This window comes from Snodgrassella communis, assembly GCF_914768045.1.
Taxonomy (GTDB): Bacteria; Pseudomonadota; Gammaproteobacteria; order Burkholderiales; family Neisseriaceae; genus Snodgrassella; species Snodgrassella communis.
On record NZ_CAJZCD010000010.1, the window covers coordinates 1 to 51,283 of the forward strand.

General features: G+C 42.1%; 47 protein-coding genes and 2 tRNA genes. 21 read left to right on the forward strand and 28 right to left on the reverse strand.

Annotation, left to right across the window (positions count from 1 at the left end; all coding sequences use genetic code 11):
* Positions 1-224: 224 nt before the first annotated feature.
* The 11 genes from MJ761_RS09135 to recO all read right to left on the reverse strand — a co-directional run bounded on the left by MJ761_RS09135 (position 225) and on the right by recO (position 12,942).
* Positions 225-974 carry a DUF3304 domain-containing protein gene (locus MJ761_RS09135; protein ID WP_239392911.1) on the reverse strand — a complete coding sequence of 250 codons (750 nt, stop codon included), beginning with the start codon at positions 972-974 and terminating at the stop codon, positions 225-227.
* Between the two features lie 215 nt (positions 975-1,189).
* A complete protein-coding gene (locus MJ761_RS09140) occupies positions 1,190-1,939 on the reverse strand; it encodes a DUF3304 domain-containing protein (RefSeq protein WP_239392910.1) in 750 nt (249 codons plus the stop codon).
* A 367-nt stretch (positions 1,940-2,306) separates the two neighbouring features.
* Positions 2,307-5,006 carry a type VI secretion system ATPase TssH gene (gene tssH, locus MJ761_RS09145; RefSeq protein WP_093093517.1) on the reverse strand — a complete coding sequence of 900 codons (2,700 nt, stop codon included), beginning with the start codon at positions 5,004-5,006 and terminating at the stop codon, positions 2,307-2,309.
* A 60-nt stretch (positions 5,007-5,066) separates the two neighbouring features.
* Positions 5,067-5,552 (reverse strand): Hcp family type VI secretion system effector, encoded by a 486-nt coding sequence (locus tag MJ761_RS09150; RefSeq protein WP_093093515.1) that lies wholly within the window; start codon positions 5,550-5,552, stop codon positions 5,067-5,069.
* 34 nt (positions 5,553-5,586) lie between these two features.
* A complete protein-coding gene (locus MJ761_RS09155; RefSeq protein ID WP_093093513.1) occupies positions 5,587-7,197 on the reverse strand; it encodes an OmpA family protein in 1,611 nt (536 codons plus the stop codon).
* A gap of 8 nt (positions 7,198-7,205) precedes the next feature.
* Positions 7,206-7,847, reverse strand: coding sequence for a DotU family type IV/VI secretion system protein (locus MJ761_RS09160; RefSeq protein WP_176715105.1), 642 nt, complete (start codon positions 7,845-7,847; stop codon positions 7,206-7,208).
* Complete coding sequence (tssK, locus tag MJ761_RS09165) at positions 7,837-9,180, reverse strand: type VI secretion system baseplate subunit TssK (RefSeq protein WP_176715104.1); 1,344 nt, start codon at positions 9,178-9,180, stop codon at positions 7,837-7,839. The genes MJ761_RS09160 and tssK overlap by 11 nt, the downstream gene beginning before the upstream one ends.
* Positions 9,181-9,206: 26 nt before the next feature.
* Positions 9,207-9,470, reverse strand: a complete 264-nt coding sequence (locus MJ761_RS09170) for a PAAR domain-containing protein (protein ID WP_093093507.1) — start codon at positions 9,468-9,470, stop codon at positions 9,207-9,209.
* A gap of 68 nt (positions 9,471-9,538) precedes the next feature.
* Positions 9,539-11,071, reverse strand: a complete 1,533-nt coding sequence (gene tssC / locus MJ761_RS09175) for a type VI secretion system contractile sheath large subunit (protein WP_093093505.1) — start codon at positions 11,069-11,071, stop codon at positions 9,539-9,541.
* Positions 11,072-11,092: 21 nt separating this feature from the next.
* Positions 11,093-11,596 carry a type VI secretion system contractile sheath small subunit gene (tssB, locus tag MJ761_RS09180; protein WP_093093503.1) on the reverse strand — a complete coding sequence of 168 codons (504 nt, stop codon included), beginning with the start codon at positions 11,594-11,596 and terminating at the stop codon, positions 11,093-11,095.
* Positions 11,597-12,210: 614 nt separating this feature from the next.
* The gene (recO, locus tag MJ761_RS09185; RefSeq protein WP_093093501.1) at positions 12,211-12,942 is read right to left on the reverse strand and encodes a DNA repair protein RecO; all 732 of its coding nucleotides are present in this window, start codon (positions 12,940-12,942) and stop codon (positions 12,211-12,213) included.
* Between the two features lie 181 nt (positions 12,943-13,123).
* Here recO and trhP point away from each other — a divergent pair, with 181 nt between their 5' ends.
* Entirely contained in the window at positions 13,124-14,491 is a 1,368-nt protein-coding gene (trhP, locus tag MJ761_RS09190; RefSeq protein WP_093093499.1) for a prephenate-dependent tRNA uridine(34) hydroxylase TrhP, read from the forward strand.
* A 73-nt stretch (positions 14,492-14,564) separates the two neighbouring features.
* Here the strand turns inward: trhP and hemH are convergent, their stop codons facing one another.
* Both hemH and thiE read right to left on the reverse strand, forming a co-directional pair.
* Positions 14,565-15,572, reverse strand: coding sequence for a ferrochelatase (gene hemH / locus MJ761_RS09195; protein WP_093093497.1), 1,008 nt, complete (start codon positions 15,570-15,572; stop codon positions 14,565-14,567).
* Between the two features lie 191 nt (positions 15,573-15,763).
* The gene (thiE, locus tag MJ761_RS09200; protein WP_093093495.1) at positions 15,764-16,390 is read right to left on the reverse strand and encodes a thiamine phosphate synthase; all 627 of its coding nucleotides are present in this window, start codon (positions 16,388-16,390) and stop codon (positions 15,764-15,766) included.
* 154 nt (positions 16,391-16,544) lie between these two features.
* On the opposite strand from thiE, the gene MJ761_RS09205 reads away from it, so the two are divergent.
* The gene (locus tag MJ761_RS09205) at positions 16,545-18,101 is read left to right on the forward strand and encodes an inorganic phosphate transporter (RefSeq protein ID WP_239392909.1); all 1,557 of its coding nucleotides are present in this window, start codon (positions 16,545-16,547) and stop codon (positions 18,099-18,101) included.
* A 316-nt stretch (positions 18,102-18,417) separates the two neighbouring features.
* Positions 18,418-19,398, forward strand: coding sequence for a bile acid:sodium symporter family protein (locus tag MJ761_RS09210; protein ID WP_093093491.1), 981 nt, complete (start codon positions 18,418-18,420; stop codon positions 19,396-19,398).
* A gap of 183 nt (positions 19,399-19,581) precedes the next feature.
* Here the strand turns inward: MJ761_RS09210 and MJ761_RS09215 are convergent.
* A tRNA-Thr gene (locus MJ761_RS09215) sits at positions 19,582-19,657 on the reverse strand.
* 356 nt (positions 19,658-20,013) lie between these two features.
* Positions 20,014-20,976, reverse strand: coding sequence for a hypothetical protein (locus tag MJ761_RS09220; protein WP_141683452.1), 963 nt, complete (start codon positions 20,974-20,976; stop codon positions 20,014-20,016).
* Positions 20,977-21,103: 127 nt separating this feature from the next.
* Here MJ761_RS09220 and MJ761_RS09225 point away from each other — a divergent pair, with 127 nt between their 5' ends.
* Entirely contained in the window at positions 21,104-21,355 is a 252-nt protein-coding gene (locus MJ761_RS09225; protein ID WP_093093486.1) for an NGO1151 family protein, read from the forward strand.
* 75 nt (positions 21,356-21,430) lie between these two features.
* Here MJ761_RS09225 and MJ761_RS09230 read toward each other — a convergent pair whose 3' ends face one another.
* A complete protein-coding gene (locus MJ761_RS09230; protein ID WP_093093484.1) occupies positions 21,431-23,086 on the reverse strand; it encodes an electron transfer flavoprotein-ubiquinone oxidoreductase in 1,656 nt (551 codons plus the stop codon).
* A 928-nt stretch (positions 23,087-24,014) separates the two neighbouring features.
* Between MJ761_RS09230 and MJ761_RS09235 the strand changes: the two genes are divergently transcribed.
* Entirely contained in the window at positions 24,015-24,254 is a 240-nt protein-coding gene (locus MJ761_RS09235; RefSeq protein WP_093093482.1) for a hypothetical protein, read from the forward strand.
* Between the two features lie 70 nt (positions 24,255-24,324).
* Here the strand turns inward: MJ761_RS09235 and MJ761_RS09240 are convergent, their stop codons facing one another.
* The 9 genes from MJ761_RS09240 to gshA form a co-directional block, all read right to left on the reverse strand.
* Positions 24,325-24,879, reverse strand: a complete 555-nt coding sequence (locus tag MJ761_RS09240; protein ID WP_093093480.1) for a hypothetical protein — start codon at positions 24,877-24,879, stop codon at positions 24,325-24,327.
* Positions 24,879-25,532 (reverse strand): DUF484 family protein, encoded by a 654-nt coding sequence (locus tag MJ761_RS09245; protein WP_093093478.1) that lies wholly within the window; start codon positions 25,530-25,532, stop codon positions 24,879-24,881. Before MJ761_RS09245 ends, MJ761_RS09240 begins: the two co-directional genes overlap by 1 nt.
* Positions 25,529-26,386 carry a diaminopimelate epimerase gene (gene dapF, locus MJ761_RS09250; RefSeq protein ID WP_093093476.1) on the reverse strand — a complete coding sequence of 286 codons (858 nt, stop codon included), beginning with the start codon at positions 26,384-26,386 and terminating at the stop codon, positions 25,529-25,531. Before dapF ends, MJ761_RS09245 begins: the two co-directional genes overlap by 4 nt.
* 884 nt (positions 26,387-27,270) lie before the next feature.
* Positions 27,271-27,669, reverse strand: coding sequence for an EamA family transporter (locus MJ761_RS09255; protein ID WP_141683451.1), 399 nt, complete (start codon positions 27,667-27,669; stop codon positions 27,271-27,273).
* Positions 27,670-27,720: 51 nt separating this feature from the next.
* Complete coding sequence (locus MJ761_RS09260) at positions 27,721-28,656, reverse strand: AEC family transporter (RefSeq protein WP_093093468.1); 936 nt, start codon at positions 28,654-28,656, stop codon at positions 27,721-27,723.
* 117 nt (positions 28,657-28,773) lie between these two features.
* A complete protein-coding gene (locus MJ761_RS09265) occupies positions 28,774-29,181 on the reverse strand; it encodes a diacylglycerol kinase (protein WP_093093466.1) in 408 nt (135 codons plus the stop codon).
* A 51-nt stretch (positions 29,182-29,232) separates the two neighbouring features.
* The gene (gene gshB / locus MJ761_RS09270) at positions 29,233-30,204 is read right to left on the reverse strand and encodes a glutathione synthase (protein ID WP_093093464.1); all 972 of its coding nucleotides are present in this window, start codon (positions 30,202-30,204) and stop codon (positions 29,233-29,235) included.
* Positions 30,205-30,271: 67 nt separating this feature from the next.
* Entirely contained in the window at positions 30,272-31,282 is a 1,011-nt protein-coding gene (gene trpS / locus MJ761_RS09275) for a tryptophan--tRNA ligase (protein WP_093093462.1), read from the reverse strand.
* A gap of 100 nt (positions 31,283-31,382) precedes the next feature.
* Positions 31,383-32,744, reverse strand: coding sequence for a glutamate--cysteine ligase (gene gshA / locus MJ761_RS09280; protein WP_093093459.1), 1,362 nt, complete (start codon positions 32,742-32,744; stop codon positions 31,383-31,385).
* 278 nt (positions 32,745-33,022) lie between these two features.
* Between gshA and leuC the strand changes: the two genes are divergently transcribed.
* The 13 genes from leuC to MJ761_RS09345 all read left to right on the forward strand — a co-directional run bounded on the left by leuC (position 33,023) and on the right by MJ761_RS09345 (position 44,736).
* Positions 33,023-34,438 carry a 3-isopropylmalate dehydratase large subunit gene (gene leuC / locus MJ761_RS09285; RefSeq protein WP_093093457.1) on the forward strand — a complete coding sequence of 472 codons (1,416 nt, stop codon included), beginning with the start codon at positions 33,023-33,025 and terminating at the stop codon, positions 34,436-34,438.
* 85 nt (positions 34,439-34,523) lie between these two features.
* Complete coding sequence (locus MJ761_RS09290) at positions 34,524-34,649, forward strand: entericidin A/B family lipoprotein (protein ID WP_080701765.1); 126 nt, start codon at positions 34,524-34,526, stop codon at positions 34,647-34,649.
* A gap of 18 nt (positions 34,650-34,667) precedes the next feature.
* On the forward strand, positions 34,668-34,808 hold the full coding sequence (locus MJ761_RS09295; RefSeq protein ID WP_093093455.1) for an entericidin A/B family lipoprotein: 141 nt from the start codon (positions 34,668-34,670) through the stop codon (positions 34,806-34,808).
* A gap of 65 nt (positions 34,809-34,873) precedes the next feature.
* Positions 34,874-35,515, forward strand: coding sequence for a 3-isopropylmalate dehydratase small subunit (gene leuD, locus MJ761_RS09300; RefSeq protein ID WP_093093453.1), 642 nt, complete (start codon positions 34,874-34,876; stop codon positions 35,513-35,515).
* 95 nt (positions 35,516-35,610) lie between these two features.
* Complete coding sequence (leuB, locus tag MJ761_RS09305) at positions 35,611-36,681, forward strand: 3-isopropylmalate dehydrogenase (RefSeq protein ID WP_093093451.1); 1,071 nt, start codon at positions 35,611-35,613, stop codon at positions 36,679-36,681.
* 109 nt (positions 36,682-36,790) lie between these two features.
* Entirely contained in the window at positions 36,791-38,104 is a 1,314-nt protein-coding gene (locus tag MJ761_RS09310; RefSeq protein WP_093093449.1) for a paraquat-inducible protein A, read from the forward strand.
* Positions 38,101-39,738, forward strand: coding sequence for an intermembrane transport protein PqiB (gene pqiB / locus MJ761_RS09315; RefSeq protein ID WP_093093447.1), 1,638 nt, complete (start codon positions 38,101-38,103; stop codon positions 39,736-39,738). The genes MJ761_RS09310 and pqiB overlap by 4 nt, the downstream gene beginning before the upstream one ends.
* Positions 39,738-40,274 carry a PqiC family protein gene (locus MJ761_RS09320; RefSeq protein ID WP_093093445.1) on the forward strand — a complete coding sequence of 179 codons (537 nt, stop codon included), beginning with the start codon at positions 39,738-39,740 and terminating at the stop codon, positions 40,272-40,274. The genes pqiB and MJ761_RS09320 overlap by 1 nt, the downstream gene beginning before the upstream one ends.
* A 577-nt stretch (positions 40,275-40,851) precedes the next feature.
* The gene (locus MJ761_RS09325; RefSeq protein ID WP_093093444.1) at positions 40,852-41,256 is read left to right on the forward strand and encodes a GNAT family N-acetyltransferase; all 405 of its coding nucleotides are present in this window, start codon (positions 40,852-40,854) and stop codon (positions 41,254-41,256) included.
* Positions 41,257-41,748: 492 nt separating this feature from the next.
* Complete coding sequence (locus MJ761_RS09330) at positions 41,749-41,976, forward strand: hypothetical protein (protein ID WP_141683450.1); 228 nt, start codon at positions 41,749-41,751, stop codon at positions 41,974-41,976.
* A 306-nt stretch (positions 41,977-42,282) separates the two neighbouring features.
* Positions 42,283-43,398: a chorismate synthase gene (gene aroC / locus MJ761_RS09335; protein ID WP_093093440.1), complete on the forward strand. Its 1,116-nt coding sequence runs from the start codon at positions 42,283-42,285 to the stop codon at positions 43,396-43,398.
* Between the two features lie 105 nt (positions 43,399-43,503).
* On the forward strand, positions 43,504-43,926 hold the full coding sequence (locus MJ761_RS09340; protein WP_093093438.1) for a ProQ/FINO family protein: 423 nt from the start codon (positions 43,504-43,506) through the stop codon (positions 43,924-43,926).
* Positions 43,927-43,959: 33 nt separating this feature from the next.
* On the forward strand, positions 43,960-44,736 hold the full coding sequence (locus MJ761_RS09345; protein ID WP_141683449.1) for a TatD family hydrolase: 777 nt from the start codon (positions 43,960-43,962) through the stop codon (positions 44,734-44,736).
* Positions 44,737-44,999: 263 nt separating this feature from the next.
* On the opposite strand, the gene MJ761_RS09350 is transcribed toward MJ761_RS09345, so the two are convergent.
* On the reverse strand, positions 45,000-46,979 hold the full coding sequence (locus tag MJ761_RS09350; RefSeq protein ID WP_093093434.1) for a ligand-gated channel protein: 1,980 nt from the start codon (positions 46,977-46,979) through the stop codon (positions 45,000-45,002).
* Between the two features lie 307 nt (positions 46,980-47,286).
* A tRNA-Ser gene (locus MJ761_RS09355) sits at positions 47,287-47,379 on the reverse strand.
* A 385-nt stretch (positions 47,380-47,764) separates the two neighbouring features.
* Here MJ761_RS09355 and eno point away from each other — a divergent pair.
* From eno to MJ761_RS09370, 3 genes are all read left to right on the forward strand, one after another.
* Positions 47,765-49,048, forward strand: coding sequence for a phosphopyruvate hydratase (eno, locus tag MJ761_RS09360; protein ID WP_093093432.1), 1,284 nt, complete (start codon positions 47,765-47,767; stop codon positions 49,046-49,048).
* Between the two features lie 33 nt (positions 49,049-49,081).
* The gene (gene ftsB, locus MJ761_RS09365) at positions 49,082-49,402 is read left to right on the forward strand and encodes a cell division protein FtsB (RefSeq protein ID WP_093093429.1); all 321 of its coding nucleotides are present in this window, start codon (positions 49,082-49,084) and stop codon (positions 49,400-49,402) included.
* 287 nt (positions 49,403-49,689) lie between these two features.
* Positions 49,690-50,070 (forward strand): SpoIIAA family protein, encoded by a 381-nt coding sequence (locus MJ761_RS09370; RefSeq protein WP_093093427.1) that lies wholly within the window; start codon positions 49,690-49,692, stop codon positions 50,068-50,070.
* Between the two features lie 93 nt (positions 50,071-50,163).
* Here the strand turns inward: MJ761_RS09370 and MJ761_RS09375 are convergent, their stop codons facing one another.
* Positions 50,164-50,862: an alpha/beta fold hydrolase gene (locus tag MJ761_RS09375; RefSeq protein WP_093093425.1), complete on the reverse strand. Its 699-nt coding sequence runs from the start codon at positions 50,860-50,862 to the stop codon at positions 50,164-50,166.
* Between the last annotated feature and the right edge of the window lie 421 nt (positions 50,863-51,283).

The following is a 51,283-nucleotide window of genomic DNA, read 5'->3' on the forward strand; positions in this document are numbered from 1 at the left end:
TTTGCTCATCTGTTCTGCCTTTCTTCTGTTTTTCAGGATATTTGTAATGCTTTTTCAGCAACTATTTTACTCAATATATCAAACAATTTACATTGTGATGAGTCAAATATTTAGGTGATTGTTAATAATGGACATTGAATCGGCTGTTTAGTGCTTATTGGTGCCGTTAAAGAAAAACTGATTGTGGGGATTTTCTGGATTTTGAGGATTTTTTAATTAACGACTTATTTCTGGCTGCTCACTGGCAGCTTACCTTCTGCTTCCAAGCGCTGGATATAACGCGGCAAAATAACCTGCGGAATCTTGGCGCGCTCAGCCTTGATCGCATCCAGCTTGGCCTTGTTCTTGCGGTAATCCGCCATGGATTTAATGCTCGGCCGTGGTGTGCACAGTTTCTGGCTTTCGGCAAACAGTTTCCAGTGCACCGGATTACGCCCTTCTTCTATGGTGCCATAGGTGATAAATATCTGGTTGCATGGTAAGAAATGCACGGTGATATTGGCCACTTCGCCAAAATCATCACCGGCCGATGGCGGCGGTGGCGGTAAGGGGATATCGGCGGAGTAGTATTCATCATATTGTTTAATAATATTAACTTCATTTCTATCAAAACTTAATCCCGGTACACTTAATACTCTTGGTCGCCAGCCCGGATAGGGTAAAATTTTCCAGGAAATATGCATGGTCATACCCGGTGTCCATTTCGCCCGTAACGCCGCAGCACCACAAGTAGCCCCCCCCCCATAGCGTTTTTTACCGACTTCATAGTCATCAATGCCCGGTGTTTTCGGAATACAGCCGCCGCCAATACTGCCACCACTCAGGTTTTCATAGTTGTATTCAATTGCCTCTACCGGCGCAGCATACATGCGGTTTTTACCCGAGGTGATGCCAACAAAGGGCTCAAAACGGCTGGCACAGCTACTTAGTTGCCATGCTGCCAGCAGCGCCAGCCCAATCCATTTTTTGCTCATCTGTTCTGCCTTTCTTCTGTTTTTCAGGATATTTGTAATGCTTTTTCAGTAACTATTTTACTCAATATATCAAACAATTTACATTGTGATGAGTCAAATATTCAGGTGATTGTTAATGATGGACATTGAATCGGCTGTTTAGTGCTTAATGATGCCGTTAAAGAAAAACTGATTGTGGGGATTTTCTGGATTTTGAGGATTTTTTAATTAACGACTTATTTCTGGCTGCTCACTGGCAGCTTACCTTCTGCTTCCAAGCGCTGGATATAACGCGGCAAAATAACCTGCGGAATCTTGGCGCGCTCCGCCTTGATCGCATCCAGCTTGGCCTTGTTTTTGCGGTAATCCGCCATGGATTTAATGCTCGGCCGTGGTGTGCACAGTTTCTGGCTTTCGGCAAACTGCTTCCAGTACTCGCGCTGTTGTCCTTCTTCTATGGTGCCATAGGTGATAAATATCTGGTTGCATGGTAAGAAATGCACGGTGATATTGGCCACCTTGCCAAAATCATCACCGGCCGATGGCGGCGGTGGCGGTAAGGGGATATCGGCGGAGTAGTATTCATCATATTGTTTAATAATATTAACTTCATTATGATCTAGGTTCATCCCCGGTAAATTTAATCCTCTGGCTTGCCAGCCCGGATAGGGTAAAATTTTCCAGGAAATATGCATGGTCATACCCGGTGTCCATTTCGCCCGCAACGCCGCAGCACCACAAGTAGACCCCCCCCCATAGCTTTTTTTACCGACTTCATAGTCATCAATGCCCGGTGTTCTCGGAATACAGCCACCGCCAATACTGCCACCACTCAGGTTTTCATAGTTGTATTCATATGCCTTTACCGGCGCAGCATACATGCGGTTTTTACCCGAGGTGATGCCAACAAAGGGCTCAAAACGGCTGGCACAGCTACTCAGTTGCCATGCTGCCAGCAGTGCCAGCCCAATCCATTTTTTGCTCATCTGTTCTGCCTTTCTTGTGTTTTTCAGGATATTTGTAATGCTTTTTCAGTAACTATTTTACTCAATATATCAAACAATTTACATTGTGATGAGTCAAATATTCAGGTGATTGTTAATGATGGACATTGAATCGGCTATTTAGTGCTTATTGGTGCCGTTAAAGAAAAATTGATTTTGAGGATTTTCTGGATTTTTGGAATTTTTTAATTAAGGCCGCCGGGCTCAGTGGGAATAATTCAAACTTTTGGGCTAATCATGCCGATTTTCGGATACATTTGTATTATGCTTTTGGAATTTCTAATTATATAATTATGGGCAGACAACTAATTATTGTTATCTGCCCAAAGCTATTGCCGAGAATTCCTGTTTATTCCGGTTGATTCTCGCTATCTTCTTCTGATATTGCTTCTGTTACTGCGACCATTGGTTCATCACTCAAGGTGATGGCTATGCCCTGCTCGCTTAAATCAAGATGTATATAGGCGCTATTCTGTCCTTGTTGTTTTTCCATTAGCAATTGCTTGGCCAGTTCGGGCACAATTTGCTGTTGCAACATCTGTTCAAAATAGCGTACACCTAAATCATGGCCTGCTGTTGTTTGTGCCAGTGCGGCAACCAGTGCATGACTATAATGGAAAGTTACAGCAAACTGTACAGCAATTTTGGCAGCAATGTGGTCAAGCTGCTGGCGAATAATAATTTGCATGTCAGCAGCCGATAATGGACGGAAAGCCAATACGTTCATGCGTCCGAGTAAAGCTGGGGCAAGAACTTCACGAATGGGCTGATCAACCAGCTCTAACCGTGCTGGTAAATCTGCATCGGGTGCATTTTGCAAGGCTTCGCTACCTAAATTGGAAGTCATGAGCAAAATGGTGTTTTTAAAGTTGATGATGCGCCCTTCTCCATCACGCATGATGCCTTGGTCAAAAACTTGATAAAAGATGTTGAGTACATCTGGATGCGCTTTTTCAATTTCATCCAATAAAACTACTGAATAAGGGCGTTTTCGTACGGCTTCGGTAAGAACGCCACCTTTACCATAGCCTACATAACCCGGTGGCGCACCTTTAAGCTGAGCTACAGTATGTGCCTCCTGATATTCAGACATATTGATGGTAATCATGGTATTTTCGCTGCCAAATAGTGATTTGGCCAAGGCTTTGGCTGTTCTGGTTTTACCTACGCCGGAAGTACCGGTGAGCAGAAATACGCCAAGAGGCTTGTTGGCTTCTCCCAGTCCGGCTTTCTGGGTACGGATATGGTTAACAATGCTGTTAACACTGTCTTCCTGACCAATAATTTCGTTATTCAGCTGTTCAGCTAAGGTCATGAGGCGTGCAATTTCATCATCCAGCATACGACCGGCAGGAATACCAGTCCATTCACTGATAACGCTGGCAATTACTTGCTGATCTACGTCTAGGCTGATGTTTTGCTGCACTTGCTGAAAAGACTGGTTATGTGCATGTAAACTGCTATTGTCTGCACTTTGAGTACGTGCATCCAGTACAGCCTGTGCGGCTTTCTGCTCCTGAGCAAATTTTTGTTTTTCTTCTTCTATTTGCAGATCCAATTGTTGTAGCTGTTGCTGGCATTGCTGCATGCGTTCGCTATCTATGCTGTGTCCAAGCTGGCTATCTTGTTGCAAACGTTCGATTTCTTCTTTAAGTGCGCTGTGCAGGGAGATTTGTTTAATCAGGTTTAATGGCAGGGTTTGCAGGCCAAGTCTGACTTTGGCAGCAGCTGTATCAAGTAAATCAATGGCTTTGTCTGGGAGCTGGCGATCTGGCAAGTAGCGGCGAGATAATGTAACGGCAGCTTTGATGGCGTCATCTTTAATGTGTACCTGATGATGTTCGGCATATAATTTGGCAATGCCGCGCAACATCTGGCAAGCTTTTTCATCGTCTGGTTCGTCAACTTTAACGGGCTGAAAACGGCGCTCAAGTGCGGCATCGGTTTCAAAGTACTGTTTATATTCTGACCAGGTGGTTGCAGCTATAGTGCGTAACTGACCACGGGCAAGTGCCGGTTTAAGCAGGTTGGCCGCATCAGATCCACCAGCCTGATTACCGGCACCGATAATGGTGTGTGCTTCGTCAATGAACAAGATGGTAGGTTCTGGTGCATGCTGAATGGCTTCGATTACGGTTTTCAGGCGCTGTTCAAATTCGCCTTTCAAGCCGGAACCAGCCTGTAACAACCCCATGTCTAAAGCTACTATATGGGTATTTTTCAGATGGCTGCCAACTTCATCATGCGCAATTTTAAGTGCCAGTCCTTCAACCAGTGCGGTTTTGCCTACTCCGGGCTCGCCTACCAGTATTGGATTATTTTTACGCCGGCGGCTAAGGATATCTTCTATCTGGCTGATTTCTTCATCGCGGCCAAAAATCGCATCTATATGCCCTTCTCTGGCTCTTTGAGTTAAATCAATAGTAAAGCGCGACAGTGCTTCCAGCTCGGCTGGGGATTGTTTGTCCTGTAATTTGCTGCTATTGAGAGACGTCTGCGTAATATCAGACTCAACGGATTCTGCTGTTTTGCTGGTAACATCGGTATCCGATGCAAAGATGCTATCATTTTGGGTATTTGCTTCAACTGAGTATTTATCAAGCCAGCGTCCTGCTTCGGCCAGCTGTCCGGCTCTAAAAATGAGTAATTGCCATAGATCGGTAAGGGTAAAGATGCTGGGTATTTTCTGAATAGCTTCAAGCAGATGTAATGAACGAACTTCTTCCTGCCCATGTTCTATTGAGGCTAACATCCATGCCTGTTCAATCCATTTTAGTAATGCTCGCGATAATTCAGGTTTCTGTGGTATACGCTGCCATGGTAATTTGTCCAATCCGATGAGCAAATCATCCCACAGGCGGTTAATGTTGATTTCATTCTGACGCAATAAGAGATTCAGGTCGTTATTATCGGTTTCAAGCAGTTTGACAAGAAAATGTTCAGGTAATATTTCCTGATGTCCGCGGCTCAGGCAGAAGTTGGCGGCTTCGTTTAGTGCTCTGGCACAATTTTCATTGAGTTTTCTTAATAATTGCATTGAATCTTTCATTGCGGCTCCAGCAAATACTTAAAAAGGCGCACGTGTTCGTGCGCCTTGGGTTAATTAAAATTAACGGTTTTCTACCCAGCTATCAGAATGAACAATGTTGCCATCCTTATAGGCCCAGGTAATTTTTTCGTAACGCAATTCCACTTCTTCAAGATGGTTATAGCGTTCTTTGCTAATTTCTTTAATGTTGTGCATTTTGGGACGCACAGCTACTACTTTCACATTTTCAAGCAAGGTGTTGAAATACTCTTTCTCCTGCCCTGCATCGTCAATGCGATACCATTTAAACTCCAGAGTTTTGAGGTTCTGGCCATTGGTTACAGCTTTGTACAGATATGGTGAGGAAGCATCATATTCTTTTACAAAAGAAATGGGCTTGTGAACACGGGTACCAGTAAGTTTACCGGTATTGCCATCAGTAGGAATGTAAACTTCATGGTCGAATGCCAATACTTCTACTGAACCTTCACGATCCTGTACGGTTACTGAACCTTTAACTTCTGAACCACCGTCATCTTTGATCCATAAATATGCTGGAATTGCCATAGGAATATCCTTGTATGAGTTAATAAACATTACTTCAGTCGGTATGGTTCATATCGACTAAGGTAATTTCGACACGACGATTTTTACTACGCCCTTGTGGGTCATCGTTGCTTGCTATGGGTTTACTATCCCCATATCCCTGTACGGTAAAATGGTCTTCGGGAAAGGTTGATGCATTGATGAGCCATTCCCGCACCGCTTCAGCTCGGTTAAATGATAAAGTTTTATTACTGGCAGCATTACCGGTGTTGTCGGTATGACCATCTATCAGTACTCTTTTATTCGGGTTTGCCTGCACCCAGGTCAATACACCCTGTAAAACCAATTTGGCATCTGTTTTCAGTTTGCTCTGCCCTACATCGAACAAAGCTGTAGTATCAAGGCTGATAATTTGTTTCTTCTGTTTTTCCAGCTGGAAAGTATTTATATCTTTATTGATAACTGGTAATAATTGGGTTGTATGATATAAACCAAATCCCATTTTTGAAGGTTCGCCAAATGTCATGTAATCCTGTAATGTCTGCTGAATAAGCTTTAAGTTTTTAATGCTGTCAAGGCGTTCGTTTTCCATGTGCAGAGGTATTGCTATGTATTGCTGGTGCGCGGCAATAACTTCCTGCAGCCATTTTTTATTTTCTACAAAGGAATATGTTGTACCAATCAGGCAGAAAAGCAGAAACCAGTTAATTCCATAACACAGGTATTTTGTTCCTTTACTTAAATAACGTTGACGTACAAAGTTGCTTTCGATAACCGGAAAATTTTTTAATCCGGTTATGGTAGAAGTATGGGTAGGAGTAACCAATCCGGTTGTTGCAATTTCAAATTTGCGCCAGTCTGCATTCTGGTTACTGTTAAAGCTGTTTAACCAAACACATGCAACCAGATATATTGAATTACGATATGGTTTTTCTGGCAACAGATTTTTAATTACATACTGAATAAGCCATTGCTGATTCAGATAAAGTGTGGATACAGTTGTATAGCTTAAATGCTCGGGATGCTGGGGGTTTAGCGCAGCACAGTTATCCAGTTGTTTTTGCAGGAATTCAAAATATTCTTGGATGTTATTTCGCTGCCGATATAACTGGTTATCAATGTTTTGTGGCCAAAAATCCAGATTATTATTCAGCAGGTCAGTATGGATACCGAGTGTTAATGGCAACCGGCGTTTGTATAAAGCCTGAACTGTTTCGATTTCCTGCCTCCATTGTGAAATTCTCTGTTCAAGTGCTGCCACATGTGAATATCTGTCTGGATTAAGTATTAACAATATACCGCTTGCTATTTTATTCTGCTTATCTAAAGCCTGATAAATGTTTATTAACTGAGCACAGTCTTCTACTCTGATCCATACGGAATCCCGCAGTAATCTCCAATGTTCGGAAGAATCAATCCAGTCTGATAAATCATCTCCAGCTACCAATATTACGCGCTGTGATTTTGGAATAGTATGCAGATTGGTTATGTTTTGCTTTTTAATCCAAAATTGGTTTTGATACCATAAAAAACCGCAGATCAGCACTATCAGTATACTCAGACAGATTTTGACTACCCAGTATATATCCCAGATCTGCCATACAAAATAAAGTGAAAGGCAAGCAATCCAGACTAGTAGTAATGTGTAATAAATACGTTTACTCATTGGGTACCTTATCCAATACTGGCAACCAGATTGCTGAGATATTTGTTAAGCACCAGATATACTACTATGGTAAAAATCAGTAGTACCACGCTCCAGATGATTGCTGAGAAGGAACGAAAGGTAACAGGGCGCAATTTTCGACGAGTCGCAATGGAGGGCATGGTTATTTCCGGCAGATGCGAATCTATCTTGTTAATTAGTTCATTACGCATATGATTTTTTTCAAACAAGTATTTACCATTGAATCCAAGTGCAAATATAAGTTGCCAAATACTTAATAGCCAAAAAGATGGATCCGGCTTGTGCAATTCGGTTTGGATATCTTCAAATAACTGTATACCAGCATCATATTCACCGAATTGTGACACTTGTAATGGACTGCTTTCCCAAATGAGTTTATTTTTATTATCCAGAAACCGTAATGCCAGTTCATCAACTAGAGCATACAGCGCATAACGTATTTGTTCACGAATATGATCTGGCAAATTATTTTCACTCAATTTTTGATCAAAATCTGTGACAATATGTACAGCTATTAGCTGCACTTCATCTACATTCTGAATGGCATGTCCCATATTTAATCGTGTAACAAACAAAATATAATTACGCAGATGCTCCCGTACGTAATCTGGAATCTGGTTATTCTTCATTTGGCACCGCATATAATTCGATATTTAATCCATCAAATGAATTAGGAGAATAAATACAGCATGATTTAGCTGCTATCATGGCTTTAAATCCTGGATGTGATTTATCCAATGCAAAATAGGTTGCCTCTGAGCGCATAGGTAATGCACTAGGTAAACGCTGCATCATTCGTAAAGGTATGCCATTGGAGGCAGACGGCAAAATGCGTTCAACATCATCAGGTGCACCGATTTTACATAACCTTGGAAAGCGTTCCTGTAATTCATACAATGGAACACTGGCACGCACAGAAATGTAATAATCTGCTTCTTCGTTTAGGCGTGCATCCTGTAGATGCCCAATCCAGCGAGTATTTCCTACTTTTTCCAGATCAATTAGTACTAGAACTGTAGGTATAACAGTATCCAGAAGCTCTAAAAGCATTTCATTGAGCCCAATGAATGTTGTACTCAGATTAAACGGATCGTACTGAGGTATGTCTTTAATATCTGATTCAATTGAAAACGACAACAAGCTACCCACTAGACGTGCCAGTAACATGTAATAATGTTCTGGAGCCATGTTGTTATGTGTTTGCAACAGTACCATTTCTGGTATGGACTGATTAAGTAGGTTTAACAGCCAGAATAATGAGATATCGGATACAAGAAAATCTGCTGATTGCTGGCTACGCTCTTTGCGCAATGAGCCAAGACGCTGGCTTTTATTCAAGAGAAGCGGTATTTGTCTGGACAGCATTTCCATTAAAAATGTGTTGCTGCCAATAAAGAATACTGGCGGTACATATTGTGTATCAAGCTGCCAGATATTACTTTGAGTTTTAATTAGGCGCAGAATAGGTATCGCTAGAAAATTCTGACGATTTTCATGCGAGAATTTGAGGCTGAAATTTAATCGTTTCTCTGCAATTTCTGTTTGTTGGTTGCCGTACAAATCTGTTACGGCAATAAACTGTTTTGAAAACCGTAATGGCGCATTACTGCTGTTCTCAAGCAGATTACTGCCTACTGTATTGAGCTCTGGTAAAGCCAGATATACTGTAGTCTCAAGTATGTCCTCAGGTATCTGCGATAAATCACGAGCTGGTGGTAAGAATTGCATTTGCCGAGAATCAAACCATGTACCATCCTGAAACGAAACAGCACAATCCGATAATTTTAGTTTTTTTAACGCTAAACTATCGTTATCTATATCGATACGTATTACCCCCCAAGGCATAATTCGTGTGCACTGCATTATGCTATATGAATTAGCCTGTTGTAATAATTCCTGTTGCTGAAAAATTTGCGGTAATAGTAAGGTACCTTCGTACCAAATCGGATTGATGATTTTCAACTTACAACCTGTTCTAATTGTTTGGATTATTTACATTTAGCTATTGATTGTCTGGATAACAATCTGGCACCACAGCTGGTTTTCATATTTTCCAGCGCTATCGGACGCCCCTTTACTGTTAATTGCTGGTCGCCCTCTACGATGAAATGAATACCTGTACATTTTGGACAACTAACTTTATCGCCTTTACGTGCTATTGGCCGTCCTTCTATATTGACGAGTGGATCACCTTCAAGCACAACTCCACCGTGAGTGGTGGTGTCTCCTTTACAAATAATCGCACGTGACATTTAGTTATCCTTTGTTTAGTTATCTACCGATAGAAAACTATCGGTAGATTTTCTTCTCAAGCTAATGCTTATTTTTTAGATTTTGGCATTTGTGATACCAGAGAAAGGTTAATATCCATACCCTCAATCTGGAAATGCGGAATTACAAATAATTTAATTTTGAAGAAACCCGGATTATCTTCTATATCCTCGACAACCACTTTAGCCTGACGTAATGGGTGTGAAGCCTGTAATTCATCACTTGGATCGGTCATTTCTGTAACCAAATTTTGAATCCAGTTATTCATTTCCACTTCCAGAACACGCCGGTCTTTCGTCATACCAATGTTTTCGCGCTGGATCAGCTTTAGGTAATGAGCTAAACGAGATAGCAAGAAAATATAAGGCAGACGTGAGTTAATACGGCTATTGGCTGTGGCTTCTTTAGTATCGTATAACGCTGGTTTTTGAGTTGAATTTGCTGAGAAGAAGCACGCAAAATCATGATTTTTATAGAATGATAGGGGTACAAAACCTAAATTAGCGAATTCAAATTCTCGTGTTTCAGGTATTAGTACCTCTGTTGGGATCTTCATTTGTGCGCCAGAACCCAGATCGTACAAGTGGATGGGCAGATTTTCAATCAGACCACCGGCCTGCGGACCACGAATTTGTACGCACCAACCATTTTTAATGAAGCTTCTGACCATGTTGGCTGCAAATGCAAAGGTAGCATTAGACCACAAGTAACGATTGTGATCTGGCCCTTTTACTTCTTCACTGTAATTAAAACTGCGCACTGGCACGGTATCACTACCATAAGGCAAACGTGCGAGAAAACGAGGCAAAGTAAGACCTATATAACGAGCATCATCAGTATTGCGGAAGCTATTCCATTTGATATATTCAGCACGGTCAAAATAGTTACCTATATCTTTAATTGAGGCAACTTCTTCCATTGTTTCTTTGCCAAAAAATTCTGGTCCAACTGAGCCGATGAATGGCATATGAGCGGCAGCAGAAACCTTTGAAATATTTCTCAGCAGCTCAATGTCCTGAGGCGAACGGTTAAACTCATAAGCCGAGATAATTGACGCAAATGGCTGCCCGCCCGGGGTATCATATTCATTGATGTAAGTATGTCTGTACAGACCACTTTGAATAACTTCTGGAGAATCTTCAAAATCACGAATCAACGCTTCTTTGGAAACATCCAGTACATCAATCTTGACGTTCTGGCGAAAATCGGTGCGATCAACCAAAAATTTTAAACCACGCCAAGTACTTTCAATTGCCTGAAATTCGGGGTGATGCAAAATGTTGTCAAGCTGGTTACTGATTAATTTGTCCAGTTTGGCAATATGAAAATCTAATAATGATTTGTCCAGTCTGTCTACTGTTTGAGAGCTGTCCTGAATCATTTTCAAAAATACGTTTATTGCTACTGAAATGCGTTCATTTGTGGCAGATTCAGATAAGGCTGTATTGTTGGTGTAATGGTCAAAAGTTGGCGCTTTCGATACAGTATTCAGATTTATTTTGTCAAACAATGATTCATATACTGAATGTTGAACAGCTTTTGCTGCCTGAGTGGAGCTGCTATCTTGCATATTTTTTTGCATTCTTAAATTCCTCTACGGTATTTATTCTTTAGAGATGATAGGTGAGATTGCTTCCAGCTCTTTACGCAACTCATCAGAAAGATTTTTATCTTGCAGAATTTTTTCTAGCTCTTTCCGTAAGACGGCATTATCAAGAATATTGGATTTCAAATCTCTTAACAGGTTACGCATAGCCAGTAATGATTTGAGCTCAGGGACTTGCTGAACAATCTGTTCAGGATGAAAATCCTTCATAGATTTAAAATCCAGATTAACTGGAATTTCGGAATCATCGTCAGCCAGAGCATTAGGTACAGACAATTTTACGGTGGGATTCATTTCTGCTAGAACAGCATCAAAGTTATTTTTGTTAATTGAAACTTTTTCCCGTTCTGCCAATGGTGTATCACTTTCGGTGAAGCTGAAATCGCCTGCAACCAATAAACGCAAGGGTAATTCAACCTGTTTTTTCGCGCCACCAGTATGTAAATCCAGTTTAATATTGACACGTGCTGGTGGTACTTCGTTTTGGAAGCTTTCTGACATGACTACTCCTTATTGATATTTAAATATTGATAACAGACAAAAGTCATTACCTTAAATCATTTTAACGCTTTATATCGGATTATATGAAAATTTTCAACAATATTTGTATAGTAATTTTCATGTTAATTTAATATTCGGATTAAAAATAGTCATTATTAGCACTATAATAGTGCCAAATAATTTAACCATATGTTTATTTTTACTCATTTTTAGTTAATAGTAAATAAGTTTATTTAAAATATTAAGGAATTAATTATTACTTGTTGTAGCAAGAATTACAATTGTCGTTTTTTTACAAAAAAATTGATGTTGGCGTTTTGATGGTCTCACTTTTAATATTTGTCATTTCCAACAGGATATTTTTTATCCTTTTTAAGTATGTAAATGTGAATTTTATTTAAAAGTTTAATTTCCACAAGGTGATATGCTGTGTAATTACTCCACCTTTAAATATTAGATCAGGCTTATCCAAATTCAAAGTTTAATGTATTAGTATTCAAATAGTTACTTAGGAAATAGAATTAACAAATCATTTCCATGACTTTAACTATAAGATGGCAATTAGGTATTATTATTCAACCATAAGTACACTATTGGCTTTTTCTTAAATGCCTTTACCCGGTATATTGCTGCAACTGTTTCAATATTTTGCGACTAATTATGCCTTCTGGCAGACGAAAATCAAGAAGCATGCGGGTAAGACGGATTGCTTCTGAATGCCATTGTGGCTGAGCAGCCAGTGTCTGTGAAGTTAAGGCATTAAGGGTATGACCATGGACGATAATGCCGTTTTCTTGTGCAGACAGCTCTGCCTGCATTAATAAAACTGGTGCATGTTCGGCGCGTAACCAGTAACGTTCATAATCAATAATTGCCCGCCCCTGATTATCCTGACTGATATCAGGTGCCACACCCAAAGCGCGTAGTAATGACCATTCAAAATACCGCAAAGCTGATAAATGTTCACCGCCAGTAATACTTTGTAATGCAGTATGCAACGCAGTATAAACTTGAGGTAAAGGATCTTCGCGGGCAGTCAGTTTCAGCACCAATTCATTGACATACAGGGCACTGAATAGAGCCTGATCCTGTGGCTGCCGCCAGCCGCCTACCCACTCAGCACGATGCAAGGTTTTCAGTTCATTATTGCCATACCAAGATAACTGTAAGGGCACAAACGGAACAAGCACACCACGTAACTCACTTTGCCGGCGCCGGGCACTGCGAGCCAGCATCACTACTCTGCCATAATCACGAGAAAATATTTCAATTTGCAGGCTACTTTCACTCCACGGGCGGGATGTAAGTAAAAAGGCGGCTTGATGATTAATACGGTTCGCAGACATGACCAGTTTTTACATCGGATAGAAAAGTGATTAATTATAGCCTGATACGGCATGACAATTGACCCTGTATGGGAAAAAGCGGATAATCAATGCAATAACAGATACTTTATTTTAGGCAGCCGGCTGCAATATAGCAGGCTGCCTAAAAATATTCAAAACTATCAGGAAAGTTTGCACACTCATGAAAGCACCTGAATTATTATTGCCTGCTGGCGGACTGGAACGGATGCGTGCCGCATTTGACTACGGCGCTGACGCTGTTTATGCAGGTACGCCACGTTATTCATTGCGTGCTCGCAATAATGAATTTGCTCATCTGCCCATATTGGAACAGGGAATTACTGAAGCACATGCTCGTGGCAAAAAATTTTTTCTGGCCAGCAATATTCTGCCACACAATGCGAAACTGAAAACATATCTGGCGGATATGGAACCAATTATTGCCATGCGGCCAGATGCACTGATTATGGCTGATCCCGGGCTGATTATGAAAGTGCGTGAAAAATGGCCGGAAGTACCGATACATCTGTCTGTTCAGGCCAATACCACTAATGCATGGGGAGTGCAGTTCTGGCAAAGTATCGGTATTGAGCGGATTATTCTGTCGCGAGAGCTGAGTATTAATGAGATTGCTGAAATTCGTCAGCAATGCCCAGATATCGAGTTAGAAGTATTTGTTCACGGTGCTTTATGCATTGCCTATTCCGGCCGCTGTCTGCTTTCCGGTTATTTTAACCACCGCGACCCTAATCAGGGTACATGTACCAATGCCTGCCGCTGGGATTATAAGGTACATAATACGATGGATAGCGACAATGGTGATGCGCAGCTATTGCGTGATTTTGATTTTAAACAGGCGCAAAGTCTGGCTGAAGATACCTTGTTAGGTCTGAATGAGCAGCAGCGGCATCCGCTGGCAAATAAGGTGTATTTAATTGAGGAAGCAAACCGCCCGGGTGACATGATGCCCATTATGGAAGATGAGCATGGTACCTATATCATGAATTCCAAAGATTTACGTGCGGTAGAACAGGTAGCGAAACTGGCGGAAATCGGTGTGGATTCACTGAAGGTGGAAGGTCGAACCAAATCCGTATACTATGTTGCCCGTGCGGCACAAGTGTACCGCCGTGCCATTGATGATGCGATTGCTGGTAAACCTTTTGATTATGCGCTGCTGGCTGAACTTGAAGGCTTGGCTAATCGCGGTTACACCACTGGCTTTCTGGAACGTCATCAGACTCAGGAATATCAGAATTATCTGTCGGGTCATTCTTTATCAAAACAAAGCCAGTATGTTGGCAAGGTAACAGCTATAGATGCTGATGGCTGGGCAACAATTGAAGTAAAAAATAAATTCAGTGTTGGCGACCAGTTGGAAATTATTCACCCCAGCGGTAATCAAATTATCCTGTTGGAAAAAATGACGCGTAAGGGATATCCAGTGGAAGTGGCCGCTGGTAATGGAATTGAAGTACAGATTCCACAGATGCAGGGTAAAGACAATGCGCTGATTGCTCGCATCATTAATCAAACCGCAGCAGCTTAAAAGCAAATTTTAAAACGCCATAGGCTTGTAAGACTATGGCGTTTTTATTGTTTGTGCGGATATGGATAAGGAGCTATTGCCAGCCGTGTAAATGCTGCCTGATAAGTGGTGCTAATACTTCTACCCATTCATGCTCACTATTCAAGCACGGAATATACTGAAATTGTTTTCCACCATGTGCCAGAAAATCTGCTCTACCGCGAATATTAATTTCTTCCAGTGTTTCTAGACAATCTGTCACAAAACCCGGGCAGACTATATCAAGACTGCTTATTCCGGCCTGTGGTAACTGGACCAGTAAATCCTGTGTACTTGGACCTACCCATGGCGCGTAACCAAAACGGCTTTGGAATGCCTGCCGATATTCACTTTCTTTTAAACCAAGTTCCGCCACGAGCAAACGGGTTGTAGTGGTGCAATGCTCAACATACTCATCCCCGGCCAGATGTTGCGCCTGTGGAATGCCGTGGTAACTCAGTAATAAATATTGCCCTCGCCCGTGCTTCTGCCAGTATGTCTGAATATGACTGGCCAGCGTTTGGATATAATTATTGTCTGCATGAAAGCTGGTGATGCTGCGTACCGCCATTTGCACACGCTGCCTGAGCATCACCCGCCAAACCTGATCAAGTGCAGCACCACTACTGGAACTTGCATACTGCGGATATAGCGGCAACACCAGCAAATATTGCACACCTTGTTGTTTCATCTCCTGCAAAACATTAGCCACGCTAGGCTGACCATAAGTCATGGCAAAACGAGTAATAACGCCCTTGGGCATGATTTTGGCTAAAGCAGTAGTAAGTGCCTGAGTACCAATCAATAGTGGTGAACCATTATCCTGCCAGATACTGCTGTAAGCATGGGCGCTTTTACGCCCGCGCACAGGCAGAATAATCCCACGCAAAATCATCTGCCATAGAAAACGTGGTAATTCTACCACGCGCTGATCAGATAAAAATTCACGCAGATAAGGGCGTACAGCCTGAGCTGTGGGTGCTGTAGGTGTACCCAGATTCAGTAACAGAACGCCTATAGCCGTTTTCGGTGTTTCTGGTTCGGAAAGAAATAATTTCGACATAATTTTGCAACAACTGATTATCAGGAAAATCCCGCACCAGTATAGCCGATATCATTTACTTCATATTATTTATATCCTTTTTTCTGCATAATGTATTTGTAAATATTAATATTTCAAAAGCAGCCTGCATTGGCGTAAGTTACGCTAATAAATTAGAAATCGCTGTATTTTACTGCCAAACCAGTCAACTTTTATTCTTGCCAAAGCGCCTGAAAAGCCTTAACTATTTTTTCCGGTTCGGCCGCCTCTGTAACTGCCCGTACCACAGCCAACGAGCTTACCCCTGTCGCCAGAACTTCGCTGGCGTTACTCAAATCAATTCCGCCAATCGCTACTGTAGGCATACTACCGGCCTGTGAAACGTATTGTCTGAGCTTGTCCAGACCCAGCGGTTGGCTAGGCATAGTTTTGGTTTTAGTGGGGAAAATTGCGCCACAAGCTACATAACTTGGACTTACAGCCAGTGCTTTTGCCAACTCTTCAGAAGAATGAGTGCTCACGCCTAGCCGTAAACCTGCACTCTGAATCATGATCAAATCAGCACTTTCCAAGTCCTCCTGTCCCAGATGCACGCCATAGGCACCACAGTCTACAGCCTCCCACCAAAAATCATTGATAAATAATTGAGTAGGGGAATCTTTTGCATAAGCTACACTGCGCTCAATTTCACGGTACAATGCTGAACCAATCGCGGTTTTATTACGTAGCTGTACCGTATTGGCACCTGCATCCACCATTCGTGCTACCCAATCGGCAGAAGGAACAACTGCGTAAAATTTCAGTGGCGCAACTATAGGTAAAAATGAATTTGAATACATAATTTACTCCTATTGAAATAAAAATCTTTATAATGACAGTTTTTCACGCAGCACTGCATTCGTCATATAGCGATTGCATGTGTCTGTTCTGAATCCTCCACTTTATAAATACATTATGGCCTCAGACACTTCATCTGTTCGCTCGCCCCTAATTATGCGGGTTAATTACACTTTCGCAGCATTGTTAATTGGTACCATTGCCTACTTTATTTACTGGGGGCTAGGTTATACCAATCATCACTCACCGCTGTTATTCATCATTGCCACTCTGTTTGGTGCTTTCATGGCATTCAATATCGGTGGTAATGACGTTGCCAACTCCTTTGGTACCAGTGTAGGAGCAGGAACACTTACAATACCACAGGCACTGGGCATAGCTGCCGTTTTTGAGGTATCCGGAGCAGTAATAGCCGGTGGTGAAGTGACCAAAACCATTCGTCACGGTATTATAGACCTTGGTGCCATGCATTTGACACCATCACAATGTATAAACGTCATGCTGGCAGCATTGCTGGCTGCGGCAATCTGGCTGCTGATAGCCTCAAAAAAGGGATTACCAGTCTCAACAACCCATTCTCTGATTGGTGGCCTGATTGGTGGTGGGCTGTGTCTGGGCTATCTCGTTACCGGTAACAGCAATGCATTTGATTTAATCCAGTGGAACAAAATGAGCGAAATTGGCCTGTCATGGGTGATTTCTCCAGTTCTAGGGGGAGCATTGTCATTTATTCTTTTCAGTCTGATAAAAAAACATGTACTCGATTACAACGACCGCATGAATACTGCTTTGAAAGAAATCAAGCAGGAAAAAAAAGCTTATAAAGAAAAACACAAAGTTTGGTTTGAACAACTAAGCGAAACAGAAAAAATCACTATTTCATCTGCAATTGCCCGTGATGCTGAAAACTACAGTGATCCTGATTACAGTGTTGATGAGCTGGAGTCAGATTATTATAAAGGGCTGGCTGATATTGAAAATCGCAAAAACAGTATTGATGCTTTCAAAGCACTGCATAACTGGGTACCTTTAATTTCTGCCAGTGGTGGCATGATGATTACCGCTATGTTGCTATTTAAAGGATTAACCAATCTGCACCTTGGTTTGTCTGTGGTTACCAATTTTCTTTTAATCATTATGATTGGCGCACTCATCTGGATGGCCACATTCATCTATGCCAAAACATTAAAACGTAAGGATTTGAGCAAGTCGACCTTTCTGATGTTCAGTTGGATGCAGGTATTTACAGCTGCCGGTTTTGCATTCAGTCATGGTGCCAATGATATTTCTAATGCAGTAGGACCTTTCGCAGCCATTATGGATATTATTCGTACCGGTGATACAGGCATGGATACTAACGCCCCGATTCCGGCACCAGTGATGATAACTTTTGGTGTTGCCTTGATTGTAGGCTTGTGGTTTATCGGCAAAGAAGTTATTCAGACTGTAGGTACCAATTTAGCCAAAATGCACCCAGCATCTGGTTTCACTGCTGAGCTGTCCTCAGCCGCCATTGTGATGCTGGCTACACTAATGGGCTTACCGGTATCCAGTACACATATTCTGGTTGGTGCTGTATTGGGTATTGGTTTGGTTAATCGCAATGCCAACTGGAAACTGATGAAACCGATAGCATTGGCATGGATTATTACCCTGCCATCTGCTGCCCTACTTTCTGTGCTGATTTTTCTCGGACTCAATTCATTTTTCTGAACCCACATCTGAACGGACACGCCGGATAGACAGCTTCTATCCGGTTTTTTATGTCTTTCAGTGGTATGAATGTTCTATTTTGCCAATGACAAACCGACAACAATTAGCATAATCGCCCTGATTATGTTTGTAACTATTTAGTAATAAGCTGAAATAAATTGCCCTTTAATGAGACAAAACAGTCACATCTTATGACTAACAGCTAATCACTTGATTAAATTAATCCTTTTTAACTCACTTACCCGCTATTTGCCCTTAAGTCTTTTACGTTAAAATAATCACTTTGGTAACGCACGCGTACATATCGGTTACTGCCATGAATAATCTGCTCAAAAAATTTTATATTGACCCGTTTTTACTGGCGATGCTAACCGTTGTGGGCACAGCCACTATTCTGCCCTGTCAGGGTAGCGCAAAAACATTTTTCAGCTATCTGACCACCCTCGCGATTGCACTGCTTTTTTTTATGCACGGTGCCAAACTGTCTCGCCAGGCTATTACGGAAGGCATCCGGCACTGGCGACTGCATCTGGTGGTATTTTGCAGTACATTTATATTATTTCCACTAATCGGATTAGGCTTACAGATTCTGGTACCACACTGGCTTTCTCCCGAACTTTATCTAGGTTTCCTGTATTTATGCGCACTGCCGGCTACGGTGCAATCTGCAATTGCATTTACCTCCGTAGCCGGAGGCAATGTAGCCGCAGCAGTGTGCAGTGCTTCAGCCTCAAGCATTCTTGGCGTGTTTCTCTCGCCAATACTGGTTGGTTTGATGATGCCAACCAGTGGCAATAGCGTTGATACTACCGCAGCAATTGAATCCATTCTGTTACAACTGATGCTGCCTTTTGTTTCAGGCCATTTGGCACGGCCATTGCTTGCAAACTGGATCCATAAGCATAAAGTATGGATAAACCGTACTGACCGTAGTTCAATTCTATTGGTGGTGTATGTTGCTTTCAGTGATGCCGTAGTTGAGGGTTTATGGCATAAGGTTAACTTGGGAACAATTGGTATGATTGTTATGCTAAGCCTGCTGATGCTTTTTTTAGTCCTCAGCATTAATACGTTAGTTGCACGTTTGCTAGGTTTCAATCGCGCTGATGAAATTACTATTGTTTTTTGTGGTTCCAAAAAAAGTCTGGCCAATGGTGTTCCTATGGCCAATGTTCTGTTTCCAGCCAGTATAGTAGGAATTATGCTGTTACCACTGATGATTTTTCATCAGTTGCAACTCATGATATGCGCGGTACTGGCACAACGTTATGCACGTCTAAACGAAACTGCACAGTAACAAGATAAGCAGCTAATCCGAGTTGGCAAAATTTTCTATTTTCACCAATAGAATACTCAAAAATTTATTAATGCATTTAGAAATCAGCCAAAACGAACTACCCAGATAAACACAGTAGCGCTTCTCTATTAAAAGCAGATGAATTTATTTTTATAAAATATTTGGAAAATCAATGCATTAAACTGGTGCCAGTAATAGGGATCGAACCTACGACCTTCGCGTTACGAGTGCGCTGCTCTACCAACTGAGCTATACTGGCTTTACATTGTGCTTAATCCAGTTTATGCGCATTATAGCATAATTGCTACTTGTTCACCATGATTGACAAAATGATCTAAACTTTCACAATAATAATAAGTTTATTTAAAAACAATATTTTATTAGAAAGTTAGTTTCACCAATTTCGATAAAACGAATCAAAGTAACATTATCAATTATTCGAAACACCCACCCTGCCCCGAAAAATATAATCTTAGCCGAACTGATATCTGGTCAGCCAAATTATTAATCTTTCGATTAACCAGAAAAAATCATAAAAATACAATTGTTTTCAGCTATAGGCAAAGTTGAAGATAAAATATTCAGCCATCTGCGCACAAAGCGCAAAAACTACTATTAACGATGTCTTTTCTTAAAATTATTCATCACTTGTGCCAGATTATGCTTCAATATATCTTCTACGGCCACAGGCACTTCTGCCAGTAATTCTCGCTGCAAGGTGGATACTAATCCGGCAGTATGCTTCTGTACGGCAACACGTACCATCCCTGACAATACATCGGCCAGATGAGGACGTAATTTCTCGCTTAATTGCTGCAATAATGCCTGCTCAGAAATACAGGTCACTGCCTTGTTGGCCATTCCGCGTGGTTCGATTACATGCATGTGTACATGAATAACCGGCTGGCCATTTTCTGCTGTATCAGTCTGCCCATCATCTGCAACATCTTTCTGGCTGTTTTCAGTTGGTAAAACAGTAGATTGGTTGCCTTTTAATTGAATGGTGCAGCTAGAAGACGAAGTTTCGTCAATAGGAGCACTTTGTAAACAGCTTTGTGCAGCCAGCCAGTCTTCCTGAATCAATAAGGCAGTATCATTTAAAGCAGATTCCTGTTGCTCAGCTTCCCGAATACTTTGCTGCTGCCATTGCTGCAAATAAGCACGATAAGCCCGTTCCCGCTGTACCGGATCGAGTAAAAACTCATTATTGGGTTGAGACGGTTTATTATTTCTGGAACTCGGAGTTGTATAGGCCGTGCGGTCGGCTACGCTATCCATTGGCTTAGGCGATATATTTAAGCCATGTTCCTGCCTTCTGGCTTGGCGAGCGACTACTGATGGCTTAACGATTTTCGTTTCCTCATGGCGAGCCGGCTTGCCATCTAGCTTTTTTTTATTCTGGCGCAACCGTTCAAGATTACGCTCCCATTCGGGCATTGTATCTGTCCTCGTTGTTTCTGCACCGGCAGTCGTCCTGGAGACAGTTTGCTGTTTAGGCGGATTATCTTCACTCAGAGTAAAAACAAATTGATTTAATTGTTCAGTCTGTTTTTTCACCATGCCCTCACTTCTCGTCATCCGGATATATTTTAAACAGATTGCACATGATTCTTCAGTGCACTATATCTTGACAATTATAACAACTTTTATAAGTTAAAATGCTAAAATAATGTATATTTTACCCAATTAATTTAGGATTAAAAGGATGAGCACAATCGAACAGCGTATTGAGTTTCTTGAAGAAAGTAATGAAGCATTAATCATGCAAAACCGGGTTCTGGCTACTGCACTGAAAGGTTTATTGCGGGCGCTGCCGTCTGATATGGCAGAACTGGCTACTGAATCTATTCGTACGGCTTTCGATAATGAAATTGCACAAATGCAGTATGAAGAAAATCCACAAGTAGAATTGTTTCATGATGCAACTTATGCATTCTTTCATGAGCGCGAACATTAAAATAAAACAGACTGACCATAATATTATTGTGGCTTTGTTTGACCAGAATTTTCTAGCTCACGCTGATTTTAATAATTACATTTCTGCGTAATTGGGGCCACTACCGCCTTCGGGACAACCCCAGTTAATATTCTGGGTGGGATCCTTGATATCACAAGTTTTGCAGTGTACACAATTCTGGGCATTAATCTGTAACCGAACCTCTCCTGCTTGTTCCACAATTTCATACACACCAGCAGGACAATAACGAATCTCAGGACTGGCATAATCACGATAGTTGACACTAATGGCCAGTTCTGGATTCTGCAACTGCAAATGCACCGGCTGGCTTTCATCGTGGCTGATTCCGGCCAGAAAAACGCTGCTCATGCGATCAAAGGTTAATTTTCCATCAGCTTTGGGATAATCAATAGGCTTGCAATCCTGTGCCTTACGTAAAGATTCATGATCAGCACAATGATACCGAAGCGTCCATGGCATTTTACCTCTGAACAGATATTCTTCAAGCGCACCATAAGCCAGACCACCAAACAGCCCCCATTTAAATGCTGGCCGCATATTGCGAACTTTATGCAATTCATCATATAACCAGCTATTTTTAAACAGCTCACTATAGCTCACAGCTTCACGGTTACCACCATGATTAGTTTCGTCTGCACTCAATACATCAATTACGGCTTCTGCTGCCAGCATACCTGATTTCATTGCAGCATGAATACCTTTGATACGTGGTACATTGAGAAAACCTGCGGTATCACCTACCAGCACACCACCCGGAAAAGTCAGCTTGGGTAAACTTTGCAGCCCTCCTTCGCTTAGCGCGCGCGCACCATATGCAATACGTCTGCCACCTTCAAGAATCTGGCGAATAGCTGGGTGTGTCTTATAGCGTTGCATTTCAGCAAAAGGTGACAGATAGGGATTGCGGTAATCCAGACCCATCACAAATCCCACAGCCACCTTATTATCATTCAGATGATACAGGAATGAACCGCCATAAGTCTGCTGATCCAGTGGCCAGCCAATTGAATGTATTACTGTGCCGGGTTTAGATTTTTCCGGTTCGATTTCCCATAATTCTTTGATACCGATTCCATAGGTTTGATTCTGACAATCCCGGTTTAATTCAAACTGCTGTAGCAGAGTTTTAGTAAGCGAACCACGACAGCCCTCAGCAAAAATAGTTTGCTGTGCTAATAGCTCCATGCCCTGCTGATAATTATCACCGGGCTTACCATCACGGTTCAGCCCCATATCTCCCGTAGCTATACCGCGTACGGAACCATCAGAATGATATAGTATTTCCACAGCAGCAAAGCCCGGATAAATTTCCACCCCCAGCTCTTCTGCCTGCTGTGCCAACCAGCGACAGAACACACCCAGACTGATAATATAATTGCCGTGATTGTTAAAGCTTGGCGCAATGGGCAGTCGATAAGCTTTTTTCTGAGTAAGAAACAGCAATCGATCTTCTTTGACCGGACAAGATAATGGCGCATCCTTTTCTTGCCAGTTTTCAATTAGCTCTGACAAAGTTCGTGGATCGATAACTGCGCCAGACAAAATATGAGCACCTACTTCAGAACCCTTATCAACAACACACACACTGATGTCACGTTGTTGCCGGGCGGCCAGTTGCTTCAAATGTATGGCAGCAGATAAGCCTGACGGACCAGCACCAACAATTACAACATCATACTGCATGTTTTCACGTTCTACGGCTTCTGTCATGATAAGCTTCCTGCATTGAATTAATGATAATTAAAAACAACTAGCATCCCCAATATACGTATTGCCGGATATTTTGCATCCTGTAATTATACCGAACAATAGCATCCAGCAGTGCTGCGGACATTAAACACTCTTTAACTAGTTGTATAGATAGATCAACGAATAGCGGAAACAGGATAGATAAAGATAGAGATTAGTAAGCCAGCTGAATAAAAGTCGCGAAAATGGCCGAAATTGCTAGTATAGTGATTTAAAACTAATCAAATGACTGATTCTAAATATATTAACCATAGCTAACAATATTTAAGGAAGAGTTTCTCTAATTATATTTGGATCAACTTGATTCAGCGATAGCTGGTTTGCTATTTCCCATATTGAATTAAACAAATTAAAATATTGAACACCGCATAAAAAATACAGTATTAAAACTGCAAAGATATTGTCGCTAACTACTGATGAACTGTTCGACTGTGTTATTGATAAATATTAGGTTGAATACATTTATCCAATAATAGTATGAGTCAATAAAACCACACCCATGTTTATTTGTTGCAAAAAAACAACTAATATTCACATTACCAATTCTGGCTGACTGGCTTTAAACTGTAAAATTATTTTTGACTATTTCTTTATTTTATTAAATATAATCAATATATTACAAGCAAAATTATACCACCAGCCTGTTATCACACAGGCAAGCCAACGTAAGCTCAAGCAACCTTTTTAGACAGACAACAAACTTTGCCAACCTACTTATTTAACAAAAATGCACGCATGGCTGATTGCATTAGTTTGCAAGGCGGGGCATAATTCGATTTGCACAAGTTATGCGCACTATAGCTATTTGTTGAAAAAATGATATAGTGTGCAAAAACTGGACTTCCATCATTAAAGTAATACTTTTTGATACAGATTAAGGTACATAATCATGAAAAAATCTTTGTTAGCTGCTGCTGCCCTGATGTCTTTGTTCTTGGCTGCTTGTAATAAAGAAGAAGCAGCTCCTGCTGCTTCTACTGCTGCTTCTGAAGTTTCTGCTCCTGCTGTTGCTTCTGAACCAGTAGTTCCAGCTTCAGAACCAGTAGTAGCTCCAACTACTGAAGTTTCTGCTCCTGCTGTTGCTTCTGAAGCCGAAGCTGAAGCCTCTGCTGCAGCTGCTTCTAAATAAGCATATATAAATTCAGAAAAGCCAGACTGAACAGTCTGGCTTTTCTGTTATCTGTTTCTATTATCTAGAATTACAATTTTCCTCTAAAGCTTAACATCATATATACGAGCTGCGTAAACAAGCTGAAAAGCATTAAAGTCTGCCAGCGCCATATGGGTTTTTCCTTATCGGCACTACTCAAAAATAACATTATCATTAATATCCATTGGCTACCAATCCAGAAAATGGGCTGCCAAGCATACATCTGAAGCAAACTTACGAGAAAAGGAATAATCAATGTAGCTTTTTTTATCAGGCACAAAACTAAAGCCAGACAGATAGCCAATGACCCAAATTGTAACCAGCTACTGTACAACAACACAGTTAAATAAGAGCTATGCTTAAGTTTGCGGCCTTGGTGCATAACGAAACATGACCCCAGCAAAACATACATAGGCACCAGAAACGAATTCACCGTTTTAAAAGGAGCAGCAATCCCCGGCAAAATCGCACTACTTATACTGGCCAGAACCAACCAGACAGTTACTGATGCGGCCAGCCAGCCATGGAGCTCATATTTACAGCATTGCCATACAAACAGTACGGCATATACCACTACTACAACATAGCTTATTAGTGTACCCATCAACGTACCAGTTTCAGTAAACGTGCCAAAACAATAGCCATATTCTCAGCCATAGCTGTTACCCATTCTGTGGCCATATCAGGAGTAAAATGTGCTTCATCTTCGTGGCCAATAACCAGTATTGCAAGCACTTGATCTTTCCAGAGCAGTGGTAACTGTAGGAAACTTTCCAGACGTGGCTGTTCAGGTAATAACTCTAATAAAGCAGCTACGGGTAAAGTACCGCAAACAGGAGCAGTTAATTTTTCAGCAATAGTTTTAATCCTGTCTTCCGCCAGTAAAGTTGCCGGCACACGCACATTTTTCGGTACAGCGGTAACAATTTTCAAAGCATAGTAAGTTAAAGCAAATTCATTTTTCAGACCATCTCGGATTGCACGTTGCCACTGTGTCAAAGTATTCACCGAGAGCAGGCGCTGATCAAATGCCATAAATTTAGTCATCAATGTATGGTTTGCATCAGCATTACCTAGCATCTGAACTAATTGAGAAGCCATTTTTTCGGTTCTACGCTGCATCACCTGCATCTTGCCCTGCTGAAATGACAATATTTTGCTTTCAATCGGACGCAAATTAAATTCAGCAGCATGATCGTACAGCCACTGTGGTTGTGCATGTAAAAAAGCACGCACTTTTGCTTCATCAATACTCATAAATAATCAATCTCCCCCTCAAATACGGTCTGCACCGGGCCTTTCATCCAGACATGAGCATCTGGCTGTTGCTGCCAACTTATCGATAGCAGCCCCCCGGGTAAACTAACCTGTACTGGCTTATCATCAGCCAATACTCCCAGACTGATTCCGGCTACCGCTGCCGCACATGCGCCAGTACCACAAGCTTGTGTTTCCCCAACACCGCGCTCAAAAACACGCAAGCGAATCTGGTGTGGTGACAGTATTTGCATAAATCCCACATTAACCCGCTGTGGAAATTGTCTGTGGTTTTCAATTGCTGCGCCGAGCCGATGTACTGGTGCCCGGTCGATGTCTTCCACAACCATAACGGCGTGCGGATTACCCATATTGATACAGGTCACATCAACCGTATCATTTCCGATAACCAGCTGATGGCTGATACGCTGGGCATCATCTTCATCAATGGCAGCAAACGGAATCTGTTCGGGCGCAAATAATGGCACGCCCATATCCACGGTTACTGTACCATCATCATTTAAATGCGGCACAATCACCCCACCTGCCGTTTCTACCACAATCTGTTGCTTGTTGGTTAAACCTTTATCATAGACAAAGCGGGCAAAACAGCGTGCACCATTGCCACACTGTTCTACTTCCGAACCATCAGCATTAAAGATGCGGTAACGAAAATCAGCTTTTGCAGTCTGCGGCGCTTCAATCAAAAGAAGCTGGTCAAATCCTACACCGGTATGCCGTTGTGCCCATGCAGCAATAGGTGCGGTAGTCGGGTCAAATTTCTGGTTGATACCATCAATAACCATGAAATCATTACCCAAACCATGCATTTTGGTAAATTTTAATTTTGTCATAAGCCACTCAGTCTGTCATTACAGCAGGTCTAAGTGGCTATGATACCGATTTATCGTGATAACGATAAGTTATGAACATCACTAAAGACAAAAATCTTTACATAGATATGATTTTGAAAAGAAGTTTATCTGCAATTTTGCATATTTCATCTTTTAAATCAGAATTAGCCTGAATAGCAAATAATATATATTTATATTTTGGGCTACGGCTTGGTAATTCCGATATATAAAGCATTTATTAAAAATTTAAGCTGCCTGATTACTCTAATACCAAATATACCGGCATAAATATACCTCGAATTTTGCTCAATCATTTGATATTTTGAATGAAGTAATCGGTAAAAACCCTTAATTTTTCTGACTTTCTATGCGATTCAGGGTAAAGAAAGCAAAATTGCCATAAATGATTAATAAAATATTCAGGTAAAATTTCAACCAATTTATTATTCTGTAGCTCATCATACACTGCAAATTTAAACAAATGTACAATTGCACAATCATTCAATGCTAGAAACTTAGTCGCAAGAATATTGTCAAGCACCTATATCTGGTTCAAATAATGAAAATTTCTTTCTGAATATTCCATCTATATACTGAATTCATAACATTGGCAAAATAGGTATAAATTACCCAGCAAACAGTGGCTGCCAGTAATAACAAATCACCAATAAAACTAGATGAAGCCATCAAATGACTGAAATTACCATTAGTAATAACCAAAACTATGCCGGCAAAAGCTATTAGCATATAGAAACTGGTTTTAGTATCGGGGAAATTACGATTAATAATGCATGTTAAAGCAAACGATAATAAGGGCATGAGTGCTAATATAATATTTGCATGTTCTGCTGATGAATAACCGATTCCTATGAATGTGAGAAAATTTAGCCATGCAAAGCCGATACTTCCGAAAACCAAAGTAGTAAGGTTTTACCTTCAGTCTGATAACTTTGTTTTCCTTCCAGAATAATTAATATCACACTGACAAGCACTGCGCCTAAAACATAACGGATGAAGGTAAGGTAATAGCCATCAATACCTGAAGATACTGCATGTTTGGATGCTGAATACATAATTCCCCAGCCTATTACCGTAATTAATAAATAAACAATACTTCTGCAACCATGTTGCTTGTTTATGCTCATGTCTTTTAACCTAAAATAAATTGTACTGTATATTGTTATAATCCGTTTCAAGTAAAAGAACATTATAGGATGGGTAATAAGTATTGTTACATCAGGGAATAAATCAGATCCTGCCACACCAATAATAAGACCTGTCATTTATTCAAATAAGCATATATCAAATATACATTTATTAGCTTAAATCACCACTCAAATCGCTAATAGATTCATAACCGGCGGCTGAACCAGCATCAGCACTATCGGCAAGGTAATCAGGCTTAATACCGTACTGAAAAAAGTAGCTGAAGAAACCAATTGCGGTTTGGTGTTGAACTGCACGGAAATCAAAGTAGTATTAGCTGCTGTTGGCATGGCGGCAAGAACAATCAATATTTTTTTCGCCATCAGGTCTATCGGCATAAAATACACCAGCAGCAACGCCCACAGGGGTGATGCCATCAATCGGACTACCAGCGCAAAACTTATTTTGGCAACTTCAATTTGTCTGATATGTAACGTAGCCAATTGCATACCCAGAATCAGCATGATTACCGGAATAGAAGAATCCCCTATCATGCCCACAGCCAGCATAATTTCTTTACTCAGGGGAATATGCAGCAATTGAAATATCAGCCCGAACAAAGCACCATAGACAATCGGCATCCGTAAAACTTTTTTCAGTATCGTCCGCTGGCTGACACCTTCGACATCACTGCTGCCTTTGGCTGCATAATAGGTACCGAGAGTACTCATGATAAACTGCTGCAATACCATCAGGATAACAGCGACATCAAAACCAGCAGAACCGAAAAACACCAGAATTACCGGCGTACCGTAGTTACCGTTATTCATAAAACATGACGCCAGAATCAGGGCACAATTATCCTGATTCTGGTAATGACACACTTTCGACCAGAGATAAACCAGTATAATCAGCCCAACACATAAAGCCAGTACATAAAAGGCATAATAAGCGTAGGCAGCAGTTAACTGATGGGTATAAAACGTTTTAAAAGCTAAAAATGGCGAAAGAATATACAACGATAATTTTGATAAACTGGCAATATCAAATTTTAATACTTTCTGCGCTATAAAACCTGTGACAAAAATACCAAATACAGGTAATAGAATTATCAAAAAATGCATTGTTTACTTTCTATTATTCAGACAGCAGCCAGACCTATATTCAGTCAACAATTCCTGTATAAAGTTAAAAATAGCCGTATCAGCAATCCAACTGTCTAGAGTAGAAATACAATATTTTTAAAACCAGTTAACCAGATAATCACGCCATAATGCCAATGACCACAAAACAGCCAGAAGTAGCATAGTTAACAACTGAGCGGCTGAGGCTGTATCTTTGGCACGTTTGGCCAAAGGATGTTTAGCCAGTGAGGTATGATCTACGGCTGCCTCAATAGCGGTATTAAACAGTTCAACAATCCAGCTTAAAAATGAAGCCATAATCAATACCATCCGTGTCAGCATACCAAAATCCAGTACGAACACCAGTATAATCAGTACGCTGTTTAATAATAACAACTGACGAAAGCCTGATTCGCTACAGGCGGCTTTCAAACCAGCCAGAGAATAACCATAAGCATTGAATATACGGCGTAAACCTTTTTTACCTTTAATATTTATGGCATACTGATTGTTATTTTCAGGCATAACAATAATTTTTCCCTTTTATCATCTGATTTTTATAGAATATATGAAAAGCTACACAGGTGAACCATGCAAGCGCGCCGCTTCTTCCACAGCATCGGCAAACAATGCGGCTACGTCACAATCGGTTTGTTTACTTATTTCCTGAAAACCAGTCGGGCTGGTGACATTGATTTCAGTGAGGTAATCACCAATTACATCCAGCCCCGCCAGTAAAATACCTCTGCGTACCAGTTCTGGCGTCAGTGTTTCTGCAATCTGTCGATCACGTTCACTTAACGGCTGTGCTACACCTTGGCCACCAGCAGCCAGATTGCCACGCGTTTCACCCTTTTGCGGGATACGTGCCAACGCATACGGCACTACTCTGCCGCCGATAATCAGTATGCGTTTATCGCCATGAACAATTTCGGGAATATAACGTTGTGCCATAATGGTACGGCTATCCAGGCGCATCAGCATTTCCAGAATACTGCCAATATTGGGATCGTTCTGTTTTAGACGAAAGATGCCCATCCCGCCCATTCCATCCAACGGCTTGATAATAATATCTTGATATTCATTTAGAAACGCCCGCACATCAGCTGCGTGCGTCGTAACCAGCGTTGGGGCGGTAAACTCAGGAAAATCCAGAATGGCCAGCTTTTCATTAAAGTCACGCATTGCCTGACCACTGTTGTACACATAGGCACCCTGTTTGGCGGCCAGTGTCAACAATTGCGTAGCATACAGATACTGCATATCAAAAGGCGGATCGGTACGCATGATAACCGCATCAAAACGATTCAGTGGGCATTGTTGCGGTGGCAAAGGTTTAAACCAGTCATGATCATGCTCATTTCTGGCATCAGTAAAGCTGAACTCGCTTGCACTGGCCACAACACATTCCTGTTGCACACTTAACTGACTGGCTAATGTATGAAACAATTTCCAGCCACGTCTGGCCATCTCCCGCATCATGGCATACGTGGTGTCTTTATAGGTTTTAAAACCTGCCATCGGGTCGGCAATAAATAGGATTTTCATTGAGTTTACCTGTCGGAGTGTTTATCCGGCAGGGAGAGTCATTTTCCCTTCCGGATAAAAATATACTCTATTTTAATGAACGGATACCCACTGCTTCGCGTACTGCCTCCAGTAGTGGTCGTGCCTGCTGGCGCGCTTTTACAGCACCAGCCTGCAAAATATCTTCAATCAGAGCAGGCTGTGCGTTCAGTTGTGCAAAGCGTTCACGCTTCTCAGCCAGTTCCTCATTGATTTTTGCCGCCAGAATTTTCTTGGCTTCACCCCAGGCCAGTCCATCTGCGAGCATTTGTGTAAACTGGTCGGTTTCTGCTGGTGTGGCAAATGCCTTGTAAATATCAAACAAGGGACTTTCATCCGGCTGTTTCGCTTCGCCGGGTTCTTTCAGATTAGTGACAATCTTATTAACTGCTTTCTGCAATTTCTTTTCAGATTCAAACAATGGAATGGTATTGCCATAACTTTTGCTCATTTTACGGCCATCCAATCCCACAAGTGTTTCAACATTGTCGTCGATTTGTGCTTCCGGCAAGGTAAACAACGGTTTGAAACGATGATTGAAACGGCCGGCAATATCGCGAGCCATTTCCAGATGCTGAATCTGGTCTCGTCCGACAGGTACTTTATCTGCATTAAACATCAGAATATCAGCACTCATGAGCATCGGATAACAAAACAACCCCATTTCAATACCATGATCTGGATCTTCCTGCCCTTTATCTGCATTTTCCTGCATGGCTGCCTTATAGGCATGTGCTCGGTTCATTAGACCCTTGGCAGTATTACAGGTAAGAATCCAGTTTAATTCCATTATTTCCGGAATATCAGTCTGTCGATAAAACGTGGTACGTTCTGGATCAAGACCACAGGCAAGCCAAGTTGCCGCCACTGCTTTTGTAGATTCATATACCTTTTCCGGGTCATGACATTTAATCAGGGCATGATAGTCTGATAAAAATAAAAATGATTCTACATCTTGATTCAGGCTAGCCTGAATAGCCGGTCGAATTGCACCAACATAATTACCCAGATGCGGTATCCCGCTAGGGGTAACGCCGGTTAATACTCGAGTTTTTTTCATTCTGTATACAACTTTATCAATAGCGATTTATGAGAATTGAAGCTGATTTCCGGATTTCTGGAAATCAGCACTACACCACAATCAAATCAGTTTAAACAAGCTAAACAGCTGCCTCAGGCATATTTTCCAGCTCAATAGCGGCGGCTAGTAAGGATAATCTGGCCAGTACACCATACACATACAAACGGGTGCTTTCGCAATCACTGGCCTGAGTAGCATTTTCCGTTTGTGGAATACTCAGCTGATCCCAGGGCTTAAACTGGCGTTTACTTGCTGCTTCATCTTCGGCATCCTGTTCTTCCAGCGAAGCAATATTGCAATTCAATGGTACAAAATGCATACCTACAGCATTAAGATTCTCATCTGGTCCACGATCCTGATGTACGCGATAAAAACCACCAATAACGAATCTGTCCATCATATATACCACTGGTTCTGCTGTTGCACCATGCAGTGTTTCATAAGTATAGATACCCTCCTGCACGATGACTTCGCTAACTTCCAGCCCTTCTTTGATTTTGGCCATTTTATTGCGTTTTTTGCGATTGAGCCCGCGTACTTCTTCAGCCGAATGCACACTCATCACACCCATGCCATAAGTACCGGCATCGGCTTTAACAATAACAAAAGGTTTATCCTGAATCCCCAACTCATCATATTTGTGCTGAATACGCTGCAACAGCCGTTCCACAGTTTCGGCCAGACGATTTTCTCCTTCATGACTAGTGAAATCGAGCCCGCTGCACACTTCAAAATAGGGATTAATTGTCCACTCATCTATACCTACCAGCTGAGCAAATTCTGCCGCCACCTGATTGTAAGCATGAAAATGGGTACTTTTACGCCTCGTGGTCCAGCCAGCTTTCACTGGCGGTAACAATGTCTGCTCCAGACCCTGTAAAATTTCTGGTACACCACCAGACAAATCATTGTTTAACAGAATCATACATGGTGTAAACCCATCAGCCAACTGTAAACGGTTTGACTGCCGCTGTACTGGTTCCAGAGTAATGTGGTCACCAAGTGCGGTTTCAAGCGTGGTTATCTGAGTAATTTCAGGGTTTAGTGTACCAATACGGACGTTTAAACCAACTTGCCGCAGAATTGAATACAAAGCATAAACATTTTGCAGATAAAAAGTATTCCGCGTATGGTTCTCTGGGATTAACAATACTGAATGTGCTTCAGCACAAGCACGTTCCACCGCATCCTGCGCAGCTACCGACGCCAGATGCAGAAAAGCAGGATTCAGATTATTAAAACCACCCGGAAACAGATTCATATCTATACTGGCTAATTTATATCCGCTGTTACGGATGTCCACCGATCCGTAAAAAGGAACGTGGTGATGTCGCCATTGAGCACGAAACCATGATTCAATTTGGGTTTGTCTGGCTAAAATTGCACGTTCAAAATTCTGCAACTCAGTACGATGCGCTGCGGCCACATCAGGTAAACTCATATTTCATTCCTTTCTACATTCACACTCAGCATTTTTGCTTCATATGGCAGTTATTATTATAACAATAAACAACAATTCAGCAGAAAACAGTAAATTTAATCATTAACAGAATGGTTCAGCCATACCAACCAATAAAGATTAGACATTTAGTCTAAAAATAACTTAGATTTTTACTAAAAAACATAGATTTTTTTATTTTTAGACAAAATACTTGTAAATCTGTCTTAACAGTATTAAGATGCCTCACACATAAATCATGACAAAACAAAGCCACTATAATGAAAGCACAAACCCTCTATGAAAAACTGTGGAATAGCCATATTGTCCAAGAACAGTCAGATGGTACAGTTTTACTTTATATCGACCGCCATCTGGTGCATGAAGTAACCAGCCCGCAAGCTTTTGAAGGTCTGAAACTGGCGCATCGCCCGCTCTGGCGGGAACAAAGTATTGTGGCCACAGCGGATCACAATACCCCTACCGATCATTGGGATAAGGGTATTACCGACCCAATATCCAAACTACAGGTTCAGACGCTGGATAGAAATATTCATGATTTTGGCGTACAGAAATATTATCCGTTTCAAAATATCAATCAGGGAATTGTCCATGTAGTTGGCCCCGAACAAGGTGCCACTTTACCGGGCATGACCGTAGTATGTGGTGATTCGCATACCTCCACGCATGGTGCATTCGGTGCACTTGCTCATGGTATCGGTACGTCAGAAGTAGAACATGTGATGGCAACTCAGTGTATTACCGCCAAAAAATCACAAACCATGCTGATTGAAATTGATGGCATTCTCAAACCGGGCATCACTGCCAAAGATATTGCCTTATATATCATCGGCCAGATTGGTACAGCTGGCGGAACTGGCTACGCAATTGAATTTGGAGGCGAAGCCATACGCAATTTATCGATGGAAGGGCGTATGACACTATGCAATATGGCCATTGAAGCCGGTGCCCGCTCCGGTCTGGTTGCAGTAGACCAGACAACAATCGATTACATTAAAGGCCGCCATTTCGCACCCAAAGAAGCTTTATGGGAGCAGGCGGTCAGCTACTGGCAAACGCTGGTGTCTGATGAAGGCGCATACTTTGATAAAACTTATCATTTTAACGCCGCAGATATAGAACCTCAGGTTACATGGGGCACATCACCGGAAATGGTTATCGCAATAAATCAACGCATACCTGATCCGGCTGCTGAGGTTGATCCGGTTAAACGCGAAGGTATGCAGCGCGCTTTACAATATATGGGGTTAACTGCTGGCACACCAATAAATGAAATTCCGGTTGATGTGGTATTTATCGGTTCTTGCACCAACGGGCGCATTGAGGACTTGCGTATCGCCGCTAAAGTGGCAGAAGGGCAACACAAAGCAGACAATGTGAAAAGAGTCTTAATTGTGCCCGGGTCAGGTGTGGTTAAACAGCAGGCGGAAGCCGAAGGTCTGGACAAAATCTTCATTGCAGCCGGTTTTGAATGGCGAGAACCGGGCTGTTCCATGTGTTTGGCCATGAATGCCGACCGTTTACAGCCACAGGAACGCTGTGCGTCTACATCCAACCGTAATTTTGAAGGCCGGCAAGGCAACGGCGGCCGTACTCATCTGGTTAGCCCAGCCATGGCTGCCGCTGCTGCAATTACCGGACATTTTACCGACGTGCGACAAATATACAGTGAATAACTTGCAGTTTTAAGCCAGCAAGTGCATGATAAGCATGTAGTTCTGATTGAATTTGTTAACTTTTATCTTTGTTTAAGGAGTAAGCATGAAAAAAATGTTGTTAATTGCTGCAATGGTTATGGCTGTACTCTCCGGTTGTCACACAATTCATGGAATGGGACAGGATGTAAGAGCTGGTGGTCAGCACTTATCTAATGCTGCCGATAAATAATCAAACAAGGATAATATCATGAAAAAACTGATGCTTTTGAGTATTGCCATTGTTGGTTTTCTGGCGGGCTGTCATACTGTTTCCGGTGTGGGTCGCGATCTCTCTTCCGGTGGTCAGGCAGTAAGTAATGCTTCTGACAACGTACGCTCAGAAATGTAACTGTACGCAAGCCCGTCAGGGCTTGCTCAATTCAATCATTAACTACAAAATACCAAAATACTAGCATGAGATCTTTTACTACCCTTACTGCTCTGGTGGCACCTCTGGATCGCGCCAATGTAGACACAGATGCCATTATTCCAAAGCAGTTTTTAAAATCAATCAAACGTAGCGGCTTTGGCCCCAATGCATTCGATGAATGGCGTTATCTGGATCACGGCGAACCCGGTATGGATAACAACAAACGCCCTTTAAATCCAGATTTTGTGCTTAACCAGCCACGCTATCAGGGTGCACATATTCTGCTGACACGAAAAAATTTCGGCTGTGGTTCGAGCAGGGAACACGCACCATGGGCACTGGAAGATTATGGATTCCGAGCCATTATTGCCCCCTCTTTTGCAGATATCTTTTTTAATAACTGCTATAAAAATGGTCTGTTACCCATAATTCTGCCTGAAGAAGTTGTTGAACAGCTATTTCAAGAAGTTGCTGTTCAGGAAAACTATCAGCTTAGCATCAGTCTGCCAGAACAAACCGTTAGTACACCTAATGGTAAGCACTTTCATTTTGAAATTACCGAACACCGCAAACACTGCTTGCTCAATGGTCTGGATGAGATTGGCCTGACGCTGCAACATGCAGATGCGATTAAGGCATTTGAAATCAGACACCAGCAACAGCAGCCTTGGTTGTACCAGCTCTGATTAAATCAAATAACAATTTACTTTCCATTTATCTAAAAAACTGACTGATGACCGCAAGGCCACTGGTCAGTCATTGACACGTAGAAAGAATAAAAATGAGCAAACATATTGCTATCCTTCCCGGTGACGGCATCGGCCCGGAAATCATTGCACAGGCTGTACGTGTTTTAGACAAGCTTATTGCAGAGGGGCTGGATGCAGATTATCAGTACGCGCCGTTAGGTGGAGCCGCCTATGATGAATACGGCCATCCCTACCCTGAATTTACCCAGAATATCTGTCGGCAGGCAGATGCAATATTACTTGGTGCCGTTGGCGGCCCACAGTATGACAAACTGGAACGCCCTTTACGACCCGAACGCGGCTTACTAGCCATCCGCAAAGACCTTAACCTGTTTGGTAATTTACGTCCGGCAATTCTCTATCCTGAGCTGGCTAATGCTTCAACCCTGAAACCGGAAGTTGTTTCTGGCTTGAACATACTGATTGTGCGCGAATTAACCGGTGATATCTATTTTGGCGAACCGCGTGGTATTCATACCTTACCTAATGGCGAACGCGAAGGCATCAATACCATGCGTTATAGTGAAAGTGAAATCCGTCGCATTGGAAAAATTGCCTTTGAAGCTGCACAGAAACGCAATAAAAAACTGTGCTCCGTTGATAAAGCCAATGTATTGGAAACCACTGAACTGTGGCGTGAAATCATCACTGATATCAGTAAGAATTACCCTGATGTCAGCGTAACCCATATGTATGTAGACAATGCAGCCATGCAGCTGGTAAAAGCACCCAAGCAGTTTGATGTGATTGTTACTGGCAATATCTTTGGCGATATTCTCTCAGATCAGGCATCCATGTTATCCGGTTCCATCGGCATGCTACCTTCTGCTTCTCTCAACGAAACAGGAAAAGGCATGTATGAACCTTCACATGGTTCCGCTCCTGATATAGCTGGCCAGAATCTGGCTAATCCGCTGGCAACCATCCTTTCCCTAGCCATGTTGTTGCGTTACAGCCTGAATAATGAACATGCAGCACAAAGAATTGAACAAGCTGTTGGCAAAGTACTGGCACAAGGCTTACGTACCAGTGATATTTTTGAGGAAGGTTGTCAACGCGTTTCTTGTAGCCAGATGGGCGATGCGGTACTTGCAGCACTATAAGCTGATTGCACATTAGCCTTAAATTACGTATATTTAACTTAACAGGGAAATTAAGTCTCTGTTAAGTTATTTTTTTATATAGCTGCTTTCACTACAGAAACCTGATATTTTGAGCTACCGTTCAGCACAACCGGCGCATCGTCCTTCAACCAACTTGCCTGCGAGCAGTCTGCCAGCACATCGAGTTGGCTGCCCTTGCTGCGGCCTGTCCTTATCCATTCCTGCCCTGACACCGGGTGAATCTGCCTTATGTCCCCGCTGCCATCAGCATCTTGTACGAATTGAAATACATCCGCTTGATACGCCGACAGCTTACGCCATTGCCTCACTGATCATCATGACCATCGTATACACTCAGTTATACATGAGTATAGATTTGTTTGGCATACATGTAGAGTTAACCATCCCCTATATGGTAGCGACACTGGCACAGCAAGACTATTCTCTGCTGGCGGAAATAATGTTTTTTCTGACCTTTGGCTCCCCAGTACTGTTTTTACTCTTATGCCTGTACGTTTTTACCGGCCTGCGTTATCAGCAAGTATTACCGGGTATGTTATACGCCACCCGTACACTGGTACGTCTGCGTCACTGGATCATGGTAGATGTATTTTATATTGCCACGCTGGTATCCTATATTAAAATCAGCGGTATGGCACAAATACATTTCGGGCTGGCTTTCTGGTTTATGATGGTATTGGGCATTCTGCTCATCCGTACCTCTCAGGGCGTGCCTGAACATTGGATTTTTTATCAGATTCAACGCCTCACCGGCCATGATCCAACATTACAAAAGCATAATAAAGATACCATTAATTGTCACTATTGTCTGTTTGAACAACCCGATACCCAGAATGTCTGCGACGTTTGCGGTTCTTATTTAAGCCGGCGCAAACCCCTAAGCCTGAGCATCAGCATGGCATTTTTACTGGCAGCTATTATTTTCTATATTCCGGCCAATTTACTGCCCATGATGATAACTCGTTCCCCGGGTACCAATCTGGCCAGTACCATTCTTGATGGCATTGAATACATGTGGAATGATGGTGATGTACTGATAGCTGTCGTTATTTTCAGTGCCAGTATGGCCATTCCAGTACTGAAAATCATATCCATGCTGGTATTACTCTATTCTGCGGCTTACCGCCCACTGATGTCTGCGCGTAAATTAACCGTTTTATATCGCATTACCGAATCAATCGGACGCTGGTCAATGATTGATATTTTCGTTGTCATCATACTCATGTCAGCATTTTCCACACCACTGGCACACGTGACACCGGGTGCTGCCACCATTTATTTTTGCGCCGTAGTGATTTTAACCATGATATCAGCACTCAGTTTTGATCCACGCTTAATCTGGGATGAGATAAAACAACATCCATCTCATCATAAAAGTAGCAATAAAAGGCATTCATCATGAGCCAAACAGAAAATGAAACCACACACACAACTGCTACAGTAAAACATACCCCGCCATTTAATGTTCTGGTGTGGACCATCCCAGTACTGGCATTATTAACGGGAGCTTGGCTATTTATCCAGCACCTGCGCCATACAGGGCCGGAAATTACGCTATATCTTAATGATGCTGATGGAATAGAGATTAATACAACAGCAATCAAAGTACTGAATGTCACCGTAGGTAAAGTTACCTCCATCAGCATCAGTCCGGATGAAAAAGGAGTGCAGATCAAAGCGCAGATGAGTGCCGATGTTAAAGATATGCTGCGTAAAGATACCCAGTTCTGGATTGTCAAACCGCGCATAGACCAAAGTGGCATTACCGGCCTCAATACCTTAGTATCCGGTTCCTACATTGCCTTTACCCCCGGCCATAGCAAAGAAAAGGCTGAAACCTTTACTGTAGGTGATTTACCACCAGTCAGCGCCATTTCCCAAAGCGGTATCCGTCTGCGCCTGAAAGGCCACAGCGACAAACTGTTAACCCCCGGCAGCCCCGTACTTTACGGAGACATCAGCGCCGGACAAATAGAAAAGGCCTATTTTGACCCCAAAGACAATAGCGTCCATTATCAGGTTTATATAAATAGTCCATATGACAGCTTGATCGGCGACAAAGTTAAATTTTGGTTGCAAAGCGGCCTTCAGGTAACGGCATCTGGTGGTGGCGTACATATTGATTCCGCTCCACTGCCTGCCCTGCTCTCAGGAGCCATTGTTTTCAAAACCATGTTTGAGGGCAAAGGCAAGCCTGTTGCGAACAATACCGAATTTACCTTATATAATAGCGCACGTGAACTGAATAACCAGCCTTCCTCACGCACACAATACTACGTGGCATTCTTTCAACAATCCGTACGTGGTCTGAGTGTCGGCGCTCCGGTAGAGTATCAGGGAATCAACATCGGATCAGTGGCCGATGTACCCTATTTTGCCCTGAATGACAGTCATAAACTATTCCAGCATGGCTGGATACCGGTACGCTTGCGCATCGAACCGGGACGCATGGAAATCAATGCCAGCAGACAGGATGACAAAATCTGGCAGCAACAAATCCAGCAGGCACTCAATAAAGGCTTATCTGCATCACTGGAAAAAGACAACCTGCTGACAGGTAATCAGTATATCAGCCTCACACAGGCCAAATCCGGCGAATCACTGCTCAAACCGGTAACACATTATCAGGGATACACCGTAATCGGCACACGTCATACCGGGCTAGACATGATTCAGGATCAGCTGTCTGCATTATTAGCCAAACTGAACAACCTGCCGATTGAGCACTCCATGCAGCAGTTAGACAGCACACTGGCACAACTGAAAACCACACTGGCCAGTGCAGACCGGCTACTGGCACAAAACAAAACCCAGCAGCTACCGGCTGAGCTGAGTGCCACCCTGAAAGAATTGCGTACCACCCTGCAAGGCGTATCCAGCACTTCTCCTTTATATGGCGATATTCAGCAAACCTTAAAAAGCATTGATAATACGCTGAAAGAGGCACAGCCGACATTGAAAACCCTGAAACAGCAGCCTAATGCCCTCATTTTCAATCGCCGCGGGCATGATCCCGAGCCACAAGGAGCCAGATAATGAAAATCCCGCTACTACTTGTCTGTGTCACTAGTTTGGCACTCAGTGCCTGTGCCGGAAATTCGGTTACCTATTACCAGTTACCCGGCAGTAATTATCAGTTGCCTGCCGCCGGCCTGAGAACACCAGTCCAGCTTAAAGTTGTACTGGCTGAACGTCTCAATCAAGGGAATCTGGTTTATCAGGACAGCCCAACCACTCTGCATTTTGCCCAGCAGCATTTTTGGGCTGACGATTTGAGTAATGAAATCAGTCTGGCATTAGCTAATGAACTGAACAAACAGAGCACTCATTATCTGTTCACTCCTGAGAGTAAACCTAAAACTGCCACACTAACTGTGTATATCCAATCCTTTCAGGGCAGCTACGATGGTTATATCTACATCAATGGCTATAGTAGCTGGCTGGGTACTAATGAAACAGGACAGAATTTTAACGTCCGCATTGCTCAGCATGGTAATGGCTACAGCAATATGGTTAAAGCCTTGGCTCAGGGACTGAGCAGCGTAGCCCAAAGCATTGCGCCACATAATTAAAATTTAATCTGCACACGCCAGCAAATACCTATCTTGGCTAGTTAAAATAAATGATTAACTGGCCAAGATATACATAATTAATTGCCAATGGCATACTCTTTTAAATTAAAGTCTTAAATGGCCATCTAAAGTAAAATAAAAATATTTAAACTTATCATTTAATATTTATTATTTTCAGCCAGCGATGTTTTCACCATGCAAAACATAGCCGATACTAATTTAAATTTAAAGGCTTTCTAGCCGAAACCATAGCAAAAATTAAAACTGCAAAACATGTTTCTCATTATTTAATTAAAATTCATGGATGTGGTGGTACCATTTGTGGAGCAATCAAAAATTTACGCCCTAACAAAGTTATTGCTTTACCAAAATACCTCTTTAATAGCAGATGAAAATAGAAAAATAGATTTTTAATAAAATACCATATAAATATTAGCTTAATTATTATTTCTTAAATATTGGCCGATCCAGATGCAAGCGAAAATAAAGAAAGGTACAAAAGAAAATATTATAATCTTATCAATAATAAGCTAGAATTAATTCAAGTAGAACATTTATATTATGATGGAGGATTAATATGAGTCTCATTATTTATCGTTCCGATGTGAAACCAACACTCGAACAAGCCATTACACTTTATCGTCACTGTTCGTTAGGCGAGCGTCGTCCACTTATGGATACCATACGCTTTCAAGCAATGTTAGATAATGCCAATTTACTGATAACCGCTTGGCATGATAATAAACTGATTGGTATGGCGCGTTGCTTAACAGATTTTGTTTATATTACTTATTTGGCAGATCTCGCGGTGGATGAAGATTATCAACGGCAAGGCATCGGTAAACAATTAATTAAAGAAGTGAAAAACAATACTGACAAAGCATGTTCAATCACCCTACTGGCGGCACCGCAGGCAGTAGATTATTATCGTCATATCGGTTTTAATGCGCACCCTTCAGCTTGGATTTTAAAGGAAAATTAATTAGCCATTCATTTTAAATTGCTGATGAAACGCCACTAGCAGATGAATGCGCCAAACAATGATTTGTGCAGTTAGCAAACCTAAAGCACAATCATTAATAACAAACTACCCCATCAGAACATCTCGTCAAATTAATAGACCATGTTCGTATATAACATCTGCTGGCTGATGGTGGATTATTTTAATATTTAAACAACACAGTAACATCAACTACTAAGCAGCCTTCACAAAGCTTCATAACTCAGCTAAGCATACAGCCTGCACACTTAACCCAGCAACCATCATAAAAATCTATTTATAAAATCAAAATACTGAAACATCACAAAAGACAGTATTTTTCACACACAAAGATAACACACAAAAATTCAAACAACTGATAACCAGTTAGCATTTACAGCTACCAGAAATACATTGCCAACATGCAAACCAACCCTATTCGCCAGACAGCCAAAAAGCTTTATAATAAAAAAATCACATTTTCTGAAAAAAGCCATGAAATTCATATCTGTTTCTCTGCTTACCTTAATCCTGCTTTGTGCCTGTAGCGTAGGAATGCCCTCCAATGTAGCCGTAGGCATAGGCGGTGGTAACCACACCTTTGGGCTGGGAACTACAATAAATTTCCCGATTAAAACCAAACCACTGCCATCTGAACCGCCAGTGATTACAGGCACTGAGCCACACAGCCAGCCAGCAGCAAAAAAGCCACGTCCAAACTGATATAATCACAGATATACTATTTATTAATAAATAAAATTTATTTCAGCCCGTCCCCTACTCTGATGATATTAACATTCATCCAAACAAAACAAGGGCATAAAAATTAACGACCATCTAAATATCATTAATAATAAAAACATTGGTAACAGGTAAAAAACACAGGCAGAAAGGTAAATTTTCAGCCATATCAATGCATCGGCCACAAAAACAAATCAGCCATCAGACAAATTATGCCTAAACCGTATAAACCATGCTAAACTCAACAACAAAATTAAATTTGTCTCTCAAAACGTAAGAGTAAAACCTATGGCTGGCAACACTTTCGGACAAATCTTTACCGTTACCACCTTTGGCGAAAGCCACGGGGTGGCATTAGGTTGCGTCATAGACGGATGTCCACCCGGATTGCCTCTTAGTGAAGCCGATATTCAGCCGGAACTGGATAGACGCAAGCCTGGTACTAGCCGCCACGTTACCCAACGTCGCGAAGCGGATTGTGTTGAGATACTTTCTGGCGTATTTGAAGGCAAAACCACCGGAACACCAATCGGGCTATTAATTAGAAATACCGATCAGCGCAGCAAAGATTATAGCGATATTGCCCAGAGCTTCCGCCCGGGACATGCCGACTATACTTACTGGCACAAATACGGTATACGGGATTATCGTGGTGGCGGTCGCAGCTCCGCACGTGAAACCGCTGCACGTGTAGCAGCAGGTGCCATTGCCAAAAAATGGTTACGTGAGCATTTCAATACCGAAATCATTGCCCATGTCACCCAGATTGGCGAAAAAAGCATAGCTTTTGAAAGCTTTGCCTACATAAACGATAACCCATTCTTTGTCGCTAACCACAGCCAGATTGAAGAACTGGAACAATACATGGATAGCATACGCAAAGCATGTGATTCCATCGGTGCCAAACTGCATATCACTGCCCGCCATGTTCCTGTTGGATTAGGCGAGCCTGTATTTGATCGGCTTGATGCCGATATAGCTCATGCCATGATGAGTATCAATGCAGTTAAAGGTATTGAAATTGGTGCCGGATTTGATAGTATCTGCCAGAAAGGCAGTGAGCATAGCGACGAATTGACACCGGACGGCTTCTTATCCAACAATGCAGGCGGCATATTAGGCGGCATCAGTAGTGGGCAGGATATACACATTAATCTGGCCATTAAACCAACCAGCAGCATCGCCACACCACGTCACTCCATAGACATTCACGGCAAACCGGTTATACTGGCTACTCATGGTCGCCACGACCCTTGCGTTGGTCTGCGTGCAGCACCGATAGCCGAAGCCATGCTCGCACTGGTATTGATGGATCATGCACTGCGCCAGCGTGCCCAGAATGCTGATATTCGTGTCGAAACACCAAAAATTGCTCAGCATCACTCCATTGCCCCCAATACATAGATATTATTTTTATAGCCATAACTGCAAATTTATCGCTGGAAATCAGTTTATTAGTTTATTTTTTAATTTATTTAAACGGGCCATAAACCACAAGGAAGTAACTTTATGAGTCAAGAAACCGCTTTGGGTGCAGCACTGAAATCTGCTGTACAAACCATGAGCAAAAAAAAACAAACCTATATGATTGCCGAACATATCTATCGTAAATACGATGTATTTAAACATTTCAAACCTTTGGCAATCGGTATTGATCAGGATTTAATCACAGCACTGCCACAGTATGATCCTACCCTGATTGCCCGTGTTCTGGCCAATCATTGCCGCCGGCCACGGTATATTAAATCATTGGCACGTGGAGGCAAACGCTTTGATTTGAATAATCGCTTCAAGGGTGAAGTGTCACCAGAAGAACAGGCTATCGCCCAACAGCATCCCTCCATGCAGACAAACAAACCGGCACCAGTAAATAATGCAACAACCGATTCAGAAAACAGTCACAACAGTGACGAAGAACTAGTGCAAAACTAATGCCAGTTAACTATCCACACGAGCTTTTAGCTCGTGTTTTTTAATACTATGCTTTTTGACAGCCATTGCCATCTCAACCACAGCCCACTTGTTGACAATCTGACACAAGTATTACATCAGGCTGACAAAAAAAACATCAACCACTTTCTTGTACCGGCAACCGGCTCTGATGATTGGTCAATAACCCTACAGCTAGCACAATCATATCCCCAGCTATACGCTGCCATCGGTATTCATCCTTGGTTTGTGGCCGATTATAACAATTCATCACTCAGCCAGCTCGAACAACTGTTACACCATAACCCGCAAGCGCTAATCGGTGAAATCGGTCTGGACTTTATACGTGCACATAGCCCTACTGATAAAAACCTACAAATTAGCTGTTTTGAGGCACAGTTACAGCTAGCAAAAGCAACACAACGACCAGTCATCATTCATCATGTTCATGCCACCGACGCCTGTTTACACAGCATCAGACGCTGCCGTTTTACCTATGGTGGTATTGCCCATGCCTTTTCTGGCAGCCTAGAAGAAGCTCAGGCATGGATCAGGCATGGCTTTCTGATCAGTGTCGGTTCCCTGTTATTACGCCCACAGGCAAAAAAAATTCGCCTTATTGCCGAAAAAATGCCTTTACAGCACATGGTTATTGAAACCGATGCCCCATACATGTCACCGCTGCCACAACAGAATAATAGCCCGGATAACTTACGTCAGATTGCAGAAATCATAGCGAAATTGCGAAATTGTCACTGGCAGGATATTGCCACCATAACCAGCGAAAATGCATTTAAAATTATTCCGGTATAAACTGAACCTCAAACAATCGATATTATTGCGAACATTCTGGCCATAAGCCCACTTTCAGCTTAAACACAAAAAGCCGATAAACGACCCCATGCACAAAGCTGCTTTAAATGGGTAGTACGCAAACAACAGCTTTTAAATCCACACTGATCATTTGCTTTTATTCACCTATCAGTAACTGAAATCTGTCCAATTTCAATTCATCTATATTATAAAAATAAAAACAGGGGGATATTTCCCCCTGATATGAACAATAGCCTTGCAGCCTAGAAGTTAACCTGTGCACTAATATTATAACGGCGACCATCCAGAGTACGTCCATAATCCTTCTGATCAACCCGCTTATCAAAAATATTATAAATACCACCACTGATAATCACATCTTTCTTCGGTTTGAATACCAGCCCCGTATCTACAAAACCATACGACGGCTTACCAATCGCCATTGATGTCCGTGACAGATAATCTGAAGTTCTGCTACGGAAATTCCATCTTGCCCAGCTGGAGAACTTCTCATTGGCATTCCAGCTCAGCGTCGTATTAAACATATTTTTCGGCATCTCATTTAGCGGCTTACCACTAAACTGGCCACTTTTCTGTTCACTATGCGTATAAGTATAGTTAGCAGACCAATCAACTTTCGGCGTTATTTTCCAGCCAAACGTTGCTTCTACACCACGTAATACCGCCTTATCCACATTTTCACGCTGGCTGATAAAATCAAAATACTCATTACGCCACGAGCAGGCATTCGAACCTGCTTTACCCTGACAAGTGCGTACTTCCGTTATCTTATTCTTAAATTTCGTATAATAGGTAGTTAGCCCAGCAGATAAATTACGATTATTATCCCAGTTTAAGCCAATTTCAAAATTATCCGATTTTTCCGGCTTCAGATTTGAATTACCCACAATAATACCATTTGAGTAACCACCACCAGTAACCTGTCCCCATCCATCTGAAGCTGCCCGTAAAGCGGGCGCTTTATAACCACGTGAATATCCCCCCTTAATTGTCCATTGTTTATTCGGAGTCCATACACCATATAATTTTGGCGTTAATTCAGAACCATAATTTTCATCATGGTCCAGTCGCATCGCACCAGTCAGCGCAAAAGTTGGCACAATACGCCATTCATCCTGCCCAAAAATAGCCCAAGAATCTCGTTCCAGATGGCTCAACCGCCGACCATTAATCGTAAGCTGATTACCCGAATCATTTAACTCTTCTCGCTGCCACCGCCCGCCGACACTCAGCGTATGCTTATTCAAGCGAAACTGAGTCTGAGTATTGAAAATCGTATTTTTCTCATGCATGTCACGAGAAGGATTATTATTTTCCTCTCGCTGTAAATATGACTGCGTATCAATATTCTCATAATAGCCACGATGGGTCACACTATACTGATTGCGATCATACAAAGTGTAGTCATCAGTTGGTTTCTTTCCCCTGCGTGGTGCAGTATCAATAGTTTTGCCCACCTTACCATTGCGGTTTTGCAAACTGCGACTTACCTCCAAATCAACAGTATTGTTATCATCCGGAGTCCAAGACAGCATAAAATCGCCATTACGCATACGCTGTTCCTTATACCCACCGACAAACTTGTCTTCATCACGGTGAGAATATCCTCCACTCACACGGATACCCAACCGGTCTTCAATTAAAGGACCAGAGACATAAACACTGCTTTGCAACGTATTTCCACTATTACTGTGCTGCTGTATAGTTGCATCCGCCTTAATTGAAGCAGTCCAGTCTGCTGCCGTTTTCTTAGTAATAATATTAATTACCCCGCCCATAGCATCAGAACCATACAAAGCCGAAGCTGGGCCACGAATCACCTCAATACGTTGTATCGCAGAAATCGGTGGCATCCAGCCCTGTTCAATACCAGGACCATCGGAATTAGGACGAACGCCGCGCGAGTTCACCCGTTTACCATCAATCAACAGCATTGTGTACGCGCTAGACATACCTCGGATACTGATATCTTTTGAACTACCACCACCCGTCACCACTACCCCGGGCACATCCTGCAAAGCATCAGTCACATCATGATACTCTTTTGTTTCCAGCTCCTTGGCATTAATCACAGTAATTGAGGCAGCTGCCTTTTTGGCTTTCTGTTTAAAACCAGAAGCAGTTACTACCACATCTTCCAATTTAGCTTCTGCGGCATATAAAGGAGATATTAACGTGGAAAGTAACACCAGCGAAAAAGAATAATGAACCGGTTTGCACATACAAAATAGACTCCTGATAATTGTTGTCCTAGCAAAGAATCAAATAGATTATTTAAAGCACACTCAAATGAAAATAGTAATCATTATTTAATTTAACATGAATATACAAAAAAAGCATTAAATTTATTGACAAAACACAAAGCAGGATAACAAATGAAAAAACAGAGAAGCCTAGAACTGCAACAATTATGAAATATATAGACAAACCGCTAAACTAATCAGATTCACCAGTAGATATACGGTTATTTCAGCCGTGAGAACTAACAAATAAAAAATCCCTGAACTGAATTCAGGGATTTTTTGAATATGGCGGAGAGTAAGGGATTCGAACCCTTGATACAGGTTTTGCCCGTATACTCCCTTAGCAGGGGAGCGCCTTCGACCACTCGGCCAACTCTCCAAAGAGAAGTTGCGAACTATACTTAACTGATGCCCCGCTGTCAAACAAAATTTACACCAAAACAGCATAAAACAGATTATTAATTTCTAACACACTAACAGAAAAAGATATTTTCTTGCCCCCAAAAGCATGCATCAGATACGTACAGAACTCATTAAATCCATTTCACACAGTCACACTATTTACCGCTTCAATCCATCAGCACAACATATATTGCTCTTTCCCAGCCTCCAGTCAAAACCAAGTGTAAATTACCCTGTTCACATACTCCCCCTTCGGTATAATACAATGTTTAACTGGCTGGCCAAACTGCTGTCTGGCAGGCTTATTGTTTGTACCATTTACCGCACAACAATACAAAACCTAAAAAAAACTGGAGACTTGCATGAGTGCAATCATTGACATCTTTGCGCGTGAAATACTTGATTCACGTGGTAACCCTACCGTTGAATGTGATGTTCTACTTGAATCTGGCGTAATGGGCAGAGCTGCCGTACCCTCAGGCGCTTCAACCGGCGAAAAAGAAGCACTGGAGCTACGCGATAACGATAAACAGCGGTATCTGGGTAAAGGCGTATTGCAGGCGGTAGAAAACATTAATAACGAAATTGCGCAGGCACTTATCGGCATTGACGCCAGCGAACAAAGCTATATCGACCAGATCATGATTGATTTGGACGGTACCGATAACAAAGGTCGCCTTGGTGCCAATGCCACACTGGCAGTATCATTGGCCGTTGCACGTGCGGCAGCCGAAGACGCAGGATTACCTCTATACCGTTACATTGGTGGTGTCGGCCCCATGTCTATGCCGGTACCCATGATGAATGTTATTAATGGTGGCGCACACGCCAATAACAGCCTTGACATTCAAGAATTCATGATTATGCCCGTAGGCGCTGATTCTTTCCGTCAGGCTCTGCGTTGCGGAGCAGAAGTCTTCCATCACTTGAAAAAATTATGCAATGACAAAGGCATGTCAACCAGCGTTGGTGATGAAGGTGGCTTTGCACCGGATTTATCCAGCCATGAAGAAGCAATCAAGCTGATTCTGTCTGCCGTAGAGAAAGCTGGTTATGTTCCCGGTAAAGACATCGTATTAGCACTGGACTGCGCATCCAGCGAATTCTATAAAGATGGACATTACGCATTAACCGCAGAAGGATTAAACCTAACCAGTGCCGAATTTGCTGACTACTTAGCTGAACTAGTCAACAAATATCCGATCGTATCCATTGAAGATGGCATGAGCGAACACGACTGGGATGGTTGGAAATTACTAACCGAACGTCTGGGCAAAAAAGTCCAGCTGGTGGGTGACGACCTGTTTGTAACCAATCCTGCCATTCTCAACAAAGGCATTACACAAGGGCTGGCCAACTCACTACTGGTTAAAGTAAACCAGATTGGTACCTTATCCGAAACACTTAAAGCCGTTGATCTGGCCAAACGTTCAGGTTATACCTGCGTAATGAGTCATCGTTCTGGTGAAACCGAAGACAGCACCATAGCAGATCTGGCCGTTGGTACCAATTGTATGCAAATCAAAACCGGTTCACTTTCACGTTCTGACCGCATTGCCAAATACAACCAATTACTACGTATTGAGGAAGAGCTGGGTACAGCTGCCTGCTATCCGGGTAAAAAAGCCCTCTATCAGCTCAGATAATCTGGTTACCGGTTTTACGAATAGGCAAATGAAATGAAGTGGGTAACCTGGGTACTGTTATTTGCATTAGCAGGTTTACAATACAGCTTGTGGATGGGGCATGGCAGCTGGCATGACATGTTGAAATTGGAGCGCAGCGTTATTGCTCAAAACGCAAGTAATGAAAACCTGATACAGCGCAATCGTGCACTGATTGCTGAAGTCAAAGATCTTGCCAAAGGGAAAGATGCAATTAACGAAATGGCTCGCGCTAAATTAGGATATATACAGAGTGGCGAAGTATTTTACCGTTTTGTTCCCTCAGGCACCTCTGCAATCATAACAGCTAATTCTGATACCACTCCTAACAGATAATCAACAGTAACACTTCCTAAAACCAACAGCTTTCAATACTGAAAGCTGTTGGTTTTATATCTAACAAACTTCTTTACTATTTATCCCTGATATATAACTCTAACAAACTAATAATATTCAACTATCTATAATATAGTTGTATCCGTACCACAACCATTAGCGTTTTCAGCTTCATATCAGAGCATATTCAAAAGAATCATAGCTAATATATTTGTCCATTAGTATGATATTGCTTAATTTAATCAAACAAATATAGCAATAGCGCACCCGTTATTAAAGGCAACTATATGATTTCTATCCAACAACAGAACTACGGTTTAAGTGTGATTCTGCACGACGAATTTACACTGGCTGATTTTCGCCAGCTGGAAGAAGCATTATTAAAAGCCATTGAACAGGTACAATTGCCCAATCTGCTGCTGGATCTGAGCCAAATGAAAGACTTCACTATTGACATGGCTTTAGAACACCTCAGATTTTTACGTCAGCACGCGCATGATTTTGGCCGCACCGCCATTGTCGTAAACGATATCTGGATTCGGCTTGGTGCACGCTTCGCAAATCTGTTAACTTTACAAAGACCCAAATACTTTAATGACAGACACACAGCACAAAAATGGCTGGAGCAAGGCATACAAAACTCAGGCGTAATCGGCAACCATAACTGATTAAACACCATCATCAATATATCAGACATAAACCGAGCACTGAAGTAAGCTATTTCAGGATAATGCGATTAATTACTGAATAATTCAGATAAATTACAACTGCTGTACCCAGCAAGAAATAGTTTCTGCCAGTAATTGTGGTTGTTCTAATGGCAGCATGTGCCCACTATCCTCAATTATCTTCATACTGGCCTGTGGAATAAACTCCTGCAATTCCCGCACCTCATCCAAAGAACGCATCTGATCCTGTGCTGCCGCAATAATCAGGGTTGGACAGGAAATTCTCTGCCCATCGGGTGTTGCCCGGTTTAATAGTGACTGTCTGCTTAATACATCAAACCCCAAACGTTCCCCCATGCGTCGGATTCGGGTTATCAGTACCTGATTATTTTGATTATCCGGACGCAAAGTTTGCATAATCGCCTTGTGCCCCAAACCACGAAAATGCAGATGTTTCTGCATGTGTAAAGCATTCAGCTTGGCTGCACGTTGCTCAGGCGTATCCTCACGTAATGAAGTAGCAATTAATACCAAAGCAGCCACACGCTGCGGATACTTGGCAGCCAGAGCCCGCGCAACATACCCGCCAAGCGAGAACCCGATCGCCACAAAACGTTCCGGTGCTTTGGCCGCAATATCATCTGCCATCGCTGCAATACTGTCTCCATTTGTCAGCGCAACACATTGTACAGATTGTGGCATAGCCAGACTCGATTGCATATCATCCCATAGCGTCTCATCCAGCATAAAACCAGAAATACACATCCAAGGTAGTAACTCTGTAGTAACCATAATCCCACACAACCATCAAACAATTAATAATATTCTCAACGTAGCCAGACCGCACCCTGCTATCGGCAAACTGATAAAAAACGAGTAACAACCACCAATCAAAATATTGCACTATCAAGCTGACTATTACTATATCTTAATGTCACAACTGACCCATAAAATCACCTCTACATAAACATCCCAGACATTTTACATAGACTTTAGTAGAGGGTGTATATTTGACAAATCAGCCTTATCAGCAAAGTGTCATATGCTTGGATAGGCTACACTAATTCATACAACTTTTTTAGGGGGTAAGGTAAACTTAACCTTAAAAAGGAAAAAATGATGAATCAACAAAAACGCGCACGACGCTCTTTTAGTGCTGATTTCAAAGCACAAATGGTTAAACTTTATCAGCAAGGAAAATCGCGCAGTGAAT

Bases quoted from the DNA above. Each gene is read 5' to 3' on its own strand.
- MJ761_RS09135 (WP_239392911.1), bottom strand. From the start codon at position 974: ATGAGCAAAAAATGGATTGGGCTGGCGCTGCTGGCAGCATGGCAACTA.
- MJ761_RS09140 (WP_239392910.1), bottom strand. From the start codon at position 1,939: ATGAGCAAAAAATGGATTGGGCTGGCACTGCTGGCAGCATGGCAACTG.
- tssH (WP_093093517.1), bottom strand. From the start codon at position 5,006: ATGAAAGATTCAATGCAATTATTAAGAAAACTCAATGAAAATTGTGCC.
- MJ761_RS09150 (WP_093093515.1), bottom strand. From the start codon at position 5,552: ATGGCAATTCCAGCATATTTATGGATCAAAGATGACGGTGGTTCAGAA.
- MJ761_RS09155 (WP_093093513.1), bottom strand. From the start codon at position 7,197: ATGAGTAAACGTATTTATTACACATTACTACTAGTCTGGATTGCTTGC.
- MJ761_RS09160 (WP_176715105.1), bottom strand. From the start codon at position 7,847: ATGAAGAATAACCAGATTCCAGATTACGTACGGGAGCATCTGCGTAAT.
- MJ761_RS09170 (WP_093093507.1), bottom strand. From the start codon at position 9,470: ATGTCACGTGCGATTATTTGTAAAGGAGACACCACCACTCACGGTGGA.
- tssC (WP_093093505.1), bottom strand. From the start codon at position 11,071: ATGCAAAAAAATATGCAAGATAGCAGCTCCACTCAGGCAGCAAAAGCT.
- tssB (WP_093093503.1), bottom strand. From the start codon at position 11,596: ATGTCAGAAAGCTTCCAAAACGAAGTACCACCAGCACGTGTCAATATT.
- recO (WP_093093501.1), bottom strand. From the start codon at position 12,942: ATGTCTGCGAACCGTATTAATCATCAAGCCGCCTTTTTACTTACATCC.
- trhP (WP_093093499.1), top strand. From the start codon at position 13,124: ATGAAAGCACCTGAATTATTATTGCCTGCTGGCGGACTGGAACGGATG.
- hemH (WP_093093497.1), bottom strand. From the start codon at position 15,572: ATGTCGAAATTATTTCTTTCCGAACCAGAAACACCGAAAACGGCTATA.
- thiE (WP_093093495.1), bottom strand. From the start codon at position 16,390: ATGTATTCAAATTCATTTTTACCTATAGTTGCGCCACTGAAATTTTAC.
- MJ761_RS09205 (WP_239392909.1), top strand. From the start codon at position 16,545: ATGCGGGTTAATTACACTTTCGCAGCATTGTTAATTGGTACCATTGCC.
- MJ761_RS09210 (WP_093093491.1), top strand. From the start codon at position 18,418: ATGAATAATCTGCTCAAAAAATTTTATATTGACCCGTTTTTACTGGCG.
- MJ761_RS09220 (WP_141683452.1), bottom strand. From the start codon at position 20,976: ATGACGAGAAGTGAGGGCATGGTGAAAAAACAGACTGAACAATTAAAT.
- MJ761_RS09225 (WP_093093486.1), top strand. From the start codon at position 21,104: ATGAGCACAATCGAACAGCGTATTGAGTTTCTTGAAGAAAGTAATGAA.
- MJ761_RS09230 (WP_093093484.1), bottom strand. From the start codon at position 23,086: ATGACAGAAGCCGTAGAACGTGAAAACATGCAGTATGATGTTGTAATT.
- MJ761_RS09235 (WP_093093482.1), top strand. From the start codon at position 24,015: ATGAAAAAATCTTTGTTAGCTGCTGCTGCCCTGATGTCTTTGTTCTTG.
- MJ761_RS09240 (WP_093093480.1), bottom strand. From the start codon at position 24,879: ATGGGTACACTAATAAGCTATGTTGTAGTAGTGGTATATGCCGTACTG.
- MJ761_RS09245 (WP_093093478.1), bottom strand. From the start codon at position 25,532: ATGAGTATTGATGAAGCAAAAGTGCGTGCTTTTTTACATGCACAACCA.
- dapF (WP_093093476.1), bottom strand. From the start codon at position 26,386: ATGACAAAATTAAAATTTACCAAAATGCATGGTTTGGGTAATGATTTC.
- MJ761_RS09255 (WP_141683451.1), bottom strand. From the start codon at position 27,669: ATGACAGGTCTTATTATTGGTGTGGCAGGATCTGATTTATTCCCTGAT.
- MJ761_RS09260 (WP_093093468.1), bottom strand. From the start codon at position 28,656: ATGCATTTTTTGATAATTCTATTACCTGTATTTGGTATTTTTGTCACA.
- MJ761_RS09265 (WP_093093466.1), bottom strand. From the start codon at position 29,181: ATGCCTGAAAATAACAATCAGTATGCCATAAATATTAAAGGTAAAAAA.
- gshB (WP_093093464.1), bottom strand. From the start codon at position 30,204: ATGAAAATCCTATTTATTGCCGACCCGATGGCAGGTTTTAAAACCTAT.
- trpS (WP_093093462.1), bottom strand. From the start codon at position 31,282: ATGAAAAAAACTCGAGTATTAACCGGCGTTACCCCTAGCGGGATACCG.
- gshA (WP_093093459.1), bottom strand. From the start codon at position 32,744: ATGAGTTTACCTGATGTGGCCGCAGCGCATCGTACTGAGTTGCAGAAT.
- leuC (WP_093093457.1), top strand. From the start codon at position 33,023: ATGAAAGCACAAACCCTCTATGAAAAACTGTGGAATAGCCATATTGTC.
- MJ761_RS09290 (WP_080701765.1), top strand. From the start codon at position 34,524: ATGAAAAAAATGTTGTTAATTGCTGCAATGGTTATGGCTGTACTCTCC.
- MJ761_RS09295 (WP_093093455.1), top strand. From the start codon at position 34,668: ATGAAAAAACTGATGCTTTTGAGTATTGCCATTGTTGGTTTTCTGGCG.
- leuD (WP_093093453.1), top strand. From the start codon at position 34,874: ATGAGATCTTTTACTACCCTTACTGCTCTGGTGGCACCTCTGGATCGC.
- leuB (WP_093093451.1), top strand. From the start codon at position 35,611: ATGAGCAAACATATTGCTATCCTTCCCGGTGACGGCATCGGCCCGGAA.
- pqiB (WP_093093447.1), top strand. From the start codon at position 38,101: ATGAGCCAAACAGAAAATGAAACCACACACACAACTGCTACAGTAAAA.
- MJ761_RS09320 (WP_093093445.1), top strand. From the start codon at position 39,738: ATGAAAATCCCGCTACTACTTGTCTGTGTCACTAGTTTGGCACTCAGT.
- MJ761_RS09325 (WP_093093444.1), top strand. From the start codon at position 40,852: ATGAGTCTCATTATTTATCGTTCCGATGTGAAACCAACACTCGAACAA.
- MJ761_RS09330 (WP_141683450.1), top strand. From the start codon at position 41,749: ATGAAATTCATATCTGTTTCTCTGCTTACCTTAATCCTGCTTTGTGCC.
- aroC (WP_093093440.1), top strand. From the start codon at position 42,283: ATGGCTGGCAACACTTTCGGACAAATCTTTACCGTTACCACCTTTGGC.
- MJ761_RS09340 (WP_093093438.1), top strand. From the start codon at position 43,504: ATGAGTCAAGAAACCGCTTTGGGTGCAGCACTGAAATCTGCTGTACAA.
- MJ761_RS09350 (WP_093093434.1), bottom strand. From the start codon at position 46,979: ATGTGCAAACCGGTTCATTATTCTTTTTCGCTGGTGTTACTTTCCACG.
- eno (WP_093093432.1), top strand. From the start codon at position 47,765: ATGAGTGCAATCATTGACATCTTTGCGCGTGAAATACTTGATTCACGT.
- ftsB (WP_093093429.1), top strand. From the start codon at position 49,082: ATGAAGTGGGTAACCTGGGTACTGTTATTTGCATTAGCAGGTTTACAA.
- MJ761_RS09370 (WP_093093427.1), top strand. From the start codon at position 49,690: ATGATTTCTATCCAACAACAGAACTACGGTTTAAGTGTGATTCTGCAC.
- MJ761_RS09375 (WP_093093425.1), bottom strand. From the start codon at position 50,862: ATGGTTACTACAGAGTTACTACCTTGGATGTGTATTTCTGGTTTTATG.